The following is a 57,671-nucleotide window of genomic DNA, read 5'->3' as shown; positions in this document are numbered from 1 at the left end:
CTTTTTGGCCCACCTTTTTTGGCGAGACAAAAAGGTGGGTAGCCGCCGGTCTACCACCGGCCTGCAATCGCAAATAACTTGTGAAGGTATTTGGGAAACAAAGACTTGCACAATACGAATCTGATATTAGAAGCTGCAAAAGTATGCAACGAACGCCGCTGGATTCCAGCCAAAAACACGCTGGAGCGCCAGCCCGGTGGAATGACGTTAAATCAGATTTCAGTAATGGACGTTAGTGCCAGGTAAAAATCGGTCTGGAGCGTCAGTCCGGTGAACTGGGTGGACTGTTGGCAATAGTTCGAAGAGATAACGTTACCGAGATTACCGCAGTTTGTAGGAAAACCACCCGAGCAAATCCCGCTCCAAGATTTTTTAAAAAATACGTTGTACACTGTGCCACACCAGAGTCCACCAGACTCACAGGCAAGCTCCGCATAAAGGCGGGCTGAAGGAAAGGCCGTATTAAGTATCAAGCACAGACCAGAACCACAATGGCCTGCCGATTGAATTTCTTAGCCCTAAAACCATGCCCGAATCCAATAGCCTGGCTAACACGGCCAACAGTGTCACCAACACACGCAGCACGCCACCACACATCATCCGCGAGCTGGAAAACGGCCTGCTCGCCGATGCAGCCTATACCTCGCCAAAATATTTTTATGATGCGGTAGGCTCGGTCCTGTTTGAAGCCATTTGCGTACTTCCAGAATATTATCCCACCCGCACAGAATCAGAAATTTTCACCCGGCATATGGCCGACATGGCACAAAGCATAGGTGCAGGTGGCAGCCTGATAGACCTGGGTGCTGGTAATTGCGCCAAGGCAGCGCGGCTGTTTCCGGTACTGCATCCTGACCAGTATGTGCCCATCGATATTTCTGTCAGTCATCTACAGGATGCGGTGCGTCGCTTGCAACAGCGTTTCCCACATATAGAGATGACGGCGCTGGGGCTGGACCTGGCACAAGACTGGAAGCTGCCTGCAGAAGTAAGACGCGACCAGCGTCTGTTCTTTTACCCAGGCTCATCGATAGGCAATTTTGAACCGGAAGAAGCGTTGGCATTCCTGTGTCATTTACGCGCAGCCTGTGACCGTACCGGCGGCATACTGATAGGCGTAGACCTGATCAAGGACAAGGCCTTGCTGGATGCGGCCTATGATGACAGTCTCGGGGTCACCGCGGCTTTCAACCTGAATCTGTTACGTCACATCAATCATTTATTGCACGCTGACTTTGATGTCAGGCAATGGCAACACGAGGCTTTTTTCAATACAGAAAAATCCCGCATAGAAATGCATTTGCGCGCCAGGGAAGATATCCAGGTCAGCTGGCCCGGCGGGCAAAGAAATTTTATCAAGGGTGAACACATACACACAGAAAACAGCTATAAATACAGCATACAGGGTTTTAATGCCTTATTGGCCGATGCTGGTTTTTCCCATAGCTGTCACTGGACGGACAAAAATGAATGGTTCGCCGTTATTCATGCCAAAGCTGTCTGATCCTCAGACAGAGCAGGAGCAAACCTTGCAAGCAACAGGCATAGTTGAACGCTGGCAAGCAATCCGGCTGCGCTCAGTTGCTATTGCTGCGCCGCTATCTGCTGAAGATTGCATGGCACAGTCCATGCCGGATGCCAGCCCCATCAAATGGCATCTGGCGCATACGACATGGTTTTTCGAGACCTTTATCCTTGAACAGTTTGAAACCGGCTTCCAGGCTTTTCATACTGACTTCAGGGTACTCTTCAATTCCTATTACAACGGTGTCGGTGACAAGCACCCGCGCCCGCAGCGTGGCTTGCTGACGAGGCCATCACTGGACACCGTGCTGGCCTACCGTCGCAATGTCGATGAACGCATATTGCAATGCCAGGACCAGCTCAATGATGCCCGCTTTGTCTCTCTGCTGGAACTGGGCATGCAGCATGAACAGCAGCATCAGGAATTGATGCTGACGGACATTAAACATCTGCTGTCGTGCAACCCCATATTTCCTGCGCTGTATCCCGTCAGCGAGATGCGCAAACCACTGCCGGTTTCGCAAAACCTGAGTTGGCAAAACTATGATGCCTGCCTGTGTGAAATCGGACATCAAGGCCAGGGCTTTTCCTTTGATAATGAAGGGCCGCGCCACCGGCAGTTCCTCGAAGCTTTTCAGTTGGCAACCCGTCTGATCAGCAATGCAGAATATCTGGAATTCATAGAAGATGGCGGCTATCAAAACCCAGCCCTGTGGCTGGCTGAGGGCTGGGACTGGATACAGCAGCAAGACCTGCGTCATCCACTGTACTGGCGCTATGATTTCCAGCAAGGCTGGCAGGAATTTGGCCTGTATGGCCTGCTGCCTCTGAATCCACAGCAGGCGCTTGGACATATCTCTTATTTCGAGGCCAGCGCCTTTGCCAGCTGGGCAGGGGCACGCCTGCCTACTGAAGCAGAATGGGAGTATGCGGCGCAACAACATGAGATAGAAGGCCAGCTCAGCCAGTTATTTGATCATGGCTGGCAATGGACCAGCAGCAGTTACAGCCCCTACCCCGGCTTTGTCGCCGCAGCAGGTGCAGTCGGTGAATACAATGGCAAATTCATGGTCAACCAGTATGTCTTGCGCGGTTCTTCTGCCTTTACCCCGACAGGCCATAGCCGCATCACATACCGCAATTTTTTCCCGGCAACAGCGCGCTGGCAACTGACGGGCCTGCGTCTGGCACGTTCACTGGCACAAGAAGATTAGGAGCATATATGCCCACAGCCCACTGGAAAGGTGCCCTGCTGGCCCAGGCCACAGCAACTGAAATTGAAACCCTTGAGGGCAATATTTATTTCCCCATCAACCGGGTCAACCAGGAATACCTGCGCGAAAGCGAAAAACATACCCTCTGCCCATGGAAGGGCACGGCCAGTTATTACGACATCGTCGTCAATGGTGAAACCAACGCCGATGCCGCCTGGACTTATCCAAGCCCTAAGGAGGCAGCAAAACAGATAGCCGGTTTTATTGCTTTCTGGCGGGGTGTGGAAGTTTTACCCTGAAGAGTACAATAAAGCTGATTCAGCAATCATGCCTCAAGGAAACGCCGGTATGTGCGGCTCCACCCCGCCATAACGAAAACCTGGATGCCTGCTGGCCATCATTTCTTCAGTCTGTTTGACTTTGCCAAGCGGCACATCAACAATGAGTAAAACTTGCCCGGCTTCAATTTCTTTTTCAAAAGCTTTCAGGCGCGAATTGGGAATGGCAGCAGCGGCCATACCTGATACCCAGGAGCCAAATACCGCTCCACCAAATGCAGCAACCAGCAAGGCGATGGTGCGCATTTCCAGACCTTCAGGCGGGAAAATGAGCAGCAAGCTACCTGCCAATAAACCGGTGGCCGCACCCACCACCATACCCAGCTCCATGCCATGGATGAGATCGGTTTTCTGGAAAAAATTGGCTTCCGGCATATCATTGGGCAAACTGTCTTTTGCCAGGAAATGGATATACCTCTCCTCTATGCGTGCCAGCAATAACTCATCGAGCATGGCTCTGGCCGCAGGAATAGTGGGAAGCATGAAATAAAGACGACGGCGCATGATGGCCTCCTGTAAAAAATCTCAGGAGGCCGCGTTAAAATTGTAGATGCGAGGCAAGAACAGGATGCAAAGCCTCCTGCTTAGTTATAGCAAAAATGGGCGAAAGGTCAAAGCCTGTCGCCCATTTCTTTTACCTGACCAAATTCCAATGATCAAGCCAGACGTTTTGCCGCCAGTGCATTGCCCGCACGACTGACTGCCTTGCGGCCCAGATGCGCAGAAATGAATTGTCCTGCATCCACTACGGCATTCAAATCTATACCAGTCTGTATGCCCAGGCCCTGCATGAGGAAGAGTACGTCTTCCGTCGATACATTGCCGGTTGCACCTTTGGCATACGGGCAGCCACCAAGACCGGCAACGGATGAATGGAAGATGGAAATACCGACTTCCAGGCTGGCATAAATATTCGCCAGGGCCTGACCATAGGTATCATGGAAGTGACCTGACAAAGCCGTAATAGGAAAATCCTGCGCCACGCGCTGCATGACATTTTGCACTTGTCTGGCAGTGCCCACGCCTATGGTGTCAGCAATGTCGATTTCATCGCAAGCAAGGTCACGCAAACGCTGTACTACATCAGAAACGCTATCAACCGCAACTTCACCCTGGTAAGGGCAACCAAAAGCGCAGGAGATGCTGCCACGCAAACGTATCTTGTTTTGTTTTGCAGCTTCAGCCACTTCACGGAAGCGTTCTATTGATTCAGCAATCGAGCAATTGATATTTTTTTGTGCAAAGGCTTCCGAGGCTGAACTGAAAATCACCACTTCATCAGCACCGGCAGCCAGCGCGGCTTCAAAGCCCTTCATATTGGGCGTTAATACAGAATAAATGACACCAGGCTTGCGCGTAATGCCTGCCATGACTTCAGCTGAGGTTGCCATTTGCGGCACCCACTTGGGCGAGACAAAGGAGGCTGCCTCAATATTGACAAAGCCGGCTGCGGTCAGGCGATTCACCAACTCTATCTTGACTTCTGCAGGGATGCTTTCTTTTTCATTTTGCAAGCCATCACGCGGACCGACTTCAACAATTTTGACTTGCTTGGGCAATGTTGCATTCATTTTATTTTTCCTTAGGGCAACAGTAAAGGTAGGGTATGACAGCATTTTACTCTCAACATAAAAAAGCCTGAACCTCCCCCGTATTTCTACCTGCATTCTTGCTTGTTCAAGCGTTTTTGGACAATTCCTTGAGACCGGATTTGTGCTGCATTTACTTGACCAGTCATTATTTATCATGGATCATCGCGTGCTTATATTCCAGGCACCAAAATCCTGAATATTTACCTCAAATCATTCAGCTTTGTCATTCGCTTGTGATGTTCTTAGTGAACAATGACATTTCAAAATTTTAAAAATAGCTATTCAATGAAATTACTTAAACAAGTTTCTTGCACATTGTTTTGTGCAATCTTGCTATCGGCATGTGGCGGCGGAGGTGGCAGCAGTGCACCTGGCAACGTCAGCAGCAACGGTACATCAAATACTGTAAGCAATAATAATCCTGCCGGGGACTGGCTCACTTTTAATCCCGCACAAGTCGATATCACTGTCTATGAAGGCGAGAGTTTGCCCGTGAATGTCGTAGGTACGGCAACGAAGACATTTGCTAAAAACTTCAATATCGCGATCGTTGACAACGTGGGTGTGATAACACCTTACACCAGTGTCTCTGCCATTACGCAAATGCAATACAGAGTCACGCTCAATAGTAATCCGGCACTAAAACCCGGTGTATATAGCTCGAATATTCAGGTACGTCTTTGTGAAGATGATCCTAAAGTCTGCAACACGCCATTTCCAGGCTCACCCTGGACCCTGCCCTATAAAATCACTGTTAAATCAAAGACAGAGGCGACTCAGCGTGTCAGCGTAACGCCAGCAAACATTGATTTAACAGCCAATGAAGGCGACAGCCTGCCTGTCAGGATCAGCGCCAAACCTGGCCAGGACCTGCCTGCATCGTTCAATATCGCTATTATCGATAAGGACAAGCTGACTTATTCCTCATCCAGCATGGGCTTCCAGTACAAGCCCAATCAGGAATATAGCGCTGACTTTTTGGTCAAACCTAACCTGTTGCCTGGGACTTACACTGGCCAGTTTGAGGTCAGGCTCTGCGTCGACGACCCAAATTATTGCAGCCAGCCTCTGGCCGGTTCACCCTGGATAGTTCCTTATAAATTCACCCTCAAATCAAAAGCAGCCGGGATTAGCTTAAACATAAATAGCACGCCTTCTGTACTTGATTTTACTTATTACGAAGGTGAAACCAGGCAGTTCAGCATTTCTGCTGAGTCTCCGGCAGACATAGGCAAACCTGTTAATCTTGGCATTTACGACTCAGCACGTAATTCAACATTAAAAAGTACCAATAAAGTATCAAATACCAAAACCATAGCGACTTTGGAAACAAGTCCGGCTTTGAAGGCAGGCGTTTATACCAGCACACTGGAAGTACGTACCTGTGCCGATGATCCTGTCGATTGCAAATGGCCATTCAACGGATCACCACGTCAAATCCCGTTAAAAATTACGGTACGCCCGAACACTAATTTAACCCCTTTGAAATCCTTGCCTCAAGTTAGCAGCTGGAGCACATTCGGGGGTAATGCGGCACACAGTAATTATGTACCGGCGAGTTTCTACCCCAGCAATTTCTTAAGACGCTGGAACTGGACACCTGCTGGTGGCGGTTACCTGTCTGATATCAGTATAGAAAATGGTGTGGTTTTCATCAACAAGACTAGTGCCAATTACCCAAGCGGTGCCTATGAACTGACCGCGCTGAACGAAAACAGTGGCCAAGTTCAGTGGAAAACGTCGATGGGAACACTTTCTAAAGCTAACCCACCCGCAGCTGGGTCAGGCAAAGTATTCGTGACTTCAACAGGACATGCCGATACGTTTTTCTGGGTATTTGATCAAAACAACGGTAATTTGCTTAACAAGATTGCCATGACTTCACAATGGGAAACCTACCTTGCTCCTACCGTGTATGGCAATGAGGTCTTTACCGAGAGTGGATATTATGGCGGCATGAGTAAATACAGTATCAGCGATCAAAAAATATCATGGGGAATTGGTCTGCCTCAATACGATACCTGGTCGCCTGCGGTTGACGCCAGTTTCGCCTACACCTATCTGGCCGGTAGTTTGCACGCGGTCAGCAAGGCCGATGGCAAGGTCGCTTACACAATCAAGAATCCAAATTTTTCCTGGTCAGGCTATGGTGGATTGACGCCTGTTCTGTCAGAAAAAAATATGGCCTTTGTGGCTGGCAATGGATTGCAGGCTTTTGATCTTGGCAAGCAAACCCTCGCCTGGAGTATCACCGGAAGTATCTATGGTGCCCCTGCCTATGCCAAGGATGTCGTCTATGTCCTCAATGCCAATGGTACGGTGCTTGAGGCACGCTCAGCACAAAATGGTAGCCTGGTATGGATGGCGAGTGCGCTGTCCTCAGATAATGTGTCACGCACCTATAAAAACATGGTGGTGACGGATAATCTGGTGTTTATCAGCTCCAGCAATAACACGCTCGCTATTGACATCAAAACCCGCCAAGTCGTTTGGGAACATCCTTTCGGTGGTTCACTCGCAATCTCCGATCGCGGTGTTTTGTATATCAAAGGTGATAATCGCATTGAAGCGATTAATCTTCAATGAAGTATTAAAGGTAATCCCTGACTAGACGGCAATCCCCTGGTCAGGGAACTCCAGCTTGTTACGATACGGCTAGCGTCGCATCACAAGCTGATATCTGCAGAAAATTAGAGCACTCCGGTTACGCTTGCGCTGGCCGGAGCTTAGCTGACCCAAGCCTTCTCTCATGTGAGACTTTTGCTCACACACAGCAAAACCAGCACACATCTTCCAAGTAAACTTGCTCAACAAGACAGAGCGATATGGTTGAACGCTTTATAGCTCAATGCACAGCAGCAAACACACGACTCAAATCCAGCACAGGTATGCTTTGTCCCTGTTGTTCGAAACAGGAAATCGCCATGTCTTCCCAACCTGCTTCATCCAGGCTGCTGGCTTGATTATCATCAACCTGCACACGCACAGGTGGTGCGGCCAGATGGATGGCACCCAGTCCTGCGGTATTGCTGGCTGCATCATGGAAGGCCACCAAAGCAAGAATATTGCCAGTGCAAGCCCTGCCCCCGAGGCGCACCGGTAATTGCATGACGGGTACAGCACGTTTTTGCCAGAAAATGATTTCCCGCATATGCGCAGGTGCCAGCGGCACTTCAAAGCTGTCTTGCGCATCCATGATTTGTATCAGTTCACGCTGGCCTATGGCGACTTGCCTGCCATCACCTACATCGAGTAACCAGGCATTTGCGCTAGGCATGTTGTATCTCCTGGTGAGCAGATGTCAGTTGTGCAAACCCAGCATATTGCAATAAATACCTGGTATCACTGATGCAGGCCAGACCGTTTTCAAATGGCATGACTGCCTGTATGGGGGTATTGGCGGTACGCATGGCGACGGGCAAGGCATAGTCAGCGCCGGACTGCTGATTGAGTACCCTGACATCATCACACAGCAAGCCAAGAAAGCCCTCGCCGGTCGCCAGCATGACGCAGGCGCGGCGTGCTGACGGTATGCTGCCCAGCGTCTGCAATTCGCCATTCAAACTCAGCACTGGCCAGCATTGACCCAGATAAGCGATGCGACCAACTGCTGGCGCGACTGCATCCTGGCTTTGTATATCTGCTACTGACTCTACTGCGCAAATATCTCCCTGCGGCAGCATGAGTTGCATATCATCGATGCGCAACAGCAGGCGGTTGCGCACTTCGGTTCTCATCCCCGGCATCATCGCTCCCATGATCAGGCTCCTGTCAGACGGTTGATATGCTGCAGCAAGGCATCTTCGCTAAAGGGTTTGACGAGGTAGGCATCCACCCCGGCAGCATCGCCCTGCTGTCTGTGTTTTTGGGTAGAGCGTGAAGTAATCATGATGATGGGAATGCGCTTGTCGAGCTTGCGGGCGCGCACATGACTGGTCAGTTCCAGGCCATTCATGCGCGGCATTTCCATGTCCACCAAAATCACATCAGGCACCACTTCATCGAGAATGGCAACTGCATCCAGGCCATCAATTGCAGTGCGTACTTCATAACCGGCATCGCGCATGATTTGTGCAGTGGCGCGGCGGGCTGACAATGAATCATCAACCACCAGCGCGGTGCGCACATGTGCGGCCTGCAAGCCTGTCTGCGCTGGCAAGCCAGCATGGGCATTGTCCACATTGATATACTGCTGGGTAGATGCACGCAATAATTCCGGTAAATCAATCACCGGTGCGACACTGCCATCACCCAGAATAACCGCACCTATGGTGCCCTGAATTCTTGGTACGTAGCGGCCAAATTTCTTGACCACGACTTCGCGGCCATCGACCAGTTCCTGCACTTGTATTGCACAGGTCGCGCCAGTATCGGTGCTGACCAGCAAGACCGGGTAGCCATAGCTGCGCGCTTCCTTGCGATGGTCTTGCATGCCCAGCAAGCTATCCAGCTTCAGCAATTTATGGACGGCATCGCCTACGCGATAGACAGGCTGGTCAGCCAGCATGTCGATTTGTGTATCGGTGATGTAATGGATGTCGATAATGCGGCGGCTGGAGATTGCCATCATATGGCCGGCGACACGCGCCATCAGCGTATGCTCGGACAAGAGGCTGGCTGGCAGGCGTAATTCCACCACCAGTCCCTGACCAGCGACTGAGCGCAAATTCAGCGAACCTTTCATTTCCAGTATGCGTGCATGCACCATGTCCATGCCTATGCCACGGCCAGAAGTCTGGGTGCTGCTATCGCGGGTAGAAAAACCTGGCACCAGGATCAGCCTGGCCAGTTCTTCTTCAGACAAGATACGCTCAGCACTGATCATCTTGCGTTTCAAGGCGGTACGGCGTATCGCCGCATAATCGAGGCCAGCACCGTCGTCCTTGCAACGCACGACGATGGAATTACCTTCACGGGCAAAGCTCAGTTCTATATGACCATCTGCAGGTTTATTGGCACCCAGCCTGCTGCTTACTGCCTCTATACCGTGGTCAACTGCATTGCGCAGGATATGCATTAATGGATCGGTCAGATCATTGAGCATATTGCTATCGATATTAGTATTTGCGCCGAGTATGTTGAGGTTGACCTGCTTATCCAGCAGGCGGCAAGTCTGGCGTACACTGCGTTGCAGGCGTGAGACTATGGTCGTCACTGGCACCAGACGCGTGCGTATGACGGCATGCTGGTTTTCCATTTGCAGGCGGCGCTGTACTTCCAGCAACTCGGCCAGGCCATGCAATTGCTCGTCAATATGGTTGGACATTTCAAAGGCATCAGTGCGTGCCTCCACCAATTGCGCCGTGATGGTGTGCAGTTCGCTATAGCGTTCAAATTCCAGCGGATCAAAGTCATCATTGGCAGAGCTGACACTGGCTTTTTTCTGCGGGCTGCTCATGCCACGCACGTCGACCAGGGTTTCCAGGTCGGCGATGAGTTTCTGGAACAGCACGTCGTGCTTTTGTATGGCTTTTGATTGTTTTTGCGTCTGCTTCAATTGCTCCTGGATTTGCGCATTCGAGATAACATTTTCACCTGCAAGGCGCAGCAGTTCATCCACCACTTTCGCTGGTACACGCAACATGGGTTCTGCAGCGTGCGAACCAGGCTCTACCAGATCAAGTACCACACCGGCTGGCTGTGCTGAGCTTGCTGCAATTGACAGCGCTGAATGAGCTGGAGGAACAGGCTCATTGTGCACGACAAATTCGCCACTATTCATATACCTGACATAGTCGCAGACTTGCTGCAAGACTTGTTGCGACTGCGCCGGGGCAGTGCCGCCATCGACCACAGCTTCGCTCATGGCTTCGAGGCAATCACCTGCTTCAGTCAACAATTCTGCCAAAGCCTGATCGGGCAGGCTTTGCTTGTTACTAAGAGCAATCAGCAAGTCTTCCAGATGATGGGTGAGGTTGGCAATACCGGCGATACCCACAGTATTGGCAGCACCTTTGAGGGTGTGGGCTGCACGCTTGGCCTGTTCCACATCCTGCATATTGCCAGCACCGCTGGAAAATTTTTCTATGGCGCTGGTAAAGCTGCCTACCTGTATAGGCAATTCCTGCAAGAGGCCATCGAATAATTCGGTATTCAAATCGTCGGGCAATTGTATGGAGACATCATCTTCTGTGATTGCAATTACCGCTTCATCTTCATCATGATGTTCCTCTATCAGAGACACATTGATGAGGTCAGCAAACAGAGATTCATTGCCATCCATTTGGGTAATTTGTGGCCAGGCCGGGTCCATCAGCAAGGCCAGCAACTCCAGCGCTGGCACCTCTTCTGCAGGATTGCTCAAATAGCTTACCAGCTTGACAGGCAAATCACTGAGCAGGTTGACTAGTTGCTCATCCAGACCTGCGGTTTGTGCTGCAACCAGATCAGCGAGCACGGACAAGAATTTGTGTAGTGCCGTCAGCCCTATGGATTCTGAAGTGTCTGCGATGCGCAACAAGGCTTCGACATAGTTTTGCAGTGCGAGATGACGCTGATCAGTATCATCACCAGCAGCGACAACAGCAGCCAGATCGGCACCCAGCATATCAGCCATCAAACCAAATTCCTTGGCGAACAAGGCCAGCATGTCTTTGCTGATTTCTTGCATGACAGGGCCATTCAAAACCTCTTCATTTTGCTCCGTTTCGGTATATGTTGCGCCAGTGTCTTCGCTTGTTTCAGTGCTTGTTTCAGTAATTTGTTTAACTGCCTCCGATATTTCAACTTCTGCTGTCAGCTCTTCCTCTGCCGTATTCCACACGGGGTCATAAGCAGCATCCAGCAAACCTGCTACCAATTCAGGGTTTTCGGCATCGGCGATGCTGTCCATCAGCATCAGGGGGAAACCTTGCAATATACCCAGCTCTGCTTCACTCAGTGCGCGGGGCGCTGTTGATCTATGCACGATGGCATCAGCAAAGGCCAGGCAGGCATCGGCCATTGCGTGCATGGATAATTGCGCCGCACTGGCAGAAAATGCCTGCAACTGCGCAGCATAGGATTGCAGGGTCACGGCATCTGTTTCACCGCCCAGGCCAAAGTGTTCATCGGCAGCCAGGGTCATGACCAGAGCATCGAGCGCATCATGCAAATCGAACGATTGCTCTGGATTGCTGACAGCTTCTGGTTCCACTGTCTCTGCCGGTGCAGCAGCTTCTGCAAAGGCAGGTGTTGCAGCAGGTACTAAAAACAGGGCGGGAGCATCTTCGACTTCATCTACCGGTGTCAGCGGGTCACTATTCAATAACTGCCGCAATTCACCAGTATCGACATGACTCAAAGGGAGGGGCCAACTGGCTGTGGATAAATGCTCGATCAGGGTTTCTATATTTTTATCGCCATGATTAAGAGCGTGGCTGGCCAGTAGATCAGGCCACTCACTGAGCAGATAATATTCTGCTTCAGTGAGTTTGCGGTTCTGGTTATACAGGCTGATCAGGTTACGTTCTATCAGCGCACAGACCCAGTGCAGGCCTGGCATGTCGGCAGCGCTGGCTGCCGCGCGTATGCGGCGCAATTGCTCTATATAGCAGGCCAGTGCACGGGTAACTACGCTGACATCAGCCGAATGCGTCGCGTCAGTTTCCAGGGCATTGAATACCTCATCGAGGGCACCGAGGACGACATGACTGAAATCTGTAGCATGGTTTTCTAGCTGTTCCATACTGCCTCAGATGGGTAAGTTGGAAAGAAAGAAACCTGCGCAAGAATTTGCGCAGGTTTGTTGGGATCAGGCTGCCAGTTTGAAGACGCGCACGGTCGACAAAAGCATCCTTGCATATTCCACCAGGTTGGTGGTTTGTGCAGATTGTTCATCAAGTTGCAAGCTGGTTTCCTGGTTGGTTTTCTTGATCTGTATCGCTCTGTCCAGCAACTCCTGGCTGGCCTTGGCCTGGCCGTGGGATTTGATGGCAATTTGCTGCACCGATTCCACCAGTTCAGAAGTTGCATTCTGGGTTGCCTGCATTTGCAGACCGGCTTGTTCTGCCAGACGGCTGCCTTCTACCACCTGGGCAATTGCCGAGTTCATGGTGTTGACCGTATCTGAAGTTTCCAGCTGGATGTTATTGACCAGGCCAGAAATTTGCAAGGTCGCTTGGCGCGCATTTTCTGCCAGCCTTTGCACCTCATCCGCAACCACCGCAAAACCACGACCAGCTTCACCGGCTGAGGCCGCATGCATACTCGCATTCAGCGCCAGGATGTGAGTACGTTCTGCAATCGCATTAATCAGGCCGACCACGCCGGAAATTTCTTGTGAACGTTCACCCAGGCGTTTAATCCGTTTTTCTGTTTCACGTATGATGTCGCGGGTACTGTTAATACCACCCACGGTACTGGTTACTGTATCCATCGCCAGTTGGGTCGAGCGTATCGCATTATCAGCAGCGCGGTTGCAGGTTTGGGCCAGGTCAGCAATATTGCGCATTTCTTCAGAGGCGGTGGACAGTGACAAGGTTGTATGTTCCACTTCCAGCCTTTCTTCTGCTGCTGCTGCCATCACGTTATCGGACTGGGCTTTCACTTTCAGCGTGGCCTCGGTCACATCGGCAGAAATATTACTTACATCACGCAACACTTTGGCAGTCTCGCTGGTCAGCATGTTCAAGGCATCAGATACCGCACCCGTCACGTCGGCAGATACCGGCACTTTCACTGTCAAATCTCTGCTCGCCAGTTGCGCCACCGCCTGCAACAAGACCAGTACGGATTCATTGAGTTTTTCATTTTCATCTTCAATGGATTTGCGACTGGCTTCACGTTCATCCACCATCTTGTCAAACTGGCGAGACAGCTTACCAATTTCATCAGGATGATTACTGCGCGCCCTGACGGTGGCATCACCCTGTGTCAGTTTTTGCATAACGCCAATCAGATGCGATACCGGCTTGGTGATACTGCGCGTCATCCAGTAAGCAACGCCAACCACCAGCAAGATGGAAAGCGCAGCCACTGCGGCCAAGACGTTTTTCGCTGTCAGGTAAGTATTATTGGCAGCAGCACCGTCCCTGTTCACCAGCTTGGTTTGGTAGTCGATCAAGGCATCCATGGAAGAAAACCATTTTTCCTGATCGGCTTGCAGGTTACCCAGCAGCCAGGCTGTGGCTTCAGTCTTTTTACCTTCAGTCGCCAGACGCATGAATTCCCTTTGCGAAGTACCATATTTGGTACGTGCTTCGGTCGCTGTCTGGAAGATGCCTTTTTCTTCATCGCTGGCGAGCAGTTTTGCAAAACCTGCGATGTTTTCTTCCTGGTTCTGTCTGCGTGACAAAATCAGTTGCTGTTCTTTTTCCACTGCTGATTGATCGTTCAGGAGCAGCATATTACGCATGGAACGCGCATTGGCATTGACGTTACCGAGCATCTTGTAGGCCAGCACAACCTTAGGATAGCTACCATCCACAATACGGTGAGTACCATCATTGATGCTCTTCAGGTTGGACATCGCCAGCCAGGCAGTTACCGCCAACAGCAGCAACACCGCTGTAAATCCCAGACTGAGCCGGATACCAATATTCGGAGTACGTAATTTCATTTTGCTCTCCACAAGAAAAACATCAAAGACTGCTTAATCAAACAAGGGTCAACCGTATTTTGTACAAGTTCTGTGTTTAAAATTTTTAAGCTCTGCGCTCTTCGCCTTACAGACTACGGCTGAGTTTTTCAAAAAAACTTTCATGATTAAAGTCCAGCCAGACCTTGTCATCCTTGACGAAGGCGGCTGGCACATGGGCTTCCAGTGAGGCTGGCAATTGCGGCATTTGTGTGATGGCGCGCAATTCTGTCAGCGGTTGCGGATAACTGTCTATCAGCATGCCAACGGCATTTTCTGCCTTGTCCAAAATCAGGAATAATTTGGATGCCGTGACTTCAGACCTGCGGCCACTGAGCACCAGACCCAGGTCAAAAATGGGAACCAGGTTACCGCGCAGGTTGATCAGGCCTAGCAAATGGGCCGCTGCACCAGGCAATGGTGCAACGGTCTGAGGCCGTATCACTTCACTGCCCACTTCTGCCTTGATCAGCAAATTCAGGGAACCGGCACGATAGCCATAACGCTTTCTTTCAACTAGCGGTGCCACATCGCTCCACAGCAAATCACCAGGTGGGGTGAAGCGCTCCAGAGCAACGCTGGGGGGCAGCCATTCCTTGGACTGCCCGGCATTGCTGGAAGTGAACTGACTCATGACAGCTCCCTGGTTCAGGATGGATAAAAATCAGGCAGCGATCTTGAGCTGATCAATGATCTGGTCAGCAGTATAGGGTTTGGCGACATAGCCTTTGGCACCCTGCAGCTGGCCCCAGATTTTGTCGGCTTTTTGCGATTTGCTGCTGACAAAAATGATAGGAATATCTTTGGTGGCAGGGTCTTGTGTCAAGCTGCGGCAGGCTTCATAGCCATCCATCTCTGGCATGACGATATCGAGGAAAATAATCGAGGGTTTTTCGGCCTTGGCTTTCTCCAAAGTATCCTTGCCACTGGATGCGGTGATCACCACATAACCGGCATCGGTCAATATGCTTTTGATGTTGGCCAGTTCAGTCGTGGAATCGTCAACAACGAGTGCTTTTTTCATGCCCATGATGTACTCCCGAGATGTGTAGATAAAACACCCTGATCCCCAGGGCAAAGGTAGCTTGTTGCAAAAATTCAGATACCCATGGCCAGGTCCTGGTTCTTGTCCATGGTGAAGATGGCGTCTCCTGCCGTCAGGGTCTTTTCCACTACAGCGCGGAACTTCAGGTGCTCGACCGGTTTGGTCAGATAACTGCTGCAACCCGAGAGCGAGCCACGTATGCGGTCAAAAGGGGAAGACTTGCTGGTCAGCATGACGACAGGCGTGCGCTTGGTTTGTGGATGGCGTCGTATGATCTTGCAAATCTCATAGCCATCGGCACCGGGCATGACGATGTCTAGGAAGATGATGTCGTAGTTTTTTTTCTCCAGCATTTGCAAGGCTTGTTCACCTGTTTCTGCACAGTCGGAAGCAATCTTCATGGAGCGCAATTCAAGATCTATCTTGATTCTTGCGGTAGGGCTGTCATCAATAATCAATGCACGGTAAGCGGTCTGCATGGCCGCTGCCTGAAGATTTTTTTGCACCAGTGGCTGCACAATAGCTGCTTTATCCATATCTGCCTTTTGAACCACGGCGGCACTGGCGGGAAATGCCGCTGGCAAAACTTTTTCCAGTTCATCTGCTACCTGATCCAGCAAAGCCAGCATCTTGGTCGGGACCAGGGGATGCAATAAATGGTATTTGCCTGGCTTGGCCTGACCCGCATTCGAAATAAAAACGGTCGCAGGTTCTGGAATATTGCGTGTTGCTATCAGCTCTTGCAAAGCAGCTCTGGCCTGACCGTTATCGGGGTCAAGTATGACGATATCCGGATCAGCAGCCTGACTGGCATCAAACAGCGCATAGGAATGCTTGCGACCGCTGGCCATGGTCAAGCTGAGCACGCTGCGCACCAGACGCAATTCATACTCAGACAAACCAAATACACTAATCAGAATTTTTTTTGAAGCGCAGGGGAGCGCCGTAGAGATGCTGTTCATGAGCGACCTACCTCTTAACGAAAAACCGCCTATGCGGATTACGGTATCTGGCTACCCTGCCATGATCAGCGAGGGCCCTGTAGTTTTGCGTCCCAGCCTTTCGGGTGGTTTGCCTTTAAACAACGCTGATGCACATCCCTATGAGAGTTCTCCTCCATAGGGCGGTACATCAACCACAGTGCCTCTTGCAAAGCACCGTTACCCCAATGTAGTTCAAGAATTTGTAAGCCACAAGGGAAAAGTTAACATTTTTTTGCTTTTTATTTTTTCATGCAAAAGATGCAAAATTTAGCCTGGCTGGCAAATTTTTGCGTATTTTGTGAGCACTTCAGCAATGCCCTGTTCCAGGCACTCAACGATGACCGCATGGCCTATGGAGACTTCCAGTATGCCGGGTATGGTCAGGAATTTGGCAAGGTTGTCCAGGTTCAGATCATGCCCTGCATTCACCCCCAGACCGGCATCCTGGGCACGTTTGGCGGCAGCCACAAAGCCCTGAAAAATCTCATCGCCCTTTGCCGTGCCAAAATGCTCAGCATAGGGTTCGGTATATAACTCAACCCGGTCGGCACCGAGTTCTTTGGCCAAGTGCATATCCTGGTTGTCGTAGTCAATAAACAAACTGCTACGTATGCCCAGCGCCTTGAGTTCTGCCAGCACGGGGCGTAAAAAGTCTGCATCCTTGCGCAAGTCCCAGCCATGGTCAGAAGTGAGTTGATCTGGCGCATCCGGTACCAGCGTGCATTGCGCAGGCTTGTTGCGCTTCACGACTTCCAGGAAGTCTGGCGCAGGATAACCCTCGACATTCAACTCTACCCCACGCGCCTGGCACAGCGCACCCAGAGTTTCCACATCACTATACCGCGCATGCCTTTGATCCTGACGCGGATGCAGGGTAATGCCATGTGCACCTAGGTCCAGGCAGCGCGCAGCAAAGGCTTGCACATCAGGGTAATTACGGCCACGTGAATTGCGCAGCAAGGCGATTTTGTTGATATTGATGGAGAGTGCGGTCATGGTGATTCCAAAGTCTGGGCAAGGTAATGAAAAATCATAGTTGCAGATTTTTCTTGTTCAGGTATTCATGATGGACTTGCTTGTCGATTTGTACAAGTAACACAGCGGGGTGATTTGCTGGTGCATCTGTTTTTTTGCTGAACATTTAGTAAAAAAAGCCAGCACAACAGTGCTGGCTTCACGGTACAAACTCCAGGCAAGCTTACTGCTGGAAAGCCAGCAATTGCGCGCCCTCAGTCACCTGGTCACCAATCGCATACAAGACTTCATCAATGACACCATCGTGCGGAGCAGAGATCGTATGTTCCATCTTCATCGCTTCCATGATCAGCAGGGCATCGCCCTTCTTCACTTCCTGCGCCTTGTTGACGAGGACGGCAACAATCTTGCCCGGCATGGGCGCAGTCAGGCGGCCAGTTTCAGCCTCGGCTTCACCGGCATGTGCCAGTGCATCGATGTAATGCAGGGCTGTATGTTTACCTTGACTGAAGACGTGGAAATGCTCACCATCGCGCACGACGGTAGCAGCCACGGTCTGGTTCGCAATCTTGATGACGATATCATTTTCATGCGCCAATGCCAGTCTGACTTGCACTTTCGATTCGCCTGCCTGCACTTGCCAGCCATCTGCCAGATAAGTCACTTGCACATCATGCGTCTGCTCTTCTTCTGTGAATTGCAGACTACGTTGCATGAGGCTGTTCATACGCCAGCCGTGGCTGGATTGCCATGGGTCATTGCTGTCCTTTGCTGATTTTTCTGAATTCAGCAAGGACACAACCGCCAGTGCCAGCGTCGTCAAATTCGCGGCTACCTGTGCAGGGAATAGTTCTGCCTGATTGCGTTCTATCAGGCCGGTATCCAGATCAGCGCCAGAAAAAGCCGTGCTGGTGACCAGGCGCGACAGGAAGGCGATATTGCTGCTCAGGCCGACAATCTGGTATTGCGCCAGCGCCTGTGCCATGCGGGCCAGTGCTTCTTTCCTGTCCTTGCCCCAGACTATCATCTTGGCGATCATGGGGTCATAGAAAGGCGAAATCGTATCGCCTTCACGCACGCCACTATCGATACGGAAAGCCGCAGGATCAGTCGCGCCACCGAGTTCAAAATTCACCGCAACAGGGGTGCGTGCATGACGCAAAGTACCTATCGATGGCAGGAAACCTTTTTCAGGATTTTCTGCATACACGCGTGCTTCAATCGCATGACCATGTATCTGTAATTCGCTTTGTTGCAACGGCAGTTTTTCGCCAGCAGCAACACGCAATTGCCATTCCACCAGATCAGTACCAGTGATCATTTCTGTTACCGGATGTTCAACCTGCAAACGGGTATTCATTTCCATGAAGTAGAAAGAACCATCCTGGTTGGCGATGAATTCCACCGTACCGGCACCAACATAACCAACTGCTTTTGCCGCAGCCACGGCAGCATCACCCATGGCCGCACGGCGTTCTGCCGTCATGCCTGGCGCTGGTGCTTCTTCCAACACTTTTTGATGGCGGCGCTGTACCGAACAATCGCGTTCAAACAGATAGACACAGTTACCGTGGGTATCAGCAAACACCTGTATTTCTATATGGCGTGGTCTTTGCAGATATTTTTCTGCCAGCACTTTATCGTCACCAAAAGAATTGATGGCTTCACGTTTGCAGGATGCCAGTGCATCCTTGAAGTCAGCAGATTTTTCGATAACGCGCATGCCCTTGCCACCACCACCAGCACTGGCTTTCAGCAAGACGGGGTAACCGATACGGTCAGCCTCAGTATGCAGGAAATCGGCATCCTGATTATCACCATGGTAGCCAGGCACCAGTGGCACATTGGCCTTTTCCATCAGGGATTTCGCCGCAGATTTGCTGCCCATGGCTTCTATCGCCGAGGCTGGCGGGCCTATGAAGGCGATGCCATTTTTGGCGCAGGCTTCAGCAAATTCACTGTTTTCTGACAGGAAGCCATAGCCAGGATGTATTGCCTGCGCGCCAGTCGCCAATGCGACTTCTATGATCTTGTCGGCACGCAGATAACTCTCTTTGGCGGCAGCCGGGCCTATCAAGACTGCCTCATCACAAACCGCGACATGCTTGGCATTGGCATCGGCTTCGGAATACACAGCGACAGTCTTGATGCCCATGCGGCGTGCGGTAGCAGCAACACGGCAAGCAATTTCGCCACGGTTGGCGATAAGGATTTTGGTAAACATGTCTCTAACCTTTTGGGTGGATGTATCAGTTGCGATAATTTTTTTCAATCAATCACCAAAAAAATGCTAAATAAAAACATGCATTTCTCTGTGTCTCCATCTTTTCTCTGTGGCCTCTGTGCTGAAGAAGTAGGGTCTTTTTCAAGTTCTTAATCAACCACAATTTCCAGCTTTCGCTTCGACCTTGCCACGCGTCTTCAATCCCAGCTTGTCGAGCAGCACGCGATCATCCTGCGCTTCTGGATTAGCCGTAGTCAGCAATTTGTCACCGTAGAAAATCGAATTTGCGCCAGCCAAAAAGCACATGGCCTGCACGGCCTCACCCATCTGGCGACGGCCAGCAGACAAGCGCACACGCGCCTTGGGCATGGTGATACGGGCGACAGCGATAGTACGTACAAATTCCAGCGGATCAAGCGGGTCCAGGCCATGCAAAGGTGTGCCTTCTACCTGCACCAGATGATTGACAGGCACGGATTCTGGATAGGGATTCAGGTTCGCCAGTTGCGCGATCAGGCCAGCGCGCTGGCGACGTGATTCACCCATGCCTACGATGCCACCACAACAGACTTTGAGACCCGCACTACGTACATGACCAAGAGTGTCCAGCCTGTCCTGGTAATCGCGGGTGGAAATCACATTGCTGTAAAACTCAGGAGCGGTATCGAGATTGTGATTGTAGTAATCGAGACCTGCATCTTTCAGGCGCTGTGCCTGTTCTTCCTTGAGCATGCCCAGAGTCGCGCAAGTTTCCAGACCCATGGCCTTGACTTCGCGCACCATGGTTTCTACTTTTTCCATGTCACGGTCTTTAGGTGAACGCCATGCTGCACCCATGCAAAAACGGGTTGCGCCGTTTTCGCGGGCGGCTTTGGCGGCATCCAGCACTTCGCGTACATCCAGCAATTTCTTGGCTTCTACACCCGTGTCATAACGTGCCGCTTGCGGGCAGTAGCCGCAATCTTCTTCGCAGCCACCAGTCTTGATGGACAAGAGGGTCGCCAGCTCCACATCACCATCAGGGAAGTTGGCGCGGTGTGCAGTTTGCGCCCTGAACATCAAGTCATTGAAGGGCAAATCAAACAGGGCCAGTACTTCATCCACGGGCCAGGTCTCGGCTTCTATCTTCTTGACCGGTGGCTGGAATTGCATGGTTTGCAAAGTCGTATCAGTAGCTTGCATCTTTGTTTCCTTTTACTTCAATTGACTCAAATCCAGATACGAGGCAGCAGTTTTTGCCTTCTCATGATCTGGAACATTCAAACGGGGAATATGCCCCAGCATGGGTGCTGCTACGCGCTCACGCAGGGCGGCAATATTTTCTTGCGGGTACAGCATGTTGGCATCAACGGTATTGGCAACCCAGCCTGCCAGCTTCAGGCCGCGGGCGGCGATGGCTTCAACCGTCAGCAATGCATGATTGATGCATCCGAGGCGCATGCCAACCACCAGTATCACGGGCAAATCCAGCGCTTGCGCCATGTCTGCGGTAGTCACCTGCGCATTCAGGGGTACGCAAAATCCGCCTACGCCTTCCACTACCACTGCATCTGCCTGTGCACGCAGCTGTTGAAAGCTGTTGACGATATGCGGCAGTTCTATATTTACATGCTCCAGCTCAGCGACGATATGCGGCGCTGCCGGTGTCTGCATCAGGTAAGGACAAACCAGGGCCAGCTCTGCCTTGACACAGGCAGCGGCGACCAGCATGTCCACATCTTCATTATGCAAGACGCCATCACGCATTTCTGCTCCGGCAGCGATCGGCTTCATGCCTACGCTTCGCAAGCCTTGCACCTGCATTGCATGCAGCATGGCAGCACTGACCAGCGTCTTACCTATCTCTGTATCAGTACCAGTCACGAAAAAGTCATGCCGCCGCTTTTGCATCAGGCCACCTCGGCAAAACACTGGGCCACATAACTCATCTGGTCCAGACGGTTAATCGCCTGCACCAGTTGCAGGACCTGGATTTCTGTATGCGCAGCAGACAGGGTCACACGCAGGCGTGCCGTACCAACAGGCACGGTAGGCGGGCGTATCGCCCCTACCCACAAGCCCTGGTCCATAAGATTGCCAGCTACCCTCAGCATAGCGGCATTGTCACCGATGAGGACGGGTTGTATCGCTGTGTCAGATGGCATGCCCTGCCAGACTTGCAGATGCAGGCCATCGCGGAACAGGCCTATCAGCTTTTGCAGATGCGCACGTCTTTGCTGGCCTTCTTCGCCTGCAATAATGTCTATGCTGGTCAGCAGTGCATGCGCCAGTGCCGGTGCGGCAGCGGTCGTATAAATATAGGAACGGGCGCGCTGCACCAGCCACTCAATCACGGTCGCGTCAGCCGCAACAAAAGCGCCGCCGACGCCAGCGGCCTTGCCCAGCGTACCCATGTAAACCAGATTCGGTGACTTGATATTCAGGTGCTCCAGCACGCCACGGCCATGCTGGCCCAGCACACCAAAACCATGCGCATCATCGACGATGAGCCAGGCATCATAACGTTCGCAAATTGCCAGCAGGGCTCCCAGTTCTGCGATATTGCCATCCATGCTGAAGACGCTATCAGTAACGACTACCCTGTGCTTGGTCTTGCATTGTTGCAGCATGCGTTCCAGTGCCGTGTAATCGCGGTGCGGGAATACCTGCACGGTGGCACGCGAGAGGCGCGCACCATCAATCAGGGATGCATGGTTCAGGGCTTCAGAAAATACTGTGGTGTCTTTATTGATGGCCAGTGCGGTGATGACCGCCAGATTGGCCATATAGCCCGTGCAAAAATACAGGGCGCGGGCATTATCGATGTGCGGTGAGACAAACTCGGCCAGGCGTTCTTCCAGCACCGCATGGGCACGGCTATGACCACTGATGAGGTGCGAGGCACCACTGCCTACGCCGTACAGCGCTGCACCTTCCTGCATGGCTTCTGCCAGTTTTGGATGTGCTGCCAGACCGAGGTAATCATTGCTGCAAAACGCCAGCAAGTCACGGCCATCGACTTTCATGTTTGGTGCTGATGGTGTTTCTACCGTGCGCCTTTGACGCAATAAATGTTTTTGATCCAGCACGGCCAGCTCTTGCTGCAAACCCTGTATCAAGGATTTGCGCTGAGTCGCTATGCGTATGCCTGGATTATTCTTGCTGCCATCTGTCATGCCATTACCTCTTCAAATACCAGTCTGGTTTTATGTGCCAGCAAGCTCATTTCATCCTGCTCAAGGATGTAGGGCGGCATCATATAGACTGTGCGGCCTATGGGCCGCATTAATAATTCCTGCTTCAGGGCCGCTGCAAAAAAGCGGCGTGAAAATGTTGCTGCGCGTTCTGCATCATCGACCACCGCATCAAAGGCGAGTATCATGCCTTGCTGGCGGAAGTGGCGCACGCGCACATCATTTTTCAAATCGGCAAAAGCAGTGTTCAAGAATTCTGCCTTGACGCGGTTCTTTTGCAAAACCTTGTCATCTTCAAATATCGCCAGTGTCGCCAGCGCCGCACGGCATGCCAGCGGGTTACCGGTGTAGGAATGCGAATGCAGGAAGCCGCGCCTTACATCTGCATCATAAAATGCCTGATAGACAGTATCCGTCGTCATCACCAGCGACAGTGGTAAATAACCACCGCTGATACCTTTCGACAGGCATAAAAAATCTGGCCAGATGCTTGCAGATTCACAGGCAAAGAAAGTACCAGTGCGGCCACAGCCTACGGCAATTTCATCAGCAATCAGATGCACCTGATACTGGTCGCACAATTCACGCAAACGCTTCAGATAGACTGGATCATGCATGGCCATGCCGGTCGCACATTGCACCAGTGGTTCTATGATGACGGCAGCAATCTTGCCTGCACGTTCCTGCAATTTGGCTTCCAGTGCGGCAGCGGCGCGCAGGGCCACATCGGCAGCAGTTTCTCCAGCCTCAGCCAGACGCGCATCCGGTGAAGCAAGGACATGGGCGCGCTGCAACATGGGGCCATAGGCTTCGCGGAACAAGCTGACATCAGTTACCGCCAGAGCCCCCACGGTTTCACCATGGTAGCTGCCCTGTATGCAAATAAACTCTTGTTTTTCAGTCTGGCCACCATTGCGCCAGGCATGGAAGCTCATCTTCAGGGCGATCTCGACTGCAGATGCGCCATCCGACGCATAGAAGCAATGGCCGAGGGCATGATTAGTCAGGGCCGCCAGTTTTTCTGATAATTCAACCACAGGCGCATGGGTAAAACCAGCCAGCATCGCATGTTCCAGCTTATCGAGCTGGTCTTTCAATTCTGCGTTAATGCGTGGATTGGCATGTCCAAACAGATTGACCCACCAGGAACTGATGGCGTCAAGATAACGCTTGCCTTCCATGTCAAACAGCCATGCACCACGGCCATGGCTGACGGGGATCAGCGGCACGGTTTCATGATGCTGCATCTGGGTACACGGATGCCATACATGTTGCAGGCTGCGTGCTACCCAGTCATTTTCTTGATTCAAATTCATTCCAGACAAATTAGCGGTCAAAGTTCATTCCAGTTCCAGATTCAAGCCACGGACTGTGTAGTCTGAATGAGCTTCAAATGATTCTCTATATGCATGACATGGGCCTGGGCAAACTCTGCCTTGCTCAAACTGCCATAAGCAAAATGCGGCTTGATCTCACCCGCATGGTTTTCAAATTTCTGTAATGCCGCGATCAGCATATCGATACCGGCATTCACGTCGCCACTCTCAGTAATTGCTGGCGCACCTGGTATGGGCTCAGTCAGATTATGTGTCATCGCACCGGCGACTGAAAAAGCATAAAAGGCGGCACTGCCTGCTGTTTTCTGAAAGGCAAGCGGTTTCATTTCCGGGTAACCCGTCATCGAATACTCTATGCTCTGCGCCAGGTGCACAAAGACTTTATAGGGCTGCCAGCCGGATAGACTGTCCAGTTTATTCAATTTCAGACTGGCAAGTTTTGCCTGCATATCTGCAATTGTAGTGATGACTACGGTGGACTTGCGATAAGCCACAGCGCCTGCTGCAGCCAGCAAAGATACGCCCAGGCCTGTCAATACCAGTCTACGCTTTGTCATCTTTGCCAGCTCCTTTTCATTCTATTCTTGCTTACTATCTACTTGATCTTCAAGCCAGATTCAACTTAACCAATTCGGCTTACGTTTTTCCAGGAAAGAACGCACGCCTTCACGTCCCTCTTCAGATGCACGTATCTGCGCTATGCCTTCTACTGTCGCGGCTATCAGTGCTGGCGTCACTTCACGGCTGGCCACATCCTGCACCAGGCGCTTGGCCTGCTTCACTGCATTCGGGCTATTGCTGCAAAGTGCCTTGACGATCTCGGCCACTTTGCCATCCAGTGCCTCGGCAGTCACCACTTCATGGACAAAGCCCGTGCGGTGTGCTTCTGCCGCCGTGAAACGCTCGGCAGTGATGAAATAGCGGCGTGCCGCGCTTTCACCCATTGCCTTGATGACATAGGGTGAAATCGTCGCCGGTATCAGGCCCAGCTTGACTTCACTAAGGCAGAAATTGGCGGTATCGACACTGACGACGATATCGCAGGCTGCCACCAGACCCATGCCACCGGCATAGCAATCACCTTGCACTTTGGCAACTACCGGCTTGCTACAGCTATAGATGGTATGCAGCATTTCTGCCAGTTGACCGGCATCCGCGAGGTTTTCCTCATGGGTGTAATCGGCCATCTTTTTCATCCAGTTCAGGTCTGCGCCAGCACAAAAAGCAGGACCATTCGCGGCCAGCACAATAGCACGAATGCTGTCATTCGTATCCAAATCGCGGAAAACCCGGGTGATCTCGGCTATGGTGGTTTCATTAAATGCATTACGGACCTCAGGACGATTCAGCGTGACTGTAGCCAGGCGATTTGCAATTTCTATACTTAAAGTTTCCATTTTTATACAGTCTCTTCTTTCGTAAAACCAACCAGTTCAGTCGCTTTTATCAAACCCGCAATTTTTAAGTCTGAGCTATTTTTTCATGCGTAGACACATGGCACCACCCACAGTGCGCATAGTCACAGGCACACCAACCATTCTTTGTTTATCCGTGGCATCCACTATGCGATAGCTGCAACGATTCCTGCCAGTTACGGTATCGAGGACATAGATGTGATCAGCCTCTGGCAAAAAGCTGAAATTGACAGTACATGACAAATTACCTTGTACCTCATAATAAGAAAAAGTCGTCAACTTATTTGCAACCAGTTTGGTCGAAGAAATACTTATTTTTCCCGCATCATCCATCAAGGTCCGGGCACCAGAACAATTCTCAGCATCGTCATAAACAGATAGCGTAAAACCAGTTCCTTTGGCTGGGATTATCCTGATCGCCAGGTCTGCAACAGGGCCGCTTTGTGGTGCCACATAAGGTGTGGTGACGCAGGCACTGCTCATGGCAGCACTTGCAGTAATTATCAGGAATTTTGCTAATTTGTATTTCATATTTATATTTTTAATGCAGAAAGCCTACATGCGGAACACACCAAACTTCACATCCGGTATCGGTGCATTCAAGGCTGCCGACAAGCCCAGGCCGAGTACCATGCGGGTATCTGCCGGATCAATCACACCGTCATCCCACAGGCGCGCTGAGGCATAGTAAGGATGACCCTGGTGTTCGTACTGATCCTTGATAGGTTGTTTGAAAGCTGCTTCTTCTTCAGCCGACCAGCTACCGCCCTTGCCTTCTATGCCATCGCGCTTGACAGTTGCCAGCACACTCGCGGCCTGCTCGCCACCCATGACGCTGATGCGGGCATTTGGCCACATCCACATGAAGCGTGGTGAGTAAGCGCGGCCACACATGCCATAGTTGCCAGCACCAAAACTGCCGCCTATGATGACGGTGAACTTGGGTACATTGGCTGTCGCTACTGCGGTCACCATCTTGGCACCATTACGGGCGATGCCTTCGTTTTCATATTTACGGCCTACCATGAAGCCGGTAATGTTTTGCAGGAACACCAGAGGTATCTTGCGCTGGCAGCACAGTTCTATAAAGTGCGCGCCTTTCAATGCTGATTCAGAAAACAGGATACCGTTGTTGGCGATGATGCCGACTGGCATGCCGTGGATATGCGCAAAACCACAGACCAGGGTAGTACCGTAGCGTGCCTTGAATTCATCGAAATGGCTGCCATCGACGATGCGGGCAATGACTTCACGCACATCAAAAGGCTTGCGGGTATCAACCGGTATCACGCCATACAATTCAGATGCCGGGAACTTTGGTTCTTCAACTTCTTTCATGACCACGGTTTGTGGTTTCTGGCGGTTCAGGTGTGAGACGATAGTGCGCGCCAGTGACAGGGCATGCGTATCATTTTGTGCCAGGTGATCTACCACGCCAGACAAACGGGTATGCACATCGCCACCACCGAGGTCTTCGGCACTGACGACTTCACCGGTAGCGGCTTTCACCAGCGGTGGGCCGCCAAGGAAAATCGTGCCCTGGTTCTTGACGATGATGGACTCATCGCTCATTGCTGGCACATAGGCACCACCAGCAGTACAGGAACCCATGACTACTGCAATTTGCGGTATGCCCTTGGCCGACATATTGGCCTGGTTGTAGAAGATGCGGCCAAAGTGATCACGGTCAGGGAAGACATCATCCTGATTAGGCAGGTTTGCGCCACCGCTATCAACAAGATAGATGCAGGGCAGATTGTTTTGCTCGGCAATCTCTTGCGCGCGCAAATGCTTCTTGACGGTCAGCGGATAATACGTGCCGCCTTTAACTGTCGCGTCATTACAGACAATGATGCATTCCTGCCCGGCCACGCGGCCTATGCCAGTGATGACACCGGCAGATGGAGCGGCATCGGCACCGCTCTTTTCTTTGTACATGTCGTAGGCAGCGAGTTGCGAAAACTCCAGGAAAGGCGTGCCTGCATCGAGCAGCATTTGTACGCGGTCACGCGGCAAGAGTTTGCCACGTGCCAGATGTTTCTTGCGTGCTTCATCGCCACCGCCAAGTGCAATCTTGGCGATCTTTTCTTTGAGGTCATCCACCACGGCTTGCATGGCCGCTGCATTGGCTTTGAATTCTTCAGAGCGGGGATTGAGTTTGGAATCTAAAGTTGTCATTATCTTTTTCACTTTTCTGGAAAACTGCCATCCACGTAAAACCACTTGCCTTCATATCGCACAAAACGGCTGAGTTCATGCAGCCTGTGTGCCTTGCCACCTATCTTGTACCTGGCAACAAATTCCACCGTCGCCGCATCACCATCCGCTTTGAATTTCTTGACTTCCAGCCCCAGCCATTTGGTTGGGTCATCATGCGTGATGCGCTCTTTGGGACAAGTCCGTTCATCCCAGGTCGCACGCAGATAGGCCTCATCGTTCAGCGTATAGGCGGTGTAACGCGAACGCATCAGCGCTTCTGCCGTTGGTGCTACCGCTGCGCCACTGATGTAAGGACCGCAGCACTGTTCAATATTTTTATTCAAGCCACAGGGGCATGCTTTGCTACTCATTATTACTTCTTGCTTTCCTTGATGGCGACTGGCGCTCCGGCGGCTTTCCAGGCAGTAAAGCCACCATCGATGTGTGCGACATTTTCCAGTCCCATGTCTTGCACGGTCTTGGTAGTCAGTGCACTGCGCCAGCCAGCGGCACAAAATAAAATAAATTCTTTTTTCTCGCCGAAGACAGGTTTGAAATAAGGCGAATCAGGATCAACCCAAAACTCTATCATGCCGCGCGGGGCATGATAGGCACCTGGGACGATACCTTCACGCTCGAGTTCGCGAATATCACGGACATCAATGAACTGCACATTGGCATCTGCGAGTTTGGCCTGGGCTTCTGCCACGCTATAGGTTTTGATTTCGGCATTGGCTTCATCAACTAATTGCTTGTAACCTTTTTTCATGCTGTCTCCGTTATTTCAACATCTCTTGAACATCCCCTCCCCCTCTCCAGGAAAATGGGGAGGGTTAGGGTGGGGATGGGGTTCGATCAATCGACGGAAAACGAAATTGCGTCAGAAACCCATCCCCATCCCGACCTATCCACTGCGCTGCTTTCAAGCAGCTTAGATTACATCGGCGCAAAGCATGTTTTGCGAATTCCCGCCTCCATCCCCTTGAAGGGGAAGGAGAAAAACAGGCTATGCTACGAGGCAGAAGTGCTTACAAGAACAACATTTGGAAATGTTTCTGACTCGTTCTATTTATCCGGCCAGCGCACGCCCAATCAAAATCTTCTGTATATCGGAAGTACCTTCATATATCTGGCAAACCCGTACATCGCGGTAAATGCGTTCTACCGGGAAGTCGCTGACATAACCGTAGCCGCCGTGGATTTGTATTGCATCCGAACAGACTTTTTCTGCCATTTCTGAGGCAAACAATTTTGCCATTGCTGCTTCTTTCAAGCAGGGCTTGCCTGCATCTTTCATGCTGGCGGCATGCCAGATCAATTGGCGGGCGGCTTCTATCTGGGTCGCCATGTCAGCCAGTTTGAATTGCACTGACTGGTGCTCGAAAATGGGCTTGCCAAAACTGGTCCTGTCTTTGGCATAGGCCAGTGCTGCTTCAAACGCAGCGCGCGCCATGCCTACTGATTGCGAGGCTATGCCTATGCGGCCACCTTCGAGGCCAGACAGGGCGATCTTGTAGCCCATGCCTTCTTCGCCTATCAGGTTCTCTGCCGGGATGCGGCAATTCTCGAACAGGATTTGCGCAGTGTCAGACGAATGCTGGCCCATCTTTTGTTCCAGGCTGGCGACGATATAGCCAGGCGTGCTGGTGGGCACCCAGAAGGCGCTGATGCCCTTCTTGCCTGCTTCTTTATCAGTAACTGCCATGACAATGGCGACATCAGCATATTTGCCGCTGGTGATGAATTGTTTGACGCCGTTAATGACGTAATGATCGCCATCACGTTTTGCGGTAGTGCGCAATTCCGAAGCATCGCTGCCTGCATGCGGTTCAGTCAGGCAAAAAGCACCTAGCATTTCACCCTGTGCCAGTGGTGTCAGCCATTGTTTTTTTTGCGCGTCGTTGGCATACATCATGGCGATACTGCAGACTGGGCAATTGTTGACAGATACCACGGTGGATGTGCCACCATCGCCGGCAGCGATTTCTTCCAGCACCAGAGCCAGCGATAAATAATCCATGCCAGCGCCACCAAATTCTTCTGGCACGGCTACGCCATAGGCACCCATTTGCGCCAGCTCTTTCAATTCTTCTGCGGGGAAATGATGTTCCTTGTCCCAGCGGGCGGCGTTTGGCACCAGACGGTCCTGGGCAAAGGCGCGCACGGCGTCGCGTATCATTTCGTGTTCTGGTGTGAGTAGCATGATGGTTCTGTTTTCTATTTGTGAGTGCTGTACTTGTGAAGATTTACCAGCTGTGTTCCGCGCCCGTGTATTGCAAATATTTGCCATTGTCAGCTGGTTTCAAGGCAGCCAGGGTCTGGCGTATGCCAGCCACGCTGACATCGACGGTGATTTCTGCTGCATCACCACCCATGTCGGTTTTTACCCAGCCCGGGTCCATCGCAACACAGATGGCCTTGCTGGTACTCAGCGATACGTCTTTCAATACTGAATTCAATGCCGTCTTGCTGGCGCGGTATAACCAGCCCGCCGGATTGCTGCGCTCACCTATCGATGCCATGCTGGATGAAATCACAGCCAGCTTGCCGCTGGCGTTTTCTACCAGCGGCAGCACAATGGGTAATATCCTCATCGCCGACAACAAGTTGGTATGCATGACGTTATCAAACTGTTGCTGGTCCGGTGCTGTCAGGCCCTCGGTTCTGGGGCCGAACACGCCAGCATTGAGGATAGCCACATCAATCTTTTCATCATCAAGACGCCAGCCCAGACCAGCACAGTCATTCAGATTGGTGACATCCAGGGGCAGCGCTTCGCAGCCTGCTGCCTGCAAAGCTGCAAGATCTTCTTCCTTGCGTGCAGTGGCAATAACACGCCAGCCTGCAGCCTTGTATTGCATGGCCAGTTCGTGGCCTATACCGCGTGATGCACCGATGATTAAAGCGACTGGCATGGTTTTCCTGTTACAAATATTTGCTAATACAGAAGGGAAAAATTACCGTCATCCCTGCGCAGGCAGGGATCCAGCGACTCTAAACGCCACTGGATTCCCGCCTGCGCGGGAATGACGTATTTAAAAATTACAGTAGTTCAATCGCCAACGCTGTTCCTTCTCCACCGCCAATACACAAGGCAGCTACACCACGTTTCTTACCCTGCTTCTTCAAGGCACCCATTAGCGTGATGATGATACGCGCACCGGATGCGCCGATAGGATGACCCAGCGCACAGGCACCGCCATGCACGTTGACTTTGTCATGTGGGATGCCCAGTTCTTTCATCGCTGCCATAGGCACGGTAGCAAAGGCTTCGTTGATTTCAAACAGGTCAACATCGTCCGTCGTCCAGCCCAGTTTTTTGTACAGTTTCTGGATGGCACCCACCGGTGCTGTCGTGAACCAGCCTGGTTCCTGCGCATTGCTGGCGTGGCCAAGGATTTTTGCGATTGGTGTCAGGCCCAGTTCTTTGGCCTTGGATTCACGCATCAGGACCAGTGCTGCAGCGCCGTCATTAATGGACGAAGAAGAAGCGGCAGTAATCGTGCCGTCTTTTTTGAAGGCTGGTTTCAAGGCAGGGATTTTGTCGAGCTTGGCTTTCAGCGGGCCTTCATCCTTGTCGATGACAACATCACCGCCGCGGCCAGATACGGTCACAGGCGCGATTTCCCATGCGAAGGAACCATCGGCAGTTGCCGCCTGCGCGCGCTTGACGGAGGCAATCGCAAATGCATCCTGCTCTTCGCGGCTGAAATTGTATTTTGCTGAACAGTCTTCAGCAAAAGTACCCATGGAGCGGCCCTTGTCGTAGGCATCTTCGAGACCATCGAGCATCATGTGGTCATACATCATGCCGTGGCCGATGCGGTAACCGCCACGTGCCTTGGGGATCAGATAAGGAGCATTGGTCATGGATTCCATACCACCGGAAACGATGACTTCATTGCTGCCAGCATTGATGGAGTCAAAAGCCATCATGGTGGCCTTCATGGCGGAGCCGCACATCTTGGACAAGGTCACAGCGCCGGTGGACACTGGCAAACCAGCAGCCAGCAAAGCCTGGCGTGCTGGTGCCTGGCCCTGGCCTGCCATCAGGCAGTTACCGAACAAGACTTCTTCTACCAGCTCTGGCTTGACACCGGCGCGCTCAACGGCAGCCTTGATGGCAACTGCACCGAGCTGGCTGGCTGTCAGGGAAGAAAAATCGCCCTGGAAGGCACCCATGGGGGTACGGGCTGCACCAACGATTACGATAGGATCACTCATCTTACTCTCCAATTAATATAGGCAAAAAAATTGCCTGGCTAATGACGGGAGGCATGTCAACAAACATGCGCAGCCTTAACTTGTTGTACTGGTCTGATTGCAAAAACGGATTTCCTGCGGATACGGAAACACATCATCCACCTTGCCATCGACTATGCGCTTCTTGCGGGCCTGCCAGTATTCGGCGGTCAGCAAGTCAGCGTGGTGCTTCATAAAATATTCTTTGACGTTTTTATTCCCCAGCAGGAAAGTGCCAAACTGTTCTGGGAAGACATCATTTTTTGCGATCGGATACCAGGGCTCGGCAGACATCTCGTCTTCTTCGTTGCGCGGCAAAGGTATCTTGCGGAAATTGCAGTCGGTGATGTATTCGATTTCATCATAGTCATAAAAGACGACACGGCCATGACGGGTGACACCAAAGTTTTTGTACAACATGTCACCAGGGAAGATGTTGGCTGCCACCAGGTCCTTGATGGCACTGCCATATTCTTTCAGGCCGTGTTCCATGCCTGCCATGTCACCGCGCTGCTCAGCTTCTGTGAGCCAGATATTCAGCGGCGTCATGCGACGTTCTATGTACAGGTGCTTGATGACGACTTCATCGTCATTCACTTCCAGTAATGAAGGTGCATATTGTTTGATCTCGGCCAGCAGTTCTTCAGAAAAACGTGAGCGCGGAAATGCCACATCCGAGTATTCCAGGGTATCTGCCATGCGGCCTACGCGGTCATGGTTTTTTACCAGCAGGTATTTTTCCTTGATCAGGGCCTTGGTGGTTTCCTTGGGTGGTGGGAAACTGTCCTTGATGAGTTTGAATACATACGGGAAAGACGGCAGCGCAAACACCAGCATCACCAGACCACGTATGCCAGGTGCGGCTTCTATGCGGTCGGATGAGTATTTGAGGTGATGCAAAAAATCGCGGTAAAACAAATTCTTGCCATGCTTTTGCAGGCCTATCATGGTGTAGATTTCACTGCGCGGTTTCTTGGGCAAGATGCTGCGTATGAATTGCACATAGGCCGATGGCACCTCCATGTCGACCATGAAATAGGCGCGCGTAAAAGAGAACAGCACTGTGATGAGCATGGTGTCAAAAATCACCGTGTCGAGTACCAGCTCACCCTTGCGCTTATGCATGACGGGAATGACAAAGGGATATTCCTTATTGCCATTGATACCCTTGCCTATGATGTAGGCTGACTTGTTACGGTAAAACAGGCTGGCCAATACCTGTATCTGGTGATTTGGCTCGAGCTTGGCGGGGCCGAAATTTTCACGCAGACGTGCTTCTACCAGAGCTACATCGCGGTCCAGGTCTTCAAATTTTGCATTCAACTGGAAGTTCGTGACGATGCGCTTGATGGTGAAGTTCAGGCTGTCCGTGGCCGGATAGTAGACGCGGTAACTCGGCGGCGTATCTTCACTTTCCAGATACTCGGTCGAGGTTGCTGGACGCACAAAGATAAAGTCATTGTGATAATAATTTCTGTGCAGGAGCTTGGTACAGACGGTATTGAAAAAAGTCTCGGCCAGCTCGGGGCGCAGGTGATCTATCAGCATACCCATGTAATGGAGTTTGACTTCGCGCCAGACTTCATCACTGAGATCTTCTTCTGCGTATTCATCTTCCAGTGCCTGCACACATTCACGCACGCGGGTGTCGTAATAACCTATGCGCTCACGTGCAGCAACTTGCGCGGCCTTCCAGTCACCTGTTTCAAACTGCTGCTTTGCCCTTTGACTGCTGGCCCTGAACAAACGGTAATGCTTGTCAAAGCCGTCGAGTATTGACCTGGCGATATCAAAGGCGATTTGCGAAGACAGCAATTTGGGGAAATAGGTGTGGGGCATGGTTGGCGCTCAGTCAGTCTCAGTCAGTGTTAACTGCGGGATGGAACTGGTTTTTCCAAGCCTGTAGTTTACCCAAATCCACGGCAATGCCACCACAAACTACGATCAGTGGTTTTTTATACTCAGCCAGTACTGGCAAATTCTGATAGGCAACTGCCAAAGCTGCACCGCAAGCTGGTTCCACCAGGGCCAGCATGTCGTCGGCAAAGTCCAGGCAAGCCTGCACGGCCTGGGCATCGCTGACTGTCACAGCATGCACGGTGCGCCTGCGTGTCCAGTCAAATGCCTGTTGCGCCACCTTGCGCGCACCCAGGGTGCTGGCGATGGAGGTGATCGCTGGCAAGGTCACCAGTTCACCTGCCTGCACTGGCGCATGCAGGGAAGCCGCGCCTTCGGTTTCTGAGGCGATGATGGGGATATGGCCCAGGCCATTACGTTCCAGCCCCAGCGCAATACCACTGAGCAAGCCACCGCCACCGACGGAGCAAATGACTACATCAAAATCGAGTTTGCCGGCCACTTCATCAATCAGTGTCGCATTGCCATCCCAGATGTCGGCATGGTCAAACGGCGGAATGTAGACGGTGCCTGGTTGCTCGCACAAACGCAAGGCGGCCTGATTGGTTTCATCCCAGACGCCACCTTCGACGATGACGGTGGCACCAATGGCACGTATGGCTGCACGCACGCTTTCATGCGTGGTTTGCGGCACCAGTATGGTGGTTTGCACATGCAATGCCACGCCCGCCACAGCAGCGGCAAAGCCTGCATTACCACCAGAGGGGCAGACAAAGTGTCTGGCCCCGTTGGCGGCAGCGCGCTGGCACATCAAGCCTATGCCGCGCAGCTTGAACGAGCCCGAAGGCTGGGTGTTTTCCATCTTCAGCCAGACTGATCTGGACAGGCTGGCTGAGAGACGCCTGTGTTCAAGCAGGGGCGTGGAAATATGCAGTTGAGTCATACTTGAGCAGTGTAGCGCAAATGGCTTATTTGGTTTCTGCAAACAATTCACGGCCTATCAACATGCGGCGTATCTCGCTGGTGCCGGCACCGATTTCATACAACTTGGCATCGCGCCACAGGCGACCTACCGGGTATTCATTGATGTAACCATTGCCGCCCAGGGTCTGGATGGCTTCGCCCGCCATCCATGTGGCTTTTTCTGCGGAATACAAAATCGCACCGGCAGCATCCTTGCGCAAGGCGCGCACTGCTTCGGGTGTGGTGGCACGGTCACAAGCCTGACCAACAGCATAGACATAGGCCTTGCAAGCCATCATGGTGGAATACATATCCGCCAGCTTGCCCTGCATCAATTGGAATTCACCAATAGGCTGGCCGAATTGCTTGCGGTCATGCACATAAGGAACCACTGCGTCCATACAGGCTTGCATGATGCCCAGCGGGCCGCCGGACAAGACGGTACGCTCAAAATCGAGGCCAGACATCAGGACATTAACGCCTTTACCCAGGCCACCGAGCACGTTTTCTGCCGGGACTTCGCAATCCTCGAATACCAGTTCACCTGTGTGGGAACCGCGCATGCCGAGTTTGTCGAGCTTTTGCGCAATGCTGAAGCCTTTAAAGCCTTTTTCTATCAAGAAGGCTGTCATGCCGCGTGGGCCAGCTTCCAGGTCGTTCTTGGCATATACAACCAAAGTGTCGGCGTCGGGACCATTGGTGATCCACATCTTGGTACCGTTCAAGACCCAGCGGTCCCCCTTCCAGTCGGCGCGCAGCTTCATGCTGACCACGTCGGAACCGGCATTTGGCTCGGACATGGCGAGTGCGCCTATATGTTCACCGCTGATGAGTTTTGGCAGGTATTTGGCTTTTTGTTCTTCTGTACCATTGCGCTTGATCTGGTTCACGCACAGGTTGGAGTGGGCACCGTAGGACAGGCCGACGGAGGCAGAAGCACGGGAAATTTCTTCCATGGCAATGATATGGGCCAGATAGCCCATGTTTGCGCCACCGTATTCTTCACTGACGGTCACACCCAGGATGCCGAGGTCACCCATTTTGCGCCACAAATCCATGGGGAACTGGTCGCTGCGGTCTATCTCGGCAGCGCGCGGGGCGATTTCTGCCTGGGCAAATTGTTGCACGGCTTCGCGCAAAGCGGCGATGTCTTCGCCGTGATCAAAAGTCAAACCTGGTAAATGGAGCATGTCGTCCTCACACTTTTATAAAATTAAAATTCGCTGGCTTATGTTGACTTATGATCAAGCTTGCCAACCATAGTACTGCTTACAATCACTGTTTAAAAAACAGTGGCTGGATTAAATCTTCGGTTCTGCCTTGGGTATCACGAACAAGGTCTGTTGCATGATGGCGCAAAGTTTTTCCTGGCCTTCATGCACGACAAATACTTCTGCGCTGGATACCACCAGGGTTTTGCCTGCCTTCAAGACCTTGCCACGGGCGATCAAGGTATCGCCCTTGCCGGGTGCAACGATATTGATCTTGTATTCTGCAGTTAAGCACTCACTCACCGGCATCAACTGAGTATTCGCTGCATAGCCACCTGCTGCATCAGCTATCGTGCCAATCACACCGCCATGGAAATAGCCATGCTGCTGGCTAACTGCATCACTGAAAGGCAGGCTGATTTCGCATGCGCCTGGGGTGATGCTGGTCAGACGGGCATTCCAGGCCATCAAAGCACCCTTGGCATTGAAGCTCTCCAGCAAACTCAGAGCCAGTTTGTGATCCAGTGTCGCTCTGCTTTGTTGTGTTGCCTGATTGCTCATAAAACCCCCAATAGCCAAGGAAAAACCATCTCAGGCAAAAATAATACGTCCAATTGACGTTTACGTAAACGTCAATTCAATCATTTAATGCTTTTCGACTGCAAGTCAGACATGGGCATTATCAAACTGTTCATCCAGGCCATGACATTCTTATTAATCTTATTAATTTTACTAGCAGGATTTATTTTTCTGCATGATCAAGTTGTTCCAGCAAACTACGGCTTTTTTCTTCATGCGCGCTGATTTCTGCCAGCATGATTTCTATATCTTCGCGCTGCTGCTCGAGTGCCGCCCTATGCCTTGCCAGTACCACCAGGAAGCTTTGCAACTGTACTTCGGTATCCTTGGGAGAGCGGTACATATCGACCAGGCTTTTGATATCCGACAGGCTCAGGCCCAGGCGTTTGCCGCGCAGGGTCAGCTTCAGATGGGTACGCTCCCGCGTTGTGTAGACACGGTTGCGGCCGCCCGGTCCTTCGCGTGTGGGGCTCAGCAAACCCTGATCTTCATAGAATCGTATCGCCCTCGGGGTAATATCAAATTCGCGGGCAAGTTCGGTAATGGTATAGGTGGCCATGGTCAATCTGGTGAAAAAACACAGAAACAGTTTTCTGATTACAATCTGCACTTGATGCAGTTGACGTTAACGTCAAATAGTTTTAAATCGCATTGTAGGCTATTCCAGTGTTTCTGGAGTCATCCATAATGAGAAAACATAGCCACCACAATAACAAAAGAGACAGCCATGAATTTACTAGAACAACAACTACACTATCCTTTTGGCGAAACCTTGCCCGACACCGGCAAGACCATGGAAATCGCCCCGGGTGTGCTGTGGATACGCATGGGCCTGCCCTTTGCCCTGAACCATATCAATCTGTGGCTGCTGGAAGATGAGCTCGAAACCAGCCAGGGCAAGGTGCATGGCTGGACGGTCGTCGATTGCGGCATCGCCAGCGACGCTACCCGCGATGCCTGGGAGATTTTGTTTGGCGACCTGAACAACCATTTGCGCGGCCTGCCCATCATCCGCGCCCTCGCCACCCACTGCCACCCCGACCACATAGGCCTGGCCGACTGGCTGTGCAGCCGCTGGAATGTGCAGCTGTGGATGACGGCAGGCGAATATGCCTTTGCCCGCATGATGTCGGCCAGTCTGCCGGGTGCGGATGGCACGGCCATGTTCCCGCACTTTCGCAAGCATGGCCTGGTCGATAGCGGCATGCAGGAGCAAATTCAAGAGAGAAAGACGCACTACACCAGACTGGTACCTACCGTGCCAACCGCCTACCACCGCATGCAAGAAGGGCTGGATGTCATCATCAACCAACGTCACTGGCAAGTCATCACCGGTTTTGGGCATTCGCCTGAACATGCTTCACTATATTGCGCAGAGCTGAATATCCTGATCTCTGGCGATATGCTGTTGCCGCGCATTTCTACCAATGTCTCAGTGTTTGCGATAGAGCCGGAAGCCAATCCCGTGCAGCAGTATATGGATTCACTGCAAAAATACCTGCCACTGCCAGAAGATGTGCTGATCCTGCCTTCGCATGGCAAACCCTTCAAGGGCTTGCATACCCGCGTGCAGCAATTGCAAGACCATCATGCCGAGCGACTGGAAGAAGTGAAGGTCGCCTGCGCCATTCCACAATCAGCGATGGATATTGTCCCCATCATGTTCCGCCGTCCGCTGGATTCTCACCAGCTGACTTTCGCCATAGGTGAAGCACTGGCTCATTTGCACAAGCTCTGGTATGACGGTGTCTTGCGCAGGGAAATGGGTGAGGATGGGGTGTTGCGCTTCGCTGTGAAATAAGCGTAAAGAAATATCGCCCCAACTCATATGCTCATATGCATGCCGGGGCGATATTTCTTACTGTTGCGGTATCTTACTGATCTGCACGCTGACTATCTGCCATTTGCCATCGCGCTGTGCATAGATATCGATATAGCGGTAATGTGATTTGAAAGGCTTGCCATCGTAGCGCCCCGTCATTTTGGTGCGGCCACTGAGCAAGGCAACATTATCGTACAGGCGTATTTCAAAATCCTCTACCTTGTAGGGATCAATTTCCAGCTTGTCTGATACCAGGCCATTGACAAAACTGGTCTTGGTTTCGATATCGCCATCGCCGTCTATCTGGCGAAAGTCTTCTGCCATATTGGCTTCTATCGCCGCCTTGTCTTTGCGAACGATGGCAGCATCCCAGTCATCGGACAATTTCGTCAGTTGCGCAACCAGAGCAGCGCGCTTTGGATCGGTGGAATCTGCATGTGCAGGCAATAAACCCAGACTGACAATGGCCAGCAATATACTGGCCGTGCCCAAATATTTTTTGAACATCTCCATCCTTTTTTATAAAGCCCGGCCATCATAGTGATGCACGGGTATCGCTGCCAGATCGATATCTTCCAGGCAGCGCAGGTTGATGGCAGCTACCTTGTTGCCTTTGGGGTCTACACCTTCTGCATAGGGATGCATGCCGCACGTGGGGCAAAATTTATGCTGTATCACATGCTTGTTGAAGATGTAGGTACTGGCAGCATCTTCAGGCGTCAGCAAGTGCAAATTCGTGAATGGCACAAACCACAGCAGCGAACCCTTGCGCTGGCAGATGGAACAATTACAGGCGAGTCCGCTGTCTATCTCACCCTCGACTTCAAATGCAATTTTGCCGCAATGGCAGCTGCCTTTATGCATGAACATTTACTCCTGAAATTGGTTGATGAATGCTTGATGAATTTGCCCTAAGCTTATTTATCCTGCCAGTATTCACCGGGCCGGTAATTACCGAAATACCAGAGATGGTCTTCAGGGTCGAGCACCATATAACCCCTGGCACCATAATCCTCGGTTTGCAGTGGCCGTACCAGTTTTGCACCAGCGGCAATGGCCCGCTCATGATGGGCATCCGGGTCCTCCACATAGACACTAAGTGCCTGCGAAATACCGGTCAAGGATTTGGGGCTGACATGATGCGTCTCTGCCTTGGGCGAGGCTACCATGATGACACCTGTACCCAGGCTCAGCTCTGAATGTTCTACCCGGTTGCCCTCACCAGGCACGACAAAACGGCAGGTAAAACCAAAGGCACGCACCAGCCAGTCTATAGCGGCAGGTGCGTCCTCATAAATCAGACTGGGATAAATATCGGAAGGGCTGCGGTAAGGCTCAGACATGACACTTTCCTTTCATGACAGGAAGACCGGGCTGGCAAGCTCTCTTTATATACAAAAAGGCAAGCAACTACAAGCCATGACAAAGCATTTCAGGCATCAAACTGATTATTTCTGCGTGTCTCTCTCGCGGCAACTGAGCATGGCGTAATCGGCTTTGGCTAATTTATGAGCAATACCAAATGTCTTCAGCCTGTCAAACACATCCGCATGCGGGGTGAAAGTGCAGGCATTTTTGTCGGCAAACTCTTGTACGGCCCGCGTATCATCATTGGTCTTCAACATCAGTCCCATGCCAGGACTGACACAACAGCCTACATACTTATCCATGTATTCTTCTTCCAGCAAAATCAATGTATGCCCCATGAAGCTGGCTGGTTTTTGCAAGAGATAAAAATCGATGTAGTCGGCACGCTGCTGCGGCTTTTTACTGATGATCGCGGCTTGCTGGTAAGCCCGTATCACAGGCCTGGATTCGGCCTGCCTGTCTTGCCCGTCCGGTTTGATTTTGAGAGCCAGGATGAGCTGGTTTTCCAGCCTGTTATCAGCCGCCAGACTATGCGCAGAGAGCGTGCTCAGCAACAAGCTCATCACAGCGCAAGCCAGGCAATACAGTATTTTATGCATGATGTGATATCTAACGCTTGATCAAACGGATTTCAAACAATTTTGGCCACAATTTACCGGTGACGAATAATCTGTCTTTGGCTGCATCATAGGCAATGCCATTGAGTACATCGGGCTGATTCAGGATGCGGTCACCCATGGGCAATATGCCTTTCAAATTAATCCAGCCCACCACCTTGCCGGTTTTGGGGTCTATGCGGGCGATCATGTCGGTTTGCCAGATGTTGGAAAAAATCTCGCCCTTCACCCATTCAAGTTCATTCAATTGATCTACCGGCTTGCCATCGGCAGTCACCTTGATGCGGCGGGTTTCGCGCAGGGTTTCAGGGTCAAGGAAACGCAGCTCGGCCGTGCCGTCGCTCATGATAATTTCCTTATCATTGCGCGCCAGACCCCAGCCTTCCCCCTTGTAGTTGAATTCTTTTTGAAAGGCAAAACTGTCAAGATCAAGCACATACCCTGCCTGTGTCGTCCAGGTGATGCCTATCAGGCGTTTGTCCCACCAGGTGATGCCTTCACCAAAAATTTGCCTTGGCAAATCGGTTTTTTGCAAGACTTCACCTGTTTCCAGCCTGAGCTTGCGTACTGAAGAACGACCCTGCAAACCCGTGCTCTCATATAGAAACCCATCCTTGAAAAACAGACCCTGGGTAAAAGCATTTGGATCATGCGGATAAGCATGCACCACTTCATAGGTATAGGTAGGAATCGCCGCCGCTGCTGCCATAGCACTGCTGGCTGGCAGAGCGCCCGCCAATACGATAAGCAAACCTGGAATCACGCTGGTATAGCGCTGTAGCCACTGCAATTTTTTCATGCAAATATCCTGTCCTGAGCAAGCGGCATCATACACCTGCCTGCAATCTTCCTGCCTCAGCGCCTGCTTCTGTACTGTTCGGCATCAAAGGGGAAAGAATAGATATTTTCTGTGAACCTGTCACCTTGTTTAACTTGTCGTGACAAATATATGCGGCCCTGATGTACCAGGGGGCAAAATTCTGCCGCGCTTGAATTGATGGGCTGGCCAAGATTAACCGCCTCGGTCCACTTGCCCTGCTCGCGGAAGCTGATATACAAATCGACATCGCCATATCCACCTGGCTTGGTAGAAAAATAAATCAGATAGCTTTCATCAGGTGCAATATAAGGATTCGACTCGCGTTCCTTGCTATTGACGGGTGACCCCAGATTTTCTGGTGTCTGGTAAGCCCCATTGATGAAACGGGATACATACAGATCAGATTGCTGGGCCGCTTCTTCATTCTCCTTCATGAAATAGATATTGCCATTCGCGGCTATCGAAGCTGATGACTCAGAGGCATCGGTATTGATGACATTGCCGAGGTGGTAAGCCTCGCCCCAGCCAGACTCAGTTTTGCTGCTCGCCCAGATATCAAAACCCTTGCGCTCTGGCTTGCCGGGCACAGGCCGGTTGGACTGAAAAATCAGGGTCTTGCCGTCAGGGCTGATGGCAGGATCAATATCCTTCCATTGCGTGTCCCTGGAAAAACTTGCCACTTGCGGCGTTTGCCAGACTCCATCGACCTTGCTTGAACTCATGATGCGCAAAGCCACCCGCCGCCCTTGCGATTGCACCCAAAATGCCTGTTGCCCATCCGGGGATAAGGCCAGACCAAAAACACCTCCATCAGAAATCAGACCGGGTTGAAACAAAGCGGGGTCTTGTTGCGCATGGGCTGTGGACGCCATCAGGCTGCAAGCAAACAGCAAGGCTATGGAAAATGATTTCACGGTGGCACTCCGGAATAGTGGAACGGACTAGCCATTTCGTCGTCGGCAACGACAAAACAGCTAGCAGCCCTTGAGACTGCCAGCCTGAAAAATAGTTCTGTCTGAATTATTAAGAATAAATTTAGCTGCGCCCCTGCAGATCCAGGAAAGGCTTGGGTAAAAGTTAGTTCACTAACTTGCGAAGGCAAGCCTGTCATTACTGACAGGCAGCGCTGGCTGGTCAATCCGTGACTAGCCCGGTGCCTTGTTCGGATCAGCGATATAGGCCTGAGTGTAAGGGTCAGATTGTGCGGCCAGGTTCACCCCTTTGACATTCGCAAATGCCGCATAGGGCGAGTTCAGTAAAGTCTGGCTGCGGATTGCTATATTTTTCTGGTTCCAGGCATTATTTTCGCTACTCAATTTTTCATAAGCGATTTCATAGTTTTTTAACTGCTCGCCGCGGTCGGCTGTTCCTGTTGCTACCGGGTATTTCAGTGAATGCACAGAGTCTGGCCTTGGGTCAGGATTGAACACCAAGTCTGCCGCCAGCAAATTCGGGCCAGCACCAGGATTTGTAGGCTCAGCAAAAGCAGAAGGATTTGCTGGGTCATACACCCTGTATGGCGGATGTGTCGTGTTGACCGGAGCAATGCTTGTCGCAGGCGCGGCAACAGGTGGGGTCGCTGCGGGCGTCTTTGCAGTGCTAGCCACAACTGGTGCTGTCGTGCTGGCACTGGCAACTGTATTGACACTTGCAGCTGCACTTGTAGTCGCGATACTGCTTGCCGTCGCTGCCGTACTTGTGGTGTTCGCGCTAACTACAGGCGCAATCACAGGGGCCGGTGCAGACTGTGGTGCCTGTAGCTGTTCACCCAGCGCAGCCCAGCTTGCTTGTATTTGCGAAACCAGATCGGTGGCATAACCATTGCCATTCAGCAGCGTGCTGCTTTTTTCTTTCAGACTGCTGACCAGCTCGGCCTTGGTTTCCGGCTTTATCGCTGCTTGCAGCGCCGTCTTGAACTTTTCTGCATTTTGCTCCACATCTGCCAGCCTGGATTTAAGCTTGCCTTGCAAGGCTTGCATGTCGCCAAAAATGCCATTTAAATTTGAAATATCCTGCATATATCCTCCCGGGATGCGAGTTGCCCCGTTTGTGCAACCCTTGCTTTCGCTGATACCGCTCAGCCTGATTTTGATAGCTTAGAAAATATCAAATACAGCGCCTGATTGAAGCTCAAAAAAGAGGCAATATCCAGCCCTAGTTCTGGCTTTGAAATAATGACCGACTCTAAGGCGTCAGCATGATTTGTAATAAAAATACGCGCACTAATTGAATAAAATATCCAAATTAGAGCAATTAATTTAGAATTAATAAATAAATGTAGTTAAAGTACATAATATAAATAGAATTATTATCAAGGAGATGCAGTGAAAATCACTGACTTTGTTGGTCTGTCCATCGGCTTGCTGGCCCTGCTACCGGTATATTCACAGGCACAGCCAGTCATGGAACATGTGGAGCCCGGCTTTTGGTGGGTGGGCATGAAGACAGACAAGCTGCAAATCATGTTGCATGGTAAGCAAATTGCCAGCTACACCCCGCGCATCAACTACCCTGGTGTGCGAATCAAGGCGATACATAAGCTCAGCAATCCCAATTACCTGTTCCTGGATTTGCAGATTGCCCCTGCAAGCCGCCCTGGCAAATTCGATATCAGGATGCAGCAGGGCAGCCAGCAATTTGCCATCCCCTATGAACTCAAGGCACGTGAAAAGGGCGCTGCAGAGCGGCGTGGCTTTGGTCCTGCAGATGTGATCCTCAATCTCATGCCTGACCGTTTTGCCAACGGCGACACCAGCAATGACCGCCTGCCCGGCTTTGCTGACAAACTGGACCGCAATGACGCCAGTGCTGGCCGCCATGGTGGTGACCTCAAGGGCATACGCGACCACCTCGACTATATCGCTGGCATGGGTTACACCATGCTCTGGCCTACCCCGATAGTGGAGAATAATCAGCAGACTTATTCTTATCATGGCTATGCCGCCACCGATTATTACAAGGTCGATGCCCGCCTGGGTAGCAACGAAGAATATCGCCAACTGATAGCCGAAGCCAAAAAGCAGGGCATAGGCGTGATCCAGGATATCGTGCTGAATCATATTGGCGATGGCCACTGGTGGATGAAGGATTTACCGAGTAAAGACTGGCTCAGCTACAACGGTGAATTTGTACCGACCTATCATGCGCGCACAACGGCCAGTGACCCGTATGCATCGGCCATCGATAAAAAGAATTTCACCCAGGGCTGGTTTGAAGTGCACATGCCAGACATGAACCAGCGCAACCCGCTGGTGGCGAATTACCAGATACAAAATACCATCTGGTGGATAGAATATGCCGGGCTGGCTGGCATACGGGCGGACACGTATGGCTATTCCGACCCAGGTTTTCTAAGCGAATGGTCGCGCCGCGTCATGCAGGAATATCCACAACTGACACTGGTAGGTGAAGAATGGTCAGACAATCCCAACCTGGTAGCGCATTGGTTGCGCGGGCACAAGAATGCCAACGGCTATATATCGCACATGCCCAGCATGATGGACTACCCCTTGCATGACACTTTGCGTAAGGCTCTGGTAGCGCCAGAAAACCTGCATTCCGGTTTTGCTACTCTGTATGAAGCCCTCGTTAATGACCAACTCTACCCCAAGCCATCAGCTATGGTGCTGTTTGAGGGCAATCATGATGTCAGCCGTCTGTACAGCGCACTTGATGAAGACCTGGATTTGTTCAAGATGGCGATCACCTATGTCGCCACCATGCCGCGTACACCTCAGTTTTATTATGGGACGGAGATTTTGATGACCAGCACCAAGCACAGGGATGATGGCGCTTTTCGAAAAGACTTTCCCGGTGGCTGGGCGGGTGATGCAGTAAATGCCTTTACCGGTGCTGGCCTGAATGCAAAGCAACTGGAAGCCCAGGCCTTTGTCAAAAAACTACTGAGCTGGCGCAAGACCCAGAGCAGCATCCACAACGGCAAACTCATGCACTTCGCGCCGCAGGATGGCATCTATGTCTATTTCCGCTATGACCAGAAGCGCAAAATCATGGTGGTGATGAACAAGAATACGACTGCGACTGAACTGGCAACGGCGCGCTTTGCTGAGGTTTTGCCTGCAAGCGCAAAAGCCAAAGATGTGTTCAGTGGACAGGAATTTGAACTGGCGCAGAAAATCAAAGTGCCTGCTCGCGGTGTCCTGCTGCTTGAAATCATGTAGGCTTGATCACTGTTATCAAGTCTGTTACCATCAATTCATGAAAAGCCACTTTGCCTCCACGCTGAGCATTAAGACCACCATTATCGCAATGGTGGGTTAGCGCTTTTTCATTTTTTCGCAACCCGCCTACGAGGCGGGTGCATATAGCTTGATGCCTGTCTCCTGGTCACTTTTAAGGAGATTTACATGGCATCAGATTCTCATCATCAAAATCATCAAGATCTAAACCCTTCAGTAGCTAATCCAGCGCGACCTACACGCTCGGCCCTTTCGTTGGAGCGTTACCCGCATGGCATGCATGTAGGCGTAGTCGGCGCAACTGGCCTGGTCGGTGAATTCATGCTCAAGCTGCTGGAAGAACGCAACTTCTCGGTCCGCTCATTGCGCTTGTTTGCGTCTGCGCGTTCTGCCGGAAAATCACTCAACTGGAAAGGAAGCCAGATCCTTGTTGAAGATGCAGCGACGGCTGATTATTCTGGCCTGGACGTGGTATTTTTCTCGGCAGGTGGAGACACCTCATTGCAACTGGCACCCGTAGTCGCGGCTGCGGGTGCGCTGGTCATCGACAATTCCTCGGCATGGCGCATGGACCCTGCGGTGCCGCTGGTGGTGGCAGAAGTCAATCCATATGATCTGGCAAATATCCCCAAGGGCATCATTGCAAACCCCAACTGCACCACCATGGCGGCCATGCCTGTACTGAAACCCCTGCATGATAAAGCTGTGCTGCGGCGTTTGATCGTCAGCACGTATCAGGCAGTGTCGGGTGGCGGTGTTGCAGGTGTGGAAGAGCTGGCAAGCCAGATGCAAAAAGCAGGTGATGACTGCACCAGACTGGTTAATGATGGTGAGGGCATAGACTTTCCCGCACCGAAGAAATGGCAGGTGCCGATTGCCTACAATGTCGTGCCCTACAACTACAAGGTCGTCGAAGATGGTTATACCGAAGAAGAGATCAAGCTGCGTAATGAAAGCCGCAAGATACTTGGTATTCCGGATTTGAGCGTCTCCTGCACCTGTGTGCGCGTACCTGTATTTACCGGACATTCACTGTCCATCAATGCTGAATTTGAGCAGAGTATCACTGCAGAGGCCGCACTTGATTTACTGCATAGTGCTGCTGGTGTCGTCGTTACCGAAGTGCCCAATCCCTTGATGGCGACTGGCCGCGACCCTGTATTTGTTGGCCGGGTGCGCCCTGACCCCACGGTAGCGCATGGTCTGGCAATGTTCGTCAGTGGCGACAATCTGCGCAAGGGCGCTGCCCTGAATGCGATACAAATAGCCGAAGTGATCTATCAGCAAGGTTTGCGCAACATACACAGGTAAAAACGGCGGGCCTGATTTTGGTGTAGGCTAACTGGTTTTTTGCATAGCCTACTCCATCGTGAATAAAGCCCCTGTCTCCACCTATCTGAAACTTGTCTGTGTCGCCCTGTTCTGGGGTGGCACCTTCATTGCCGGGCGTCTGGTCGCCAAAGAGATACCGCATATGATTGCGGCCTTTATCCGCTTTGCGGTGGCCTGTGCTTTATTGTTCTTGCTGGCCTGGCGTCTTGAAGGCGGCTTGCCCAAGCTCAGCAAGCCGCAAATGCATGCGACATTTGCACTCGGTGCAACCGGCATCTTTTTATATAACCTGTGCTTTTTTGCTGCACTGGAAAACATGCCAGCCGGGCGCACTGCCCTGTTTGTGGCCTTGAACCCCATAGTCACTGCGCTGGCACTGGCCCTGCTATTTGGTGAGAGGCTGAGCGCGGTACGCTGGCTGGGCATCATGGTGGCTTTTGCCGGTGCCACGGTGGTCATCACCCGCGGCGATTTGATGGGGGCGGTGCATGATTTATCGAAATCGCTGGGCAAGGGCGAGCTGTTCATGCTGACGGCGATCTGTGGCTGGGCTGCCTATACCATCATAGGCAGACATGCCCTGAAGGGATTGTCACCGATTGCAGCCACCACTTACGCTTCACTCTGGGGCTTGCTCTTGCTGGGCCTGGGTGCGGTACTGGAACTGCCGCGCTTTGAACCAGCCCGCATGAGCTGGCAAGTGCTGGCTTCACTCGTCTATCTGGGTGCGTTTGGCACAGTCATAGGTTTTGTCTGGTATTACGAAGGCGTGAAAAGCATAGGCCCATCACGCACGGCGGTATTCAACAATCTGGTACCGGTATTTGGTATCAGCCTGGGTGCGCTGATTTTAGGGGAACCCATTTTGCCATCCATGATAGTCGGTGGTTTGCTGGTCATTGCCGGAGTGACCTTGACCAACAAAACCTGATACATATTACCCTGATAAAAAAACCGGCCTGGCATTTGCATGCAGGCCGGTTTTTTTGATGGGCAAGATTACACCCAGGCTGGGAACTGGATCAGAACTTTTTCCAGAGTTTCAGGAAGTAAGATGCGCCACCCAGGCCAAACTGTACGCTGTCATAGTAGAAACCATTATCGGTTTCATTCGGATCCTGACGAGTCGGCTTGACGTTGAATATATTATTGCCACCTACAGTCAGCTTGGTGGTGTCATTGAAGGCATAAGTCAAAGCCACGTCAGCCGAAGTCTTTGGTTCATAACGGGCATTTGGCACCCCAGACGCGGTGCCTGAGAATGTACCCAGGGTTTGTGAACCGTAGTGGATGACCTTGAATTCACTGGCCCATGGACCTTGCTCATAGTTGAATGCCAGAGTGGCTTTCATTCTTGGGCCACCTTGCTCGATGAACAGGCGTTCACGTTCAGACAACAGCACATCTTCATAGCCTTTCAAAGATGGTGGAGCCTGTACCTTGGTGACTTCGGTCTTGCTGTAGTTAAAGCCCAGATAAGTCGACAATTTGCCTGAACCCAGATTGGTTTTGTGGGACGCCGTCAAATCCAGGCCCTGGGTCTTGGTGTTGATGGAATTCACAAAAAACTGTGCCTGGCCTACACCCAGCGCTTGCAGGGTAGTGCCCAGAGCCGGGTAATTGTCAGCATCAAAACGGCCGGACAAGACGATGCGATCGGCGATATCGATGCGATACAAGTCGGCTGTCACGGCAACTGCATTACTTGGTTTGAACGTCAGACCGAGCGTGTAATTTTTCGAAGTTTCATCCTTGAGCTTGGGGATGCCCGCTGCATTGGCCACTGCGCCACCATTCGGTGCCAGCACAACGTCCATAGGCACACCGCTGATGAAGTCAGTGAACGTGGAAGAGAAATACACTTGTTGCAGCGATGGTGCACGGAAACCTGTACTGACCGAGCCACGCAGCAAGACTTCATCTGCTACCTTGTAGCTACCAGCGATTTTGCCAGTCAGGGTAGAACCAAAGTCGCTATAACGCTCACCACGAATGGCCGTTTGCAGCTTGAAGAGCTTGGTCACGTCGGTTTCTACATCGACATAGGCGGCGATACTGTTTCTGTTTTTGTCGGTACGGTCACCAGGCTGGAAGCCGGGGAAACCCTGACTACCGGCATTGCCACCAAAACCCAGGCCATCGACGTCATTGTAAGAACCTGGCTCACCGGCGTTGATCTTGTAGTTTTCACGACGGTATTCTGCACCGAATGCGAAGTTGACGCCGTTCATGAAGCCATCAAAGAAGCGGCTGAAATCCAGGTTGGTCGTCGCTTGTGAGAAAGAGAAACCACCAGCATTGAAACTGCTGGGGCTGATGCCCTTGCCACCGGCCAGCAAGTCCTTGTTGGCAATCGAGGCATTGATGGTATTGCTGATGTTGTACTTCAGTTCATTAAAACCATAAGTCTGCGACAGGTCGGCACGCCATTCGCCGATGTCCCATTTATAGCCTACCGTGCCATAGATATCATTGATATCACCATTGATGTAAGGCACGAAACCATTCGGATACATGGCGGCAGAATTGCGGGAAGGAATATCGTCAGAACCTATGCCACCGCGTGCCCAGGCAGCAGAGGATGCCTTGCGTTGTTGCGTGCCCAAAGTGAAATACAGTTTGTCATTGCCGCCGTTACCTACTTCACCATTCAGGTAAACGGTAGGGCCAGTAACCTTGGTGTCACCAATGGTGCGTGGGTTGCCTGGATCAGCGCGGTTGGAGCGGCCACGGTCAGTGTATTCAACGGTGATACCCAGCACGCCTTTTTCGCCCAGGGCGATGCCGCAATAAGCGGATGGCAGATAGTTTTTACCGTCACCTACAGAATACTGGCTGTAACCAAAGCTGGCTTCGCAACCCAGGCTTTTCTTGAGGGTGATGTCCATGACACCGGCAATCGCATCTGAGCCATACTGGGCGGCGGCACCATCACGCAAGACTTGCACATTGCTGATGGCCATGACGGGGATGGCATTCAGGTCAGTACCGGTATTGCCGCGGTTACGGGCACCAAACAGGTTGACCAGCGATACTGTATGGCGACGCTTGCCATTCACCAGCACCAGGGTCTGGTCTGAACCCAGGCCACGCAAGGCGGCAGAATCCACCAGATCAGCACCGTCAGCACCGGTCTGGCGAGTGGAGTTGAAGGAAGGCGAGATATTGGCCAGAGTCTGGGCCAGGTCAAACTGACCACCCTGCTCTGCAGCCTTGGAGACGGAAATAAAATCGACAGGCAAAGGCGTATTGGTAGCACTGGTGTTGGCGCGGCGAGAGCCAACGATGGTCATGGTTTGCATGGCCGGTTCAGGGGCTTTTTCTGCGGCGGGAGCTGTTTGCGCATTCACTACGGCGGGATTGAAAACAGTTGCTGCACTTGCACCATACAGGGCAAGTAAAATCGCTTTGCGCATCTTACTCATAACAAACTTCTCCAAGAATATATAGAAAACCTTAACTGGTATGCCCAGAAGTATGGTTGTCCAGATATTAGAGTGTCAATTATTGTGCTATGCAGTGTGGCATTTTTGTGTAATTTGTATAGACGTATTTCGAATTTGGGATTGTTATGCCGAATTGCATAACCTTATTGCGCAGACAGTTGCTTTAAATATTGCAGACCAGCAATCGCCCTGCTGCCATACCAGGACAACATTTCACCATCCACCAGTTGCACAGGCAAGCCTAGCTGCTTTTCCAGTGCATCCACATGGGTTTCAGTAAAACGGTAGGGCTCGGTCGATAACAGCACACGGTCTATGGGATGCTGGATGGCGCTGCTCCACTGGAAGCCGGGGTAACGCAAGATGCTATTGGATGGTGACCAGGTTTGCCAGCCTATCAGTGCCAGCATGGCGGCAATATAGGTGTCGCGACTGACCGTCATCCAGGGGTCTTGCCAGATGCAGTAGACGACCTGCTGGGTATGGGCTGGTGAAGAGGCCATGGCAGGGCTCAAGGCGGCGTAGGCAGCTTCGAACTGGCTACACAGTTCCTGCGCCCTTTCCTGCACGCCAAATATCCCGCCCAGCAATTGATACAAGTCCAGATTATCGCGCGGAACCAGCGGATGGGTGACGATCACATGAGGGACGAATTGCGCCAGGGTCTCTACCGTCGGCTTTTCATTTTCATCAATGTTAACAATCAGATGGGTAGGTGCCAGCTGGCGGATTTTCTCTATATTCACATCCTTGGTACCACCTATCTTGGGAATAGCCTGCACTACTGATTTGGGATGTATGCAAAAACCGGTACGCCCGACCAGATAGCGTGCCAGGCCCAGCTCACACAGCAATTCTGTAATCGAGGGCACCAGACTGACGATGCGTGGCTCATCCTTGGCTGCACAGGGCTGATGCTGCTTGCCCAGCGCATCTACCAGCGAGTCTACCAACATGCTCATGCCTGGTCTGCGGCACGCGGTTTGCGGCGTGCCCTGGCAAATACGGCGTCATATAGCCCATTAGGCAAGATGCGCAGTAATTTAGCGACCACACCCATTTGCCAGGGAATGACGCGGTAAGAGCTACCCGCATCTATCGTTCTTAAGGCCAAGCTACAGAATGGCTGGACCGGCATCAGGAAGGGCATGGGATAGGGATTATCTTTGGTCATGGGGGTATCGATGTAACCCGGAGCAATAGTCACCACGCGTATGCCACTGTCACGTAATTCCACCCTCAGGGATTCACAATAACTGATCACCGCTGCCTTGGATGCACAGTAAGCACCTGCACCTGGCAAGCCTCTGATACCGGCGACGCTGCCTATGCCGACCAGGCGGCAATCGGTCTTGTGCGCATAGGTTTTCATGGCATTGATGAAAGGCGAAAAGGTCGCTACCGTGGCGATCAGATTGGTTTGCAATACGCTGTCAAACACCTTGATGTCACCGGCATATTCACTGAGCGTGCCAACCGAGATACCGGCATTGGCAATCACGATATTGACCTGCCCCACGGCCTGCATGAAATCATTGGCGGCCTGCGCCAAAGCAGCGTGGTCAGTGACATTGACGGCATAGATATGGTGCTGGCCAGGATTGGGCAAGCTTTGCCGCAATTCTTCCAGCACTTCCAGACGGCGGGCCAGCAGGCCCAGGGTAGCACCTTGTTCAGCGTAGGCCCTGGCAAGGGCAGCGCCTATGCCTGAAGATGCGCCAGTGATAAAAACAGTTTTCATGATGTCCAATGAAAAAAGTCCGCCGGTGTGGCGGACTTGCTGCAATAAGAAATGCGCTTATTTCTTTTTGACCGGTGCATTGGCTGAAGCTGCAGGTGTCGCCGGAGCTGTTGCAGCCGGTGCATTTCTGCCCTGCTGCACCTTGGCGACTATATAGTCCAGTACCTCTATTGCTGCACGATTTTGTGACTCTTCCGTCACGCGTGTCATGGTCGCTGCCGCCATCACAGGAGATGTCACATAACGGCCATCAATGGCAATCGAAGGTACGCCATCAATCTGATAGGCATTTGCCAACTGGGTAGCGCGGCTCAATTTGCTATTGATGGAAAAGGAGTTATAGACATCGGCAAATTTTTGCTTGTCCAGGCCAGACTTGCTGACAAATTCCATGACATCGGCATCAGTTTGCAGGCGATTGCGATTGACGTGAAAAGCCTGGAAGGCTTTCATGTGGTACTCGTCAGCCTTCCCCATGGCTTCCATACTGAAATAGAGTTTTTGCTGCGGGATCAACTCATGAAAATTGACGTGGATGCGTTTGAAGGAAATATTATCACCCTGTTTTTTAACCCACTCAGCCAGCAAAGGCTCAAGCGCATAGCAATGCGGGCAAAAATAACCAAAGAATTCTATGACTTCAATTTTCTTGCCGCCTTCGACAGGCTGCGGGCGTTTCAGCACCTGATATTCAACACCTGCCTGTGGCGCGGCAGGAGAGGCACTGACTGCACCAGCCACCAGAGACAAACCAGCCAGCATGAACATGCGACGTTTGATTTGACTGAAAAATTGCATCACTATTCCTTTACACGATTACTGAAATTACCGGGCCACTACCTTGCCACTACCAGACCATCGCCAGACGATTACTTGACAGTACGTACAACAGCGACATCCACACTATTCTCTGACAATCTGGAGCGGGTACGGTTCATTGCTTCCAGTTGAGAATATGGGCCCAGGCGCACATGGTACATGGTGCCTGAGTCAGAGGTTTTTTCCAGAACACGTGCTTCAAAACCTATCAGTGCCAATTTGGCACGGCTGTTTTCTGCTGCTGCCTGTTCCTTAAACGCGCCAACCTGCAAAAAGTAAATATATTTTTCTTCGCCATTGTCATGCTTGGCAGCTTCTGCTGCTTTCTCGGCTTTTTCAGCAGCTTTTTCTGCTGCTGTTTTTTCTGGAGGTTTGGCTTCTACCGGTTTTGGAGGAGGCGGCGCAACAGTTTCTGCAGGCTTGCTGGCAACTAATTCCTTATTGGCTTCCTTGACCGCATCCTTATTGCCATACAGAGGCTTGTTTGGATCTTGTAATTGCGTCAGAGGAATGTCAGCCTTGTCCGATTTGCCATTTTTATTGGTAAATGGTGTCGATGTCTTGGTAATAACCATCGCCACCCCAACGGCGATAGCCAGACCTACTACCAGGCCAATAATGATGCCAGTCAGGGTACTGCCGCGCTGGCTATGCTGTTGTTTTGGGGCGTTCTGTTGAGCTTTCATGCGTCTCCGACGAGTTTTGTGAGCTTGTTTTCAGCTGGTTTCTTGACTTGAATCTGCTGGCTTACATCTTGTTAGGTGCGGATACACCCAGCAATGCCAGGCCATTACGCAATACCTGACGGGTTGCCAGCATCAATGCCAGTCTCGCCAGTTTGGTCGCTTCATCATCAACCAAAACCCGCTCAGCATTGTAATAGCTATGCAATTCACCTGCCAGATCGCGCAGGTAGAATGCCACCTGATGCGGTCCCAGTTCATCCAGGGCTTTTTCCAGCGCTTCTGGATATTCTGCCAGCTTGGCCAGCAAACTGGCTTCGCGTGGTGCTACCAATGGAGACAGGTCTACATTGGCCAGTGGTGCAAAAGCGGCTTCGTCTGTCGCATATTGCGCCAGTACCGAGCAGATACGTGCATGGGCATACTGTACGTAATACACCGGGTTTTCATCTGAACGTGCCAGGGCAACGTCGACGTCAAACACGAATTCAGTATCTGCCTTACGGGAAATCAGGAAGAAACGCACGGCATCGCGGCCCCGCAGTTCATCGCCGCCAGCCGACCATTCGATCAGATCGCGCACAGTCACATAAGAACCAGCACGTTTGGAAATCTTGACCTCGGCACCGTCTTTCATGACGGTAACCATTTTGTGCAGGATGTAGTCAGGATAGCCTTGCGGTATGCCTACATTCAAAGCCTGCAGGCCGCCACGCACACGGGCAATGGTGCCATGATGGTCACTACCCTGGATATTGATGGCCTTGCGATAACCACGCTCCCATTTGGTGACATGGTAAGCCACGTCGGGTACGAAGTAAGTGTAAGTACCATCCGACTTTTTCATGACGCGGTCTTTGTCGTCGCCATAGTCGGTAGTACGCAGCCACAGGGCACCATCTTGCTCATAAGTCTTGCCAGCAGCATTCAGGGCAGCCACGGTCGTCTCTACCTTGTTGTCTTTGTAGAGCGAAGATTCGAGATAGTAATTATCGAATTTGACACCAAAAGCCAGCAAGTCTGCATCCTGCTCACGGCGCAGGTAAGTCACGCTGAAATGGCGTATGGATTCAATATCATCGGCATCGCCACTGGCAGTCACTGGCGCGCAGTCACCGGCAGAGACTGTCTTCTTCGCCAAAAAGTCTTGTGCGATATCGGCAATGTAATCGCCGTTATAGGCAGACTCTGGCCAGCCAGCATCACCAGGCGCAAAGCCTTTGGCGCGCGCCTGTACTGACAAAGCCAGGTTATTGATCTGTACACCAGCATCGTTATAGTAAAACTCGCGGCTGACGGCATAACCTTGTGCATCCAGCAAGGCCGACAAGGCATCGCCCAGCGCACCCTGGCGGCCATGGCCTACATGCAGGGGGCCGGTAGGGTTGGCAGAAACAAATTCCACCACCACTTTTTCGCCATTACCGCGCTGGCTTTTGCCGAATTCAGCGCCCTTTTGCAAAACAGTAGTAACCACGGCCTGTTTGGCAGCGGTAGCAAGACGGATATTGATAAAACCAGGACCAGCGATTTCCACACTGGCAACCAGCGGACTATTTTGGGCTTCGACTGCTGCCACGATAGCCTGCGCCAGTTCACGCGGATTCTTGCGCAGCGGTTTGGCAATCTGCATGGCGATATTGCAGGCAGCGTCGCCATGGGAAGGGTCACGTGGACGTTCCAGCGCTATGACGGGCTTAAGCTCGGAACCGACCAGCAGGGGTTCAACCGCGTTCTGGAATAATTTCAATAATTCTTGTTTTTGTTCAGCTAGCATGGCACAGAATTTTTATTGTATTTTGACAATAAATAAAATAAGGACAGGGGACATTATACTGTCTACCCTGTCCTCTGTCTGAGATGCTGCAAGCTAATCGTGCATCTTCTTGTTACCAATTACTACCCATCCACTACCCATCCTCTTCCTTTAGCCAGTCCGTCGTGTTTTATACGGCAGCAGAGCTGGTAAATACCGGGCCAGAAGACATTGCCAGTTTATGCATGACCAGGACACGCAGCATTTTACCCAGGAACAAACCGTTAAACAGACCGAACAAGGCAGTACTGATCAAGGCAAATTGCATATTTGTGTGCAGGGCCGGATTGACATGCAAGGCAACATTCACGATGTATTTCATGATGAAGATAGCCATCATCATGACCAGCGGACCCCAGCTGCCGCGGTAGAACACGGTGCCCTTGTCTGCCAGGATACGGACATTCTTGTCGCTGACCATACTCCAGGATACTGCTGCACCTGCTGCCATCGTTGCAATCCAGGCAGCAATGACCAAAGGTTCAGTACCAAAGCCTGCCACAATACCGTGCGCAGACAAGCCCAGCATGACCAGAGGGATGATGACGACGGACCTGAGCGCCAATTCGCGGTCTACGCTGGCTTTGAAACCACGAAACGCCAGAAAGCCCAGAATTGCCCATACATAGATTGGTGTGTTGCTGATAATTTGGCTAAACATGATGATCTCCTTGAGTGCTGTTAGTGCTGCTAGTGTCGTTTCGCTTGGTTTGTTCTGCTGCGATGGAAGAAGTATTGCAAAGTCCATCGAACCTGTATGCCGGAAAGCGACGAAGCGTTAGTTCTTGCCGCGAAAGAGGTATTTTTGGTCGTGAGTGGCCCAGCGCAGACGTGTAGAATGCTAGGTTTTCTTCGTCTGGATACGCTATGTGGTTCAAGAATCTACAAGTTTTTCGTCTGACAACTCCCTGGAAGATCACTGCCGAGGAGTTGCATGCCCAATTGTCACGCATTGCATTTTCACAATGTGCCTCGAATGAGATGCAAAGCCAGGGCTGGGCATCACCACGCAATAATGACCAGCTAGTACATAGCGTGAATCAGCAATTCCTGATTTCGCTGGCAACAGAAAAGAAATTGCTGCCTTCCAGCGTCATTAACCAGGTCACCAAGGCCCGTGCACTGGAAATAGAAGAAGAACAAGGTTTCGCACCTGGCCGCAAAGCCATGAAAGACCTGAAAGAGCGCATCACCGAGGAATTGCTGCCACGCGCCTTTGCCGTCAAGCGCAATACCAATGTCTGGATAGACCCAGTGAACCGCTGGCTGGTCATTGATGCCTCCAGCCCTTCCAAGGCCGATGAAGTCATCAAGCTCTTGCTGAAGTGCTGCGACAAGTTGCCACTGGAAGGCCTGCGCACCAAAACTTCCCCACAAGCCGCCATGACAGGCTGGCTGGCAGGTAACGAAGCCCCCAAGGGCTTTACCATAGACCAGGATACTGAACTCAAGTCTTCGACTGAAGATAAGGCTACCGTGCGCTATGTGCGTTACACCCTGGAGCCGGACGATATCCAGAAGCATATTACTGCCGGCAAACAATGTACCAAGCTGGCCCTGACCTGGGATGACAAGGTCAGCTTTGTCCTGACCGATACCCTGACGATCAAGCGCATAAAGCCGCTGGATGTGCTCGATGAAAGCAAGGATAAGGGCAGTAATGAAGAAGAACGCTTTGATGCTGACTTTGTGCTCATGACTGCCGAGCTGGCCAGTTTGCTCAGCGACGTGGTGTTTGCTTTAGATGGTGAGATGGACAGCGCCCAGGCTGCGTGATGTACTGATGCTTCTTGCCCAATAAAACCCCCGCTTAAGTAATTAGGCGGGGGTTTTGTTTTGCGGCTGAAGACCTCGCAACACAGAAATACAGAAGAATGAAAGGCTGCTTGCAAACAGCCTTCGCTACGCAGGCAAACGGTATACCGTTCGAAATGCCAGCTACACCACAGAGTGATGCTGAGAGATCAGTCTGTATGCCTGGTTGCAGGATTTAATATGGGAGATCACGAGCGGAAATTAAAAATGTAGAGGAGCAGAGGAATTGCAGCGCTTGAAGTGCAGGAAAATGCGGACGAAAAAAAAGACAAGCATCGCTTGTCTTTTTTCTTGAAACTGGCGGAGCGGACGGGGCTCGAACCCGCGACCCCCGGCGTGACAGGCCGGTATTCTAACCAACTGAACTACCACTCCGAAACTACTTAACCGTTCTTGCTGTTTATCTGTGGTGGGTGCTGAGAGGCTCGAACTCCCGACCTACGCCTTGTAAGGGCGCCGCTCTACCAACTGAGCTAAGCACCCATATTCTTGCTTAGTCAGATAAACTTGATGTGTGTCACCACATCAACAGAAGCAAAATTATACTGCATAATCTAACTTCTTGTCTAGTCTTTTCTCCAGCTAATTTCACTAAGATCTGTGAAACCACTTACAAAATCGACTATTCTCACTTAAAGCAAAACCCCCACACAATTGCTTGGGTGGGGGTCTGCGGAATAAAAGCCTGACGATAACCTACTTTCACACTGGTTGCAGCACTATCATTGGCGCGTAATCGTTTCACGGTCCTGTTCGGGATGGGAAG

The 57,671-nt window shown here is 51.6% G+C and carries 52 protein-coding genes, 2 tRNA genes and 1 riboswitch; of the genes, 9 read left to right on the top strand and 45 right to left on the bottom strand.

The genetic code is table 11. From position 1 onward, the window contains the following. The first annotated feature begins 526 nt into the window (after positions 1–526). From egtD to DFR42_RS23705, 3 genes are read left to right on the top strand one after another with little or no spacing between them, the layout of a single operon-like run. Complete coding sequence (gene egtD / locus DFR42_RS23715) at positions 527–1,504, top strand: L-histidine N(alpha)-methyltransferase (RefSeq protein ID WP_110257538.1); 978 nt, start codon at positions 527–529, stop codon at positions 1,502–1,504. Next, the gene (egtB, locus tag DFR42_RS23710; protein WP_211324403.1) at positions 1,488–2,738 is read left to right on the top strand and encodes an ergothioneine biosynthesis protein EgtB; all 1,251 of its coding nucleotides are present in this window, start codon (positions 1,488–1,490) and stop codon (positions 2,736–2,738) included. Before egtD ends, egtB begins: the two co-directional genes overlap by 17 nt. A gap of 8 nt (positions 2,739–2,746) precedes the next feature. Next, positions 2,747–3,037: a DUF427 domain-containing protein gene (locus tag DFR42_RS23705; protein ID WP_110257536.1), complete on the top strand. Its 291-nt coding sequence runs from the start codon at positions 2,747–2,749 to the stop codon at positions 3,035–3,037. A 33-nt stretch (positions 3,038–3,070) separates the two neighbouring features. Here DFR42_RS23705 and DFR42_RS23700 read toward each other — a convergent pair whose 3' ends face one another. Further along, complete coding sequence (locus DFR42_RS23700) at positions 3,071–3,580, bottom strand: DUF1269 domain-containing protein (protein ID WP_245937062.1); 510 nt, start codon at positions 3,578–3,580, stop codon at positions 3,071–3,073. Between the two features lie 152 nt (positions 3,581–3,732). Beyond that, the gene (locus tag DFR42_RS23695; RefSeq protein ID WP_110257535.1) at positions 3,733–4,647 is read right to left on the bottom strand and encodes a hydroxymethylglutaryl-CoA lyase; all 915 of its coding nucleotides are present in this window, start codon (positions 4,645–4,647) and stop codon (positions 3,733–3,735) included. A gap of 306 nt (positions 4,648–4,953) precedes the next feature. Here DFR42_RS23695 and DFR42_RS23690 point away from each other — a divergent pair, with 306 nt between their 5' ends. Beyond that, positions 4,954–7,254 carry an outer membrane protein assembly factor BamB family protein gene (locus tag DFR42_RS23690; protein ID WP_110257534.1) on the top strand — a complete coding sequence of 767 codons (2,301 nt, stop codon included), beginning with the start codon at positions 4,954–4,956 and terminating at the stop codon, positions 7,252–7,254. Positions 7,255–7,513: 259 nt separating this feature from the next. On the opposite strand, the gene DFR42_RS23685 is transcribed toward DFR42_RS23690, so the two are convergent. From DFR42_RS23685 to DFR42_RS23555, 27 genes are all read right to left on the bottom strand, one after another. Further along, positions 7,514–7,945: a chemotaxis protein CheW gene (locus DFR42_RS23685; protein WP_110257533.1), complete on the bottom strand. Its 432-nt coding sequence runs from the start codon at positions 7,943–7,945 to the stop codon at positions 7,514–7,516. Continuing rightward, positions 7,938–8,426, bottom strand: coding sequence for a hypothetical protein (locus DFR42_RS23680; protein ID WP_146218953.1), 489 nt, complete (start codon positions 8,424–8,426; stop codon positions 7,938–7,940). Before DFR42_RS23680 ends, DFR42_RS23685 begins: the two co-directional genes overlap by 8 nt. Positions 8,427–8,428: 2 nt before the next feature. Continuing rightward, the gene (locus tag DFR42_RS23675) at positions 8,429–12,334 is read right to left on the bottom strand and encodes a hybrid sensor histidine kinase/response regulator (RefSeq protein WP_110257531.1); all 3,906 of its coding nucleotides are present in this window, start codon (positions 12,332–12,334) and stop codon (positions 8,429–8,431) included. Positions 12,335–12,400: 66 nt separating this feature from the next. Continuing rightward, complete coding sequence (locus DFR42_RS23670) at positions 12,401–14,206, bottom strand: methyl-accepting chemotaxis protein (protein ID WP_110257530.1); 1,806 nt, start codon at positions 14,204–14,206, stop codon at positions 12,401–12,403. A gap of 106 nt (positions 14,207–14,312) precedes the next feature. After that, the gene (locus DFR42_RS23665) at positions 14,313–14,858 is read right to left on the bottom strand and encodes a chemotaxis protein CheW (protein ID WP_110257529.1); all 546 of its coding nucleotides are present in this window, start codon (positions 14,856–14,858) and stop codon (positions 14,313–14,315) included. A gap of 30 nt (positions 14,859–14,888) precedes the next feature. Then, positions 14,889–15,254, bottom strand: coding sequence for a response regulator (locus DFR42_RS23660; protein WP_110257528.1), 366 nt, complete (start codon positions 15,252–15,254; stop codon positions 14,889–14,891). Positions 15,255–15,322: 68 nt separating this feature from the next. After that, the gene (locus tag DFR42_RS23655; protein ID WP_110257527.1) at positions 15,323–16,231 is read right to left on the bottom strand and encodes a response regulator; all 909 of its coding nucleotides are present in this window, start codon (positions 16,229–16,231) and stop codon (positions 15,323–15,325) included. 39 nt (positions 16,232–16,270) lie between these two features. Beyond that, a riboswitch (cyclic di-GMP riboswitch) is annotated at positions 16,271–16,355 on the bottom strand. Between the two features lie 164 nt (positions 16,356–16,519). Then, the gene (locus DFR42_RS23650; RefSeq protein WP_110257526.1) at positions 16,520–17,248 is read right to left on the bottom strand and encodes a pyridoxine 5'-phosphate synthase; all 729 of its coding nucleotides are present in this window, start codon (positions 17,246–17,248) and stop codon (positions 16,520–16,522) included. Positions 17,249–17,450: 202 nt separating this feature from the next. Continuing rightward, positions 17,451–19,451, bottom strand: coding sequence for an acetyl/propionyl/methylcrotonyl-CoA carboxylase subunit alpha (locus DFR42_RS23645; protein WP_110257525.1), 2,001 nt, complete (start codon positions 19,449–19,451; stop codon positions 17,451–17,453). Positions 19,452–19,604: 153 nt separating this feature from the next. Further along, positions 19,605–20,633, bottom strand: coding sequence for a biotin synthase BioB (bioB, locus tag DFR42_RS23640; protein ID WP_422952011.1), 1,029 nt, complete (start codon positions 20,631–20,633; stop codon positions 19,605–19,607). A 12-nt stretch (positions 20,634–20,645) separates the two neighbouring features. Further along, a complete protein-coding gene (bioD, locus tag DFR42_RS23635) occupies positions 20,646–21,341 on the bottom strand; it encodes a dethiobiotin synthase (RefSeq protein WP_110257524.1) in 696 nt (231 codons plus the stop codon). Further along, on the bottom strand, positions 21,341–22,606 hold the full coding sequence (bioF, locus tag DFR42_RS23630) for an 8-amino-7-oxononanoate synthase (protein ID WP_110257523.1): 1,266 nt from the start codon (positions 22,604–22,606) through the stop codon (positions 21,341–21,343). Before bioF ends, bioD begins: the two co-directional genes overlap by 1 nt. Continuing rightward, a complete protein-coding gene (bioA, locus tag DFR42_RS23625; RefSeq protein WP_110257522.1) occupies positions 22,603–23,940 on the bottom strand; it encodes an adenosylmethionine--8-amino-7-oxononanoate transaminase in 1,338 nt (445 codons plus the stop codon). Before bioA ends, bioF begins: the two co-directional genes overlap by 4 nt. A gap of 41 nt (positions 23,941–23,981) precedes the next feature. Further along, a complete protein-coding gene (locus DFR42_RS23620) occupies positions 23,982–24,518 on the bottom strand; it encodes a DUF1569 domain-containing protein (RefSeq protein ID WP_110257521.1) in 537 nt (178 codons plus the stop codon). 60 nt (positions 24,519–24,578) lie between these two features. Next, entirely contained in the window at positions 24,579–25,358 is a 780-nt protein-coding gene (locus tag DFR42_RS23615) for an enoyl-CoA hydratase/isomerase family protein (RefSeq protein ID WP_110257520.1), read from the bottom strand. A gap of 75 nt (positions 25,359–25,433) precedes the next feature. Next, on the bottom strand, positions 25,434–25,907 hold the full coding sequence (locus tag DFR42_RS23610) for a hypothetical protein (RefSeq protein ID WP_110257519.1): 474 nt from the start codon (positions 25,905–25,907) through the stop codon (positions 25,434–25,436). Between the two features lie 24 nt (positions 25,908–25,931). Next, on the bottom strand, positions 25,932–27,554 hold the full coding sequence (locus tag DFR42_RS23605; RefSeq protein WP_110257518.1) for a carboxyl transferase domain-containing protein: 1,623 nt from the start codon (positions 27,552–27,554) through the stop codon (positions 25,932–25,934). 8 nt (positions 27,555–27,562) lie between these two features. Beyond that, complete coding sequence (locus DFR42_RS23600) at positions 27,563–27,946, bottom strand: YchJ family protein (protein WP_110257517.1); 384 nt, start codon at positions 27,944–27,946, stop codon at positions 27,563–27,565. Between the two features lie 2 nt (positions 27,947–27,948). Beyond that, positions 27,949–28,344 carry a rhodanese-like domain-containing protein gene (locus tag DFR42_RS23595; RefSeq protein ID WP_110257516.1) on the bottom strand — a complete coding sequence of 132 codons (396 nt, stop codon included), beginning with the start codon at positions 28,342–28,344 and terminating at the stop codon, positions 27,949–27,951. Between the two features lie 300 nt (positions 28,345–28,644). Then, entirely contained in the window at positions 28,645–29,778 is a 1,134-nt protein-coding gene (locus DFR42_RS23590) for an acyl-CoA dehydrogenase family protein (RefSeq protein ID WP_110257515.1), read from the bottom strand. 43 nt (positions 29,779–29,821) lie between these two features. Next, on the bottom strand, positions 29,822–30,490 hold the full coding sequence (locus DFR42_RS23585) for an SDR family oxidoreductase (RefSeq protein WP_110257514.1): 669 nt from the start codon (positions 30,488–30,490) through the stop codon (positions 29,822–29,824). 127 nt (positions 30,491–30,617) lie between these two features. Beyond that, positions 30,618–31,799, bottom strand: coding sequence for an acetyl-CoA C-acetyltransferase (locus DFR42_RS23580; RefSeq protein WP_110257513.1), 1,182 nt, complete (start codon positions 31,797–31,799; stop codon positions 30,618–30,620). A gap of 75 nt (positions 31,800–31,874) precedes the next feature. Continuing rightward, positions 31,875–33,656: a bifunctional isocitrate dehydrogenase kinase/phosphatase gene (aceK, locus tag DFR42_RS23575; RefSeq protein WP_110257512.1), complete on the bottom strand. Its 1,782-nt coding sequence runs from the start codon at positions 33,654–33,656 to the stop codon at positions 31,875–31,877. A 19-nt stretch (positions 33,657–33,675) separates the two neighbouring features. After that, a complete protein-coding gene (locus tag DFR42_RS23570; protein WP_110257511.1) occupies positions 33,676–34,617 on the bottom strand; it encodes a pyridoxal-phosphate dependent enzyme in 942 nt (313 codons plus the stop codon). Between the two features lie 25 nt (positions 34,618–34,642). After that, positions 34,643–35,827, bottom strand: coding sequence for an isovaleryl-CoA dehydrogenase (locus DFR42_RS23565; RefSeq protein ID WP_110257510.1), 1,185 nt, complete (start codon positions 35,825–35,827; stop codon positions 34,643–34,645). Between the two features lie 111 nt (positions 35,828–35,938). Next, positions 35,939–36,409 (bottom strand): PaaI family thioesterase, encoded by a 471-nt coding sequence (locus DFR42_RS23560; RefSeq protein WP_110257509.1) that lies wholly within the window; start codon positions 36,407–36,409, stop codon positions 35,939–35,941. Between the two features lie 181 nt (positions 36,410–36,590). Further along, on the bottom strand, positions 36,591–36,986 hold the full coding sequence (locus DFR42_RS23555) for a MerR family transcriptional regulator (protein WP_110257508.1): 396 nt from the start codon (positions 36,984–36,986) through the stop codon (positions 36,591–36,593). Between the two features lie 168 nt (positions 36,987–37,154). Between DFR42_RS23555 and DFR42_RS23550 the strand changes: the two genes are divergently transcribed. Further along, positions 37,155–38,228: an MBL fold metallo-hydrolase gene (locus tag DFR42_RS23550; protein WP_110257507.1), complete on the top strand. Its 1,074-nt coding sequence runs from the start codon at positions 37,155–37,157 to the stop codon at positions 38,226–38,228. 57 nt (positions 38,229–38,285) lie between these two features. On the opposite strand, the gene DFR42_RS23545 is transcribed toward DFR42_RS23550, so the two are convergent. The 7 genes from DFR42_RS23545 to DFR42_RS23515 all read right to left on the bottom strand — a co-directional run bounded on the left by DFR42_RS23545 (position 38,286) and on the right by DFR42_RS23515 (position 43,072). Further along, complete coding sequence (locus DFR42_RS23545; RefSeq protein WP_170133654.1) at positions 38,286–38,756, bottom strand: nuclear transport factor 2 family protein; 471 nt, start codon at positions 38,754–38,756, stop codon at positions 38,286–38,288. Between the two features lie 12 nt (positions 38,757–38,768). Beyond that, on the bottom strand, positions 38,769–39,113 hold the full coding sequence (locus tag DFR42_RS23540) for a GFA family protein (protein WP_211324402.1): 345 nt from the start codon (positions 39,111–39,113) through the stop codon (positions 38,769–38,771). A gap of 53 nt (positions 39,114–39,166) precedes the next feature. Next, entirely contained in the window at positions 39,167–39,592 is a 426-nt protein-coding gene (locus DFR42_RS23535) for a VOC family protein (RefSeq protein WP_110257504.1), read from the bottom strand. Positions 39,593–39,697: 105 nt separating this feature from the next. Continuing rightward, positions 39,698–40,216 carry a hypothetical protein gene (locus tag DFR42_RS23530; RefSeq protein WP_110257503.1) on the bottom strand — a complete coding sequence of 173 codons (519 nt, stop codon included), beginning with the start codon at positions 40,214–40,216 and terminating at the stop codon, positions 39,698–39,700. Between the two features lie 10 nt (positions 40,217–40,226). Further along, positions 40,227–41,033, bottom strand: coding sequence for a glutaminyl-peptide cyclotransferase (locus DFR42_RS23525; protein WP_110257502.1), 807 nt, complete (start codon positions 41,031–41,033; stop codon positions 40,227–40,229). Between the two features lie 56 nt (positions 41,034–41,089). Further along, positions 41,090–41,968 (bottom strand): TolB-like translocation protein, encoded by an 879-nt coding sequence (locus DFR42_RS23520; RefSeq protein ID WP_110257501.1) that lies wholly within the window; start codon positions 41,966–41,968, stop codon positions 41,090–41,092. Between the two features lie 231 nt (positions 41,969–42,199). Continuing rightward, positions 42,200–43,072: a hypothetical protein gene (locus DFR42_RS23515; RefSeq protein WP_110257500.1), complete on the bottom strand. Its 873-nt coding sequence runs from the start codon at positions 43,070–43,072 to the stop codon at positions 42,200–42,202. 306 nt (positions 43,073–43,378) lie between these two features. On the opposite strand from DFR42_RS23515, the gene DFR42_RS23510 reads away from it, so the two are divergent. The 3 genes from DFR42_RS23510 to DFR42_RS23500 all read left to right on the top strand — a co-directional run bounded on the left by DFR42_RS23510 (position 43,379) and on the right by DFR42_RS23500 (position 47,516). Continuing rightward, on the top strand, positions 43,379–45,235 hold the full coding sequence (locus tag DFR42_RS23510) for a glycoside hydrolase family 13 protein (RefSeq protein ID WP_245937061.1): 1,857 nt from the start codon (positions 43,379–43,381) through the stop codon (positions 45,233–45,235). 186 nt (positions 45,236–45,421) lie between these two features. After that, the gene (locus tag DFR42_RS23505) at positions 45,422–46,564 is read left to right on the top strand and encodes an aspartate-semialdehyde dehydrogenase (protein WP_211324401.1); all 1,143 of its coding nucleotides are present in this window, start codon (positions 45,422–45,424) and stop codon (positions 46,562–46,564) included. Positions 46,565–46,622: 58 nt separating this feature from the next. Then, on the top strand, positions 46,623–47,516 hold the full coding sequence (locus DFR42_RS23500; protein WP_245937060.1) for a DMT family transporter: 894 nt from the start codon (positions 46,623–46,625) through the stop codon (positions 47,514–47,516). A 91-nt stretch (positions 47,517–47,607) separates the two neighbouring features. On the opposite strand, the gene DFR42_RS23495 is transcribed toward DFR42_RS23500, so the two are convergent. The 7 genes from DFR42_RS23495 to DFR42_RS23465 all read right to left on the bottom strand — a co-directional run bounded on the left by DFR42_RS23495 (position 47,608) and on the right by DFR42_RS23465 (position 55,751). Further along, positions 47,608–50,010 carry a TonB-dependent receptor plug domain-containing protein gene (locus tag DFR42_RS23495; protein ID WP_110257498.1) on the bottom strand — a complete coding sequence of 801 codons (2,403 nt, stop codon included), beginning with the start codon at positions 50,008–50,010 and terminating at the stop codon, positions 47,608–47,610. Positions 50,011–50,174: 164 nt separating this feature from the next. After that, positions 50,175–50,993, bottom strand: a complete 819-nt coding sequence (locus tag DFR42_RS23490) for a helical backbone metal receptor (RefSeq protein ID WP_110257497.1) — start codon at positions 50,991–50,993, stop codon at positions 50,175–50,177. Beyond that, positions 50,990–51,772, bottom strand: a complete 783-nt coding sequence (locus DFR42_RS23485; RefSeq protein WP_110257496.1) for an SDR family oxidoreductase — start codon at positions 51,770–51,772, stop codon at positions 50,990–50,992. The genes DFR42_RS23490 and DFR42_RS23485 overlap by 4 nt, the downstream gene beginning before the upstream one ends. Before the next feature lie 57 nt (positions 51,773–51,829). After that, positions 51,830–52,570, bottom strand: a complete 741-nt coding sequence (locus DFR42_RS23480) for a thiol:disulfide interchange protein DsbA/DsbL (protein WP_110257495.1) — start codon at positions 52,568–52,570, stop codon at positions 51,830–51,832. 71 nt (positions 52,571–52,641) lie between these two features. Then, entirely contained in the window at positions 52,642–53,277 is a 636-nt protein-coding gene (locus DFR42_RS23475; RefSeq protein ID WP_110257494.1) for an SPOR domain-containing protein, read from the bottom strand. Between the two features lie 61 nt (positions 53,278–53,338). Continuing rightward, complete coding sequence (gene argS, locus DFR42_RS23470) at positions 53,339–55,051, bottom strand: arginine--tRNA ligase (protein WP_110257493.1); 1,713 nt, start codon at positions 55,049–55,051, stop codon at positions 53,339–53,341. 169 nt (positions 55,052–55,220) lie between these two features. Then, positions 55,221–55,751, bottom strand: coding sequence for a DUF6622 family protein (locus tag DFR42_RS23465; RefSeq protein WP_110257492.1), 531 nt, complete (start codon positions 55,749–55,751; stop codon positions 55,221–55,223). Positions 55,752–55,957: 206 nt separating this feature from the next. Between DFR42_RS23465 and DFR42_RS23460 the strand changes: the two genes are divergently transcribed. Then, on the top strand, positions 55,958–56,866 hold the full coding sequence (locus tag DFR42_RS23460) for a recombination-associated protein RdgC (protein WP_110257491.1): 909 nt from the start codon (positions 55,958–55,960) through the stop codon (positions 56,864–56,866). A gap of 337 nt (positions 56,867–57,203) precedes the next feature. Here the strand turns inward: DFR42_RS23460 and DFR42_RS23455 are convergent. Together DFR42_RS23455 and DFR42_RS23450 are read right to left on the bottom strand one after the other, a co-directional pair. Beyond that, positions 57,204–57,280, bottom strand: a tRNA-Asp gene (locus tag DFR42_RS23455). A 32-nt stretch (positions 57,281–57,312) separates the two neighbouring features. Then, positions 57,313–57,388: transfer RNA gene (locus DFR42_RS23450), tRNA-Val, on the bottom strand. Positions 57,389–57,671 lie beyond the last annotated feature (283 nt).

It is taken from the genome of Undibacterium pigrum (genome assembly GCF_003201815.1).
Classification (GTDB): Bacteria; Pseudomonadota; Gammaproteobacteria; order Burkholderiales; family Burkholderiaceae_D; genus Undibacterium; species Undibacterium pigrum.
Note: the sequence above shows the minus strand (reverse complement) of the source record. Positions and strands in the feature narration are given on the sequence as shown.

Bases quoted from the DNA above. Each gene is read 5' to 3' on its own strand.
- egtD (WP_110257538.1), top strand. From the start codon at position 527: ATGCCCGAATCCAATAGCCTGGCTAACACGGCCAACAGTGTCACCAAC.
- egtB (WP_211324403.1), top strand. From the start codon at position 1,488: ATGCCAAAGCTGTCTGATCCTCAGACAGAGCAGGAGCAAACCTTGCAA.
- DFR42_RS23705 (WP_110257536.1), top strand. From the start codon at position 2,747: ATGCCCACAGCCCACTGGAAAGGTGCCCTGCTGGCCCAGGCCACAGCA.
- DFR42_RS23700 (WP_245937062.1), bottom strand. From the start codon at position 3,580: ATGCGCCGTCGTCTTTATTTCATGCTTCCCACTATTCCTGCGGCCAGA.
- DFR42_RS23695 (WP_110257535.1), bottom strand. From the start codon at position 4,647: ATGAATGCAACATTGCCCAAGCAAGTCAAAATTGTTGAAGTCGGTCCG.
- DFR42_RS23690 (WP_110257534.1), top strand. From the start codon at position 4,954: ATGAAATTACTTAAACAAGTTTCTTGCACATTGTTTTGTGCAATCTTG.
- DFR42_RS23685 (WP_110257533.1), bottom strand. From the start codon at position 7,945: ATGCCTAGCGCAAATGCCTGGTTACTCGATGTAGGTGATGGCAGGCAA.
- DFR42_RS23680 (WP_146218953.1), bottom strand. From the start codon at position 8,426: ATGGGAGCGATGATGCCGGGGATGAGAACCGAAGTGCGCAACCGCCTG.
- DFR42_RS23675 (WP_110257531.1), bottom strand. From the start codon at position 12,334: ATGGAACAGCTAGAAAACCATGCTACAGATTTCAGTCATGTCGTCCTC.
- DFR42_RS23670 (WP_110257530.1), bottom strand. From the start codon at position 14,206: ATGAAATTACGTACTCCGAATATTGGTATCCGGCTCAGTCTGGGATTT.
- DFR42_RS23665 (WP_110257529.1), bottom strand. From the start codon at position 14,858: ATGAGTCAGTTCACTTCCAGCAATGCCGGGCAGTCCAAGGAATGGCTG.
- DFR42_RS23660 (WP_110257528.1), bottom strand. From the start codon at position 15,254: ATGGGCATGAAAAAAGCACTCGTTGTTGACGATTCCACGACTGAACTG.
- DFR42_RS23655 (WP_110257527.1), bottom strand. From the start codon at position 16,231: ATGAACAGCATCTCTACGGCGCTCCCCTGCGCTTCAAAAAAAATTCTG.
- DFR42_RS23650 (WP_110257526.1), bottom strand. From the start codon at position 17,248: ATGACCGCACTCTCCATCAATATCAACAAAATCGCCTTGCTGCGCAAT.
- DFR42_RS23645 (WP_110257525.1), bottom strand. From the start codon at position 19,451: ATGTTTACCAAAATCCTTATCGCCAACCGTGGCGAAATTGCTTGCCGT.
- bioB (WP_422952011.1), bottom strand. From the start codon at position 20,633: ATGCAAGCTACTGATACGACTTTGCAAACCATGCAATTCCAGCCACCG.
- bioD (WP_110257524.1), bottom strand. From the start codon at position 21,341: ATGCAAAAGCGGCGGCATGACTTTTTCGTGACTGGTACTGATACAGAG.
- bioF (WP_110257523.1), bottom strand. From the start codon at position 22,606: ATGACAGATGGCAGCAAGAATAATCCAGGCATACGCATAGCGACTCAG.
- bioA (WP_110257522.1), bottom strand. From the start codon at position 23,940: ATGAATTTGAATCAAGAAAATGACTGGGTAGCACGCAGCCTGCAACAT.
- DFR42_RS23620 (WP_110257521.1), bottom strand. From the start codon at position 24,518: ATGACAAAGCGTAGACTGGTATTGACAGGCCTGGGCGTATCTTTGCTG.
- DFR42_RS23615 (WP_110257520.1), bottom strand. From the start codon at position 25,358: ATGGAAACTTTAAGTATAGAAATTGCAAATCGCCTGGCTACAGTCACG.
- DFR42_RS23610 (WP_110257519.1), bottom strand. From the start codon at position 25,907: ATGAAATACAAATTAGCAAAATTCCTGATAATTACTGCAAGTGCTGCC.
- DFR42_RS23605 (WP_110257518.1), bottom strand. From the start codon at position 27,554: ATGACAACTTTAGATTCCAAACTCAATCCCCGCTCTGAAGAATTCAAA.
- DFR42_RS23600 (WP_110257517.1), bottom strand. From the start codon at position 27,946: ATGAGTAGCAAAGCATGCCCCTGTGGCTTGAATAAAAATATTGAACAG.
- DFR42_RS23595 (WP_110257516.1), bottom strand. From the start codon at position 28,344: ATGAAAAAAGGTTACAAGCAATTAGTTGATGAAGCCAATGCCGAAATC.
- DFR42_RS23590 (WP_110257515.1), bottom strand. From the start codon at position 29,778: ATGCTACTCACACCAGAACACGAAATGATACGCGACGCCGTGCGCGCC.
- DFR42_RS23585 (WP_110257514.1), bottom strand. From the start codon at position 30,490: ATGCCAGTCGCTTTAATCATCGGTGCATCACGCGGTATAGGCCACGAA.
- DFR42_RS23580 (WP_110257513.1), bottom strand. From the start codon at position 31,799: ATGAGTGATCCTATCGTAATCGTTGGTGCAGCCCGTACCCCCATGGGT.
- aceK (WP_110257512.1), bottom strand. From the start codon at position 33,656: ATGCCCCACACCTATTTCCCCAAATTGCTGTCTTCGCAAATCGCCTTT.
- DFR42_RS23570 (WP_110257511.1), bottom strand. From the start codon at position 34,617: ATGACTCAACTGCATATTTCCACGCCCCTGCTTGAACACAGGCGTCTC.
- DFR42_RS23565 (WP_110257510.1), bottom strand. From the start codon at position 35,827: ATGCTCCATTTACCAGGTTTGACTTTTGATCACGGCGAAGACATCGCC.
- DFR42_RS23560 (WP_110257509.1), bottom strand. From the start codon at position 36,409: ATGAGCAATCAGGCAACACAACAAAGCAGAGCGACACTGGATCACAAA.
- DFR42_RS23555 (WP_110257508.1), bottom strand. From the start codon at position 36,986: ATGGCCACCTATACCATTACCGAACTTGCCCGCGAATTTGATATTACC.
- DFR42_RS23550 (WP_110257507.1), top strand. From the start codon at position 37,155: ATGAATTTACTAGAACAACAACTACACTATCCTTTTGGCGAAACCTTG.
- DFR42_RS23545 (WP_170133654.1), bottom strand. From the start codon at position 38,756: ATGTTCAAAAAATATTTGGGCACGGCCAGTATATTGCTGGCCATTGTC.
- DFR42_RS23540 (WP_211324402.1), bottom strand. From the start codon at position 39,113: ATGCATAAAGGCAGCTGCCATTGCGGCAAAATTGCATTTGAAGTCGAG.
- DFR42_RS23535 (WP_110257504.1), bottom strand. From the start codon at position 39,592: ATGTCTGAGCCTTACCGCAGCCCTTCCGATATTTATCCCAGTCTGATT.
- DFR42_RS23530 (WP_110257503.1), bottom strand. From the start codon at position 40,216: ATGCATAAAATACTGTATTGCCTGGCTTGCGCTGTGATGAGCTTGTTG.
- DFR42_RS23525 (WP_110257502.1), bottom strand. From the start codon at position 41,033: ATGAAAAAATTGCAGTGGCTACAGCGCTATACCAGCGTGATTCCAGGT.
- DFR42_RS23515 (WP_110257500.1), bottom strand. From the start codon at position 43,072: ATGCAGGATATTTCAAATTTAAATGGCATTTTTGGCGACATGCAAGCC.
- DFR42_RS23505 (WP_211324401.1), top strand. From the start codon at position 45,422: ATGGCATCAGATTCTCATCATCAAAATCATCAAGATCTAAACCCTTCA.
- DFR42_RS23495 (WP_110257498.1), bottom strand. From the start codon at position 50,010: ATGAGTAAGATGCGCAAAGCGATTTTACTTGCCCTGTATGGTGCAAGT.
- DFR42_RS23490 (WP_110257497.1), bottom strand. From the start codon at position 50,993: ATGAGCATGTTGGTAGACTCGCTGGTAGATGCGCTGGGCAAGCAGCAT.
- DFR42_RS23485 (WP_110257496.1), bottom strand. From the start codon at position 51,772: ATGAAAACTGTTTTTATCACTGGCGCATCTTCAGGCATAGGCGCTGCC.
- DFR42_RS23480 (WP_110257495.1), bottom strand. From the start codon at position 52,570: ATGCAATTTTTCAGTCAAATCAAACGTCGCATGTTCATGCTGGCTGGT.
- DFR42_RS23475 (WP_110257494.1), bottom strand. From the start codon at position 53,277: ATGAAAGCTCAACAGAACGCCCCAAAACAACAGCATAGCCAGCGCGGC.
- argS (WP_110257493.1), bottom strand. From the start codon at position 55,051: ATGCTAGCTGAACAAAAACAAGAATTATTGAAATTATTCCAGAACGCG.
- DFR42_RS23465 (WP_110257492.1), bottom strand. From the start codon at position 55,751: ATGTTTAGCCAAATTATCAGCAACACACCAATCTATGTATGGGCAATT.
- DFR42_RS23460 (WP_110257491.1), top strand. From the start codon at position 55,958: ATGTGGTTCAAGAATCTACAAGTTTTTCGTCTGACAACTCCCTGGAAG.